This window comes from Enterococcus sp. 22-H-5-01, assembly GCF_050310005.1.
GTDB classification, from domain to species: domain Bacteria; phylum Bacillota; class Bacilli; order Lactobacillales; family Enterococcaceae; genus Enterococcus_A; species Enterococcus_A hailinensis.
The window spans coordinates 2,063,014-2,120,202 of sequence record NZ_CP189993.1 but is presented as its reverse complement, the minus strand read 5'-3'; the positions used below and the strand labels follow the sequence as shown (position 1 = coordinate 2,120,202).

The following is a 57,189-nucleotide window of genomic DNA, read 5'->3' as shown; positions in this document are numbered from 1 at the left end:
CGACTTTATCTTTCTTCGTTGGAAAACGAATCCTCCAACCGATCGGAAACCTGCGGCAAGCGATGAGTAAAGTCGCACAAGGCGATTTCACGATCCAGCTACAAGAAAACCAGTCACTAGAAGACGTTGACGAATTGTATCATGCCTTTAATGTGATGGTGACAGAATTAAATAGTATCGAAACGTTACGCAATGATTTCGTCTCTACGATTTCTCATGAATTCAAAACTCCAATAGCAACGATCAAAGGCTACGTTCAGTTACTACAAAATGAACAGTTATCACCTGAGGAACGACAAGTTTATTTAGAACGAATGTTAGATGGAACCCATCAGCTGACTTATCTGACAGATAATGTTTTAAAATTAAGCAAACTGGAAAATCAAGGAGTAGGATTAGATTTCCAAACATTTCGTTTAGATGAGCAAATCCGTGAAGTGATCCTTTTTTTGCAACCTAAATGGGAACAATTGAATCTAACCTTAGATTTAGATTTGCCGAGAACCATTTATAATGGCAATGAAGAATTTCTTTATCAAGTCTGGTTGAATCTAATGGACAATGCGATCAAATACAGCTATAAAAATGGAAACATCCATGTTCATCTCACGCAAAATGACCAAGGTGTCATCTTAGCGATCAGTGATGAAGGCATCGGGATGACGGATGAAGTCGCCAATCGTGTGTTTGATAAGTTTTATCAGAGTGATACGAGCCGTAAACGAAAAGGCAATGGCCTAGGTTTAGCCTTAGCAAAACAAATCGTAGAGCTACACCAAGGGACGATTGAAGTCAAGAGTTCTCCCGATCAAGGCAGTCAATTTAAATTGTTTTTACCAAACATCGCAAAAAATTCATAATTTTCTTGTCATTTTGGCCGATTAATTCATGATTAGTTAATATTTATACTGTAAGCTATGGGTAACTTAAAGAAAGGGTGACTCATATGATGGAGAAACAAAAAGTAACGAAGTCTGTATATTTTGTAGAAGAAACTCAGAATATCGAAGGCGCGTACGTTGAAGTAAATACACTTTTTGTTGCAGACAATCAAGAGCAAGCGACCGAAGTCTATGAAAAGCTCGTGAAGGAGGAAAGTAAAAAATCCTTTGGGCTTTTATTGAATGAATATACAATTAACGCGGAGGGCGGTTTTTTCCGTAACCTACTTGAATCATGGAAACACCTGCCCGCTGAATTTTATCGAAAAATGCAAGTATTGACTTATCGTCCAATTGCGGAGTATCAAAATTAACTTAGGACGAAGTTTTTTCGTCAAAAAAAGCGAGGCACTCAGCTAGAGTACTTCGCTTTTTTAAATCATCGATAATAAAAAGACAGCTGCTAAACCTGTAATGACAGAAATTGCCATTGAACGAGTTTTGTACGCCACTCCTGCGACTAAAAACATCGCAATGATCCGGACGTTATCAACGATATCTAATTGATTGTTGCTGATAAAGACATCTTTGAAAACCAATGCCGCAAACAATGAGATCGGTACGTATTTCATCCAATCACTGAACCATTGCGGAACTTGGCGTTGTGAGAAATACAATATCGGAAACAAACGTGGCAGATAAGATGCTCCGAATAAACATAGGATCAATAATAGTAATGAAGAATCACTCATGATGAACCTCCCCGCCAGTCAGATCATAATGATCTGGGCCATCATTATCAGTATCGACAGTTTTTCTGCTGCGTTCAACGAGATAACCAGCAGAAGAAGCTAGTAATGTCGCTAAAATCAAACCAAAAGTATTTTTAAATAGCAACATAAAGATAATCGCCAAGCCACCAGAGAATAAGCCTGTTACTAACAACAAACCATTATTCAATTGCATCATGAACATAAAAATAAACATTGCCGTCAACGCAAAATGAACCAATTCAGTATCCACATGGATGACTGAACCAAATAAAGTTCCGACAATCGTACTTCCCGTCCAAGAAAGCATCGAAAACCAATTGACGTATAATGCCTTTTTACGATTCCACTCAGGATCAGTAGAGTATTTCAAATAATTTACTGCATAATTTTCATCATTCATCGACTGCGAAAACAGTGCAATAAATGAACGTTTTTCATTTTTGAAAAATTGTGACAAACTAGAGCCTAACAATGCATAGCGCAGCTCCAAGAAAAAAACCATTAAGATTGTGGACACAAATGATGCATGAACACTTATCATCGAGACTACTAAAAATTGGGCGCCTCCAGAGAAAACAAGCATCGACAGTAAAGCCGTTAATAAAATGTTAAATCCCGCTTTTTGCAGCAGCATGCCACAAGCCAAGCCGACCGGAATATAACTTAAACACAGCGGCATGGCCGCATATAACGCCTCTAACCATGGTGTCCTTTTTTTTACAGGCATGGTATGTTCTCAATTCCCTTCACGTTCACAGGATAAAAAGCATTTTCATTCTAACACATTCTGGACAAAAAGATACAACTCCTCAAATAACTTTTTTTTAGCCAAAAAAATCCTTTATTATTCGTAAATAAAATCAATAAACCGTTAAAAAATAAATAAAAAAGCTTATAAAGAATTTATTACGAATTATTTTTTTAGATAAACTAAAATCATTTGCTTTTGCTTTTTTAAAAAAGGAAAGTCTTAAAGTTTTCTTATGAAACCCTCATCTATCATATCAAGTCGTTCTTTTTGCCAATGCTTGACGGATCAAGCGAATATCCCGTGTATTGATCGTCGAACGAACTTGTAAAGCCTTCGCATGGTGTGTTGGCATATTAGATAAAACCAAATCTGCTGCTGCTTCATCCTCCACAAATTCCAATTGATAATGATTGCTCAGCGCAGCGATCAATAGGTCTTTTTGCAATTGTTCAAAGACCGGACCCAAATCCGAAAGTACATACAAACGAGCTTTTGGCCGATACGTCAAATAAGGGATCAGTAGATTCGCCAGCAACAATGAAAAAAGTTCTGTCATTTTAGGATTAGTACTAGTTATCTTAGTTAAAAATTCTGACATGAAATCAGCGAAGGTTTCCATGTAACGAGGAACGATTTTTTTTAATCGTTGGTCATCTACAATTGGAAATAAACTCGTCAAAGTATGAACCTCCTTCAAGTAGCGATTAAATAAAAACAAGCGCCTCAATTGGCCTCTGACGGCTGTTTGATCATCAATAGTTACGGAAAAATGTTTTTCAAATACATCAAACCAGCTATCGCTTTGACTGCTGACCCAGGTTTCTGTTTGAGCAGAAATCTCCATAAAATCGATTTTTTCACTCAAATCAAAAAATAATGGGAAAATACTTAAAAAGAACAGCAATGTTCCCCATTCATTTCGATTCCAATGATCGAATAGCGAAGGTGCTTCAAAATTCAGCGGTACAGCAATCGTCTCTGTTGCTTGGACTGCATTGCGCTTTTCAAAAATAAATAATAATACGCCTAACTGACTGCGTTGGGTTTGAGAAAATTCGTAAGAGAATAAATCTGCTAACTGTTCGATGGGGTAACTTATCTGTTCATCGATTTCCCACGGTAATTCTTTGACCCCACGATAGATCGACCACAAATATTGAAAGAACAAGTAGCGGATTTGGTGCTCAGGGTCTTTTAAATGGATGATCGTGCCTTTTGATAAAGATAAGCGTAAAGGCTCAAGTTCTTTCGTTAATTTTGCAATCGTTCGTCGTAAAGTTGATGGACTGATAAATTGCTGCTCACAGAATTCTTGGGTATCTACTTTTCCAGACACCAACAACTCCTCCAACAAATGCACCAAAGTACTTTGACGAACAATGTCTCGCAACAGACGATGCAATGGAAAGTCCGGTTCACGAACGAGACGAACACCGTAGTTTCGGTGCTTCTCTAAACTAACCGCTGAAAAGTCTTGCATTAAGGCTTGTAATTGATCCAAGTATTTTTGAATCGTGTTGACATTCAATCCTGTGATATGTGACAAATCGGACCGGCTGTACCATTGATCTTGTTGATCCAGTATTTGTAAAAGCTCTAACTGCCAATATACCTCTTTGGTTAACATCCAATTTCCTCCCTTTTCAATTATTAGTTTATCCAGACTGAAAAATTGAAATCCCTCTTAGTTATAACAAGTTATAATACTCTTCAGCAACTTTTAGGAGGAGAAAAATGAGAAAATTTATCTATTGTTTGTTGATCGCTTTACTATTTTTTCCAATATCTGTGATTGCGGCTACAACAAATGCTAAAAAGAGTTCAATTGAAATCAGCTACATCAATGTCACTTTAAACGGTGCAAATATTAATTCCGGTGTCGTATCAGTGGAACCGGGGCAGCAATTACAATTACGGGTTCTATTCAATTATTATGGCGGTCAAATTACTGATTACAATGCCACTCGTCTACGGTTAGATGATGGACAAGCAAATGGAAAAATCCAAGCATTAGCCAATCATTTTGAAAAAATCACCGATAATCAAGCCGGAGAAGATGTGACGATCACGATCGCACCAACCGTCAAGAGCGGTGCTACTATCCCGGTCAAATTTATTATTGATGGGCCTGATGTCAGTAGTGAAGAAGACGAAACTATCACGTTTGTTATAAAAAATGCAACTAGTGGTACGACCGATTCTAGCTCGTCTAACGAATCTTCATCTAGCGAAAGCTCAAATGATTCTAGTTCATCTAGTGAAAGTTCAACCGATTCTAGCTCATCTAGTGAATCTTCATCTAGCGAAAGTTCAAATGATTCTAGTTCATCTAGTGAATCTTCGTCTACTGAGAGTTCAAATGATTCTAGTTCATCTAGTGAATCTTCGTCTACTGAGAGTTCAAATGATTCTAGTTCATCTAGTGAATCTTCGTCTACTGAGAGTTCAAATGATTCTAGTTCATCTAGTGAATCTTCGTCTACTGAGAGTTCAAATGATTCTAGTTCATCTAGTGAATCTTCGTCTACTGAGAGTTCAAATGATTCTAGTTCAATAGAAGCTTCTGATTCCATGGATTCAAATCAGAAGGATCACTCGAAGACTGATCACTCAGCCAGTAATAATGATTTAAACGAAAAAAAGCAGTTGTATGCTAAAAATAAATTGGTACCCAAAAACAAAAACAACAGTACCTCAGGCGTTCAAAAAAAAGCAACATTGAAATTTTTACCTAAAACGGGTATGAAAACTTCAGGTTATGCGTGGGTTGGTCTTGGTTTGACTAATTTGGTTGTAGCACTTTATTTATTCCGTAAAAAATAGACATGCAAGTTGTCTAGCCATTTTCTGAAAAAATATGTTACTATATTCAACGAAAAGAGTTGAATGATAGATGAACAATAGTTTTCACGAGAATCGTTCAGTAGGTCTGCTACTGACTTTTATTGGGGGAATGATGGACAGTTATACTTATATCCGATACGAAGCTTTTGCTTCTGCGCAGACAGGGAATTTGATTTTGGCCATCATCCAAGCATATGAAAGACAATGGAATATGGTCGGAAAAAAATTGCTTTCCACCCTCTTTTTCTTTGTCGGTATTCTTTTAGCCAAGTTTATGATCGATTATTTTAGAAAAAAGGAACTTCATTTCTGGCGCTTATTTTTACTTTATTTTGAAGCAGTAGTCTTTTTCGTAATCAGTTTGCGCTTCTTAGATCCCTATCCAGCAATTGTTACGATCATGATTGCTTTTACTGCCTCGATCCAATGGGTATCCTTCGATAAAATCAATGGCTTGGCCTACACGAATTTATTTACTACTGGAAATTTGAAAGGTGTCGCAACGAATCTTTATGATTATTTAAGCACGAAAGATCAAGCGGCAAAAACACGGTTTGTCCACTTTTTACTAGTGGTACTAGCTTTTATTGCCGGTGCGATTGTTTCAGTCTTTTTCTATCGTTTAATCGGGACGAAAGCTTTGTGGATCATCTCAGGATTATTCTTATTGATGGCTTTATCTGAAACTTTCTTAGTGTGGCAATTTCAACGAAACGTTTTTCGACTTGAAAAAAAATGACTCTTCAGCGACTTGCGCTGAAGAGTTATTTTATGGCTGAATAGCAACATCGATGGCGCCGTTACTCGTCCGAATCGTTAATTCTTTCGAGCCTGCTGCCTTTTTCACTAGGTTATTTTTAGCATTGCTTGTTTTAGCATCGATCGAGAAATCATTTTGATTTCCGATCACGGTTCCAGTGACTTTTGCATTACTCGTTTCAAGTTCTAATGATTCCTTCGGCTGAAGGCGATCTAAATAAATGGCGCCGTTGGTCGTCTCGAATTCTCCGGTTTTAAAGTTCAGGTTTTTTAAAATAATTTTACTGTTACTCGTTTCAAATGACCCTTCATTAAAAGTCAGATCAGTTAATTCTAAGTGACCATTGCTTGTTTGCGCTTCGATTTCATCAGCCTTCGTATCTGCTACAGCCACTTTACTATTGCTTGTTTCTATTTCTAATGTAGCTAATGCTATTTTTTCCACTGAGACTTGGGCATTGGATGTCTCGACCTGCAGATCTTTCAATTGTTCTTGCGGCACTTCGATCGTTACTTGCGCTTGATCCTTGCCAAAGCTGAAGAAACTTGGACTCCACCAATTGCTGCGGTTACGTACAAATTTTAATTCCTGACCTTTTTGCTGGATCTTATATTTTGTATTACGTGTTTTCGCATACTGGATTCGAGTCTGTTTCTCAGCAGTTCCGACCACTTTAATCGGGGTATTCCGATCATCGACAATCAATGTATCGATTTTATTTTTAGTCGTATATTCTTTTTGCATGACTTGATTATGAAAAAATAGACTGCTGATACTGACTAAAGCAGCTCCAACCAAAATAACCCCTACGATGATTTTTTTCATTTTTTGCTCCTTCTTTGATGCATTTTCTCTATCATAAAAGATTACACAAACGTTTTCATAGGGCTTGCGCCTGATTCTGCTTATTTATCTCGATAGAATCCTGCTTTTATCTCAATAAATTCTTGAAATAACTGAAATACTTGAAACAGCATCGCTCGATTCTCAAACGCTTGTCGATTTTCTGGTAGCTCTTTTTCCTGATAGCGCTGATCCAACTCAGTGATTTTACCCAAAATTTCTGAGCCATCATTCTCCTCCGCTAACGTTTCGGCTGTAAATTCTAAAAGTTCTTGCAATTCTATGACATCTTCTGGCTCGGCTGTTAGACGATTCAAAATCTGCAGCATCGCTGTTAAAATTTTTAGCTGTAAACGTCGCATCGCAAAATATTCAAAATAATACCCGTTACTGGAGAAGAAATGATTCTCTTCAAATTCTTGCGCTCGTTTTTGTGTTTCTTTAACAAAAGTCAAAAGTGCCAAACATTCTTGACGTAAATCTTCTTCTTTTTTCGCCTGATTCAAATGCAGCGCCATATCCTGCAATATTTTTTTCATCGACACTTCGACGATCATTTGGTCAGCTTGTAATTTTTTCTCGGTATTCGGCATATAAAGATTGGCTAATAAGGCACAACCGACTCCGATCGACATCAAGAGATACTCATTGATGATCAAGTGAACTGATATTTCTTGAGCCACCAAATAATGAGTGATCAACACGGAACTAACGGCTATTCCTTCATCTAGTTTTAGCGCTAGTGAGGCCGGGATAAATAAAAATAAGTACAAACCAAAGACCAACGGATGGTAACCGAAGAGTAAAAAACAACTACCTGCAATAACTGTTGCCAGCGTCAATGAAAAAAAACGATTGATCGCCGTTTTAACTGTTGAACGTTTCGTATTAGTCACTGTTAGGATCGTAATGATCGCCGCGGAAGCTGCTGATTCTAACCCCAAGCCATTTGCCAAAAGTAAAGCGATCGGTGCAGCAATCGCTGTTTTGAATGTTCGTAACCCAAATTTCATGTGATCCCTCCTTCACTAAAAGCTTACACTACTTGCTGAAAAAAGTCGCAACTTACTATAATATCTTGTATAGTAAATAAGTTGAAAAAAACCGTATGTACTAAGCTAACAAGAACTCATTTTATAACCTGTAGGGAGTGGATATAGTGGAAAGCTGGATTTTTTTAGGTGTGATTCTTTTGATTGCCTTTATTGCAAAGAACCAAAGCTTATTGATTGCAACGATCGCCGTATTATTATTGAAATTACTGCCCCATTCAGATAAGATTTTGACTACCTTAAATCAACGTGGAATCAATTGGGGTGTGACCTTGATTTCGGCAACGATCTTAGTGCCGATCGCGACGGGTGATATCGTCTTGAAAGATTTATTAGACACTTTGAAATCACCGCTTGGCTGGGTCGCAACCATCTGTGGTGTCTTAGTCGCTGTTTTATCTTCTAAAGGGGTCGGTTTAATCAATCAATCGCCAGAAGTCACGGTCGCTTTGGTTTTTGGAACGATCATGGGTGTTGTCTTTTTAAAAGGAATCGCTGCCGGACCAGTGATTGCTGCCGGGATGACATACTGCATCATGCAAGTCATCCAAACTGTAATGAACCGTTAATTTTAAACACACAACTCTTTATTTTCCGCAAGAGTTGTGTGTTTATTTGTTTCTCATAAAATTCTCTTGTAAGATAGAAAGAAACGACCGATTCAACAAATATAAAAATCCCTTTACAAAATATTGAAAAATGGCACAAGATCTTATTTTTATAAGAACTAGGAGGTGCAATGATGACTGAACAAACCAAGACCGCTCGTTTACGGCAAATCGTCAAAATTCTAAATCACTACAGTGTCGTCAAAAATATTACTCAACAAAAAAATCCCGCTGAGGTTCGTCAAGCTTTTGAAGAACTTGGCCCTACTTTTATCAAAGTCGGACAGATGATGTCTGTTCGGACTGACATCTTTACAGTGGATTTCACCCGCGAGTTACGTAAGTTACAGGATCAAGTTAAGACAGATGATTTTACTACAGTCAAAAAAGCGGTCGAGCAAGAACTGGATCACTCATTGACTGAGCTTTTTTCCCAATTTGATGAACAGCCATTTGCTTCGGCTTCGATCGCTCAAGTTCATCATGCCAAATTAAAGAGTGGTGAAGAAGTGGTCGTCAAAGTCCAACATCCAGGAATTGATACCGAGATCGAATTAGATCTGGCGTTGTTTGAAAAAGCTCTTCCTCTCGTCAACTGGGTGCCACAAAGCAATGTGATCAATTTAAAAAGTTTAGTTAGAGAAATTCGTAATTCCTTACAAAATGAATTGGACTTTCGTAAAGAGCTCGCTTTTGCTGAAGAGTTCTATCGCCTAAATAATGAATGGAAAGAAATTCGTGTTCCTAAAATGGAACCAGCTTATTCCACCAAAAAAATTATCGTGATGGAATTGATGGCTGGTAAAAGTCTAGAAACATTGATTCAAGCCAAAACAGAACCGATTTTACAACCTGGAATGTCTAATAATGAATTAAAGAAAATGATCAGCGGCTTATTAGTAGAGCATTTTATGAAGGAAGTCTTCGATGATGGCTTCTTCCATGCCGATCCGCATCCTGGCAATATCTTACTTCAACTATTGGACGAGGCTGAAAACCATGCTGATCAACCGCTTAAATCAAAAAAATTGGAACGAAAACTGGGCAAACAGACGTATCACTTTTCGTATGCTTACCATCAAAAACTTCGGCCTTTCCGTTTGAATTTCATTGATTTCGGAATGATGGGAACGATCCGGCCTGAGATGCAGACGAAGATGGGCAACACGATCATCGCTCTTTACAGTAAAGACAATCAACGGATCACCAATGCTGTCCGCTCGATTTGTAAACCTACCGGAAGCTTCGACGAAGAAAAATTCAATAATGAGCTGGATGACTTTTTAAACCGCTATTTGAATCTACCGATCAAAGAAATCGATTTACAAAAATTATTCTCACAAGTCGTAATGATTTGCCATGATAATAACCTGCAAATCGATGATTCTGTAACGATGCTGATCAAAGCTTTCGGTACATTAGAAGGTGTGATCGAGGATTTGAATCCTGATCTTTCATTGTTTGAAGTCGTCGCACCTTTTGCCCAAAAATTTTTTATCAAACAATTGCACCTGAAAGATGAATTACAAGAAACAGGGTTAGATTATTTATCCAGCTTAAAAGCGTTGCCTAAAATTCCTAGTCGTACACTGACTGTTTTAGATACTTTTGCCAAAGGTAAAGGTAAATTAAATCTTGAATTCAAGAATCAAAAAGCCCTTTTAGAACGCGTGGAGGCAATGGTCAACCGATTAGTAATCGGCCTGATTTTATCTGCTTTAGTGATTGGCTCTTCTCTATTGGTTCAGACTTCCCCTAACGGTCATACATTCATTTCTAATCTTGGCATCTTTGGTTATTCGATCGCTGCACTCTCGATCCTTTTCTTGATCTCAGAAAGTTTTTACCGCCGTTATCGAAAATGGAAAGACCGTTAAAACGAAACATTCCTAGCTGCGCCCAAAGTAAATCATCCTTTGGGCGCAGCTTTTTTATAGCCTAATTAAAATGTGATTCTTTTATTTTTCAACCAAATAAAAAGAAAACGGTTTTCTTTAATCGGTTTTTTTGAATGATATTTATTTTTTTGAAGATAATAGAGCATTTTTTTTTACAAAAACGATTGAAAATTATACTATTTTAATATAGACAAAGAAAAAAATATTTATGTGAGGAGGTACTTTATGAATAAGGCGATTAAAACCATCCTGATTATCTGTTCGTTGGTTTTACTTTCCATTTTTCTATCGGTGGCAGCAATCTATTACTTTATTGTTCCTAATAATCCATTAGATCTCAGCTCGCTTCAGCGTTTTGTTTTGACCAATGATTACGCACAGAACTATTTATTCTGGGTTGGCGCTGTACTAGCTATTTTGACGGTGATTGTGATTTTAGTCATTATTTTTTATCCGAAGAGAGTAACAACATTTACGCTTAATGAAAATCGTGGAAAACTGACTTTGGATAAACGTGCGATCGAAGGCTATGTCCGTTCAAGCATCAAAGAAGAAAATTTTATGGATAACCCGAAAGTGAAAGTAACTGCCACAAAAAATAAAATCGATGTCGATGTCCGCGGACGTTTGAAAAAGACTTCTGATTTAGTCGGTCGAACAGATCGATGGGCAAAAAATGTCGAATCTGATCTACGTAATTTGATCGGAACAAGTGAAAAAATCTCGATCAAAGTTAAATTCAAAGATCTTGAACCAAAACCAACCACAAATACACGCACGCCGGCTGAGCCGCGAGTAGAATAGGAGGAACAGTGATGCAAGACTTCTTTACACGAGAAAAGCTCCCTGTGATCTTCGGTATTCTCGGTTTTATCTTAGCTGTGCTATTCTTTACGATCGGCTTCTTTAAAACGATTTTACTGATTGTGATCACGGCCATTGGGATAGGTGTTGGCATCTACCTAAAAAACAATCATATTTTAGATGACTATTTGAAAAAATAGTCACCACTTACATTCGGAAAACTTTTTTCTTAAAGGAAAAGTTAAAGCTTTATAAAGTCTAGGAGGAAGAAATTATGGATAATACAACAATCAAATCAACAGAAAACACAGATGTAAAAGATGTTAAGGGCGAATTGACTTACGAAGACAAAGTTATTCAAAAAATTATCGGAATTGCATTAGAAAATGTTCACGGTTTATTGACTGTCGATGGTGGTTTCTTCTCTAATGTAAAAGACAAATTAGTAAACAGTGATGACGTTACTTCTGGTATCAATACTGAAGTCGGCAAAAAACAAGTAGCTGTTGACATGGACGTTGTTGTCGAATACGGCAGAGATATCCAAGACATCTATAACCAAATGAAAAAATTGATCGCTGAACAAGTCAACAAAATGACACACTTAGACGTGATTGAAGTCAATGTGAACGTATCAGATATCAAAACGCGCGAAGAATATGAAGCTGACAGCGAAACTGTTCAAGATAAAGTAACAAGCGCTGCACAAACAACTGGACAATTTGCTTCAAAACAAACAAATCGTGCTAAAAATGCGATCAGCAATCAATCAGACAAAATCAGCGACAACTTAGAATCAGAACCACGTGTTGAATAAAAAATTTTAGGCTACCTGCTTTTGTAGGTAGTCTTTTTCTAACAAAAAAACCTCTCACGTATCCCTACGCGAGAGGTTTTTTCAGCTTGATTTCTAAAGGCGATTGATTACTTCGTCAACATTTTTGATGGTTACAGAGATTGTTCCATCAGGATTATTAACGAACTCGATCAGTTCGGGATTGCGATAAACTTCTAATGGAACGATCAACTCGATGCCATTCGATAATTTCAATTTCTGTTTGCCGTATTTCTTTTCTGTTACTTCACGGACTTCTCTCAGTAAAGGTGCTTGATCGACATAGCCTTTCTCGATCACTTCTTCTTGAAAAGCCATTTGGGCCGAAATATTATCTTTAAAGACTTTTTGTGCCACGACTTTGGCATCGATCTGGCCACTTTCTTCGACGACATCATAGACGGCTTCCTTCACATCAGCGATCACATCATGTTTTTGATTCTCAAATTTAGCACCGATTTTTTCGGCGACCTTTTTGATCACCCGAACATTTTCTTCTAATGAAGGTGCCGGTTGACTTTCAATCACTTGCGTTGAAAAATACAATCGTTTGTCGCCCGAGAACGGGTACTTCTTCTCGATCAATTCATAACGTAAATTCCCCAAGTTGACCACGATTCCTTCATCGGCTTTTTGTGATTTGTTTGATAACAATGCCCGATGGATGATCAGCTCATTTTTTAAGCCACTTTCATCGGAATCGACGATATGTGTATACCCCTCATGATAATTGACTTTCAAAAAGGCTAAATACAGTTGAGTATCTTCTTCATACAATGCAACGAATGCATCCGCACTAGGTGCCTCTTCACTTTCTTTATAAGCTTGATACCAGCGATCAACGATTTTTTCACTCGCAGCTAAAAAATCATGCTCTGCTTGTTGACTCAAAAAGGCAAACGTAGAATCTTCAGTCAACGTCCCCGTCTTTGTTTGAGCAGAAGACAATTTTTGGATTTTCTTCGTCAAGTATTCTCGAATATATTCTTTAGTTAAATCTAATTCACTTTGACTGTAGATGGGATCACCTGATTCACGATCTACGATATGCAGTGCTGCTTTTGTTAAATAAATATCCATGTGTTCCCTGCTTTCTAAAAAATTCGATCTTGTTTATCATACACAGGAAACACCAGGTTTAGCAACTATTCTTTCATTATCAATTTTCCATCATTCATTTGATAGATTTTATCGCTCCATTGAGTCATTCGTTCATCGTGAGTCACCATGACGATCGCCTTGTTGCGTTCATGGGCTTCTTTAGCTAATAATTTTACTACGTCATAAGCATGATCTGAATCAAGACTGGCTGTCGGTTCATCGGCTAAAATCAATTTAGGATCATTGAACAAAGAACGTGCGATCGCTACACGCTGACGCTCCCCTCCTGATAATGCTTTAGGATATTGTTCTCTTAGTTCCCAAATGTCCAATGATTTTAATAGCTCTTCGATTTTTTCAGGATTTTTTTGCTTCTTGATTTTTTCTACAAATTGGAATTGTTCTTGTACTTTCAAGAAGGGAATCAAATTAGAGGCTTGAAGGATAAAGCCGATTTCTTTAAAACGGGCTTTGGAACGTTCTTTTTCATTCATTTGACCAAAGTCAGAACCATTGATCGTGATGTTTCCTTCGGTTGGTGTCTGCAACCCACCAGCGATCGTCAAGAAAGTACTTTTTCCAGAACCCGAAGGACCGATCACACTGACAAATTCACCTTCAGCAACTTTAAAATCAACATCTTTCAAGGCCGTAACTTCTGTATGACCTTGACCAAATTTTTTGATTATTTTTTCCATTTTTAATACATCATTTGTCATATTATTCCCCTCCGATCGCAGTGACAGGGTCGACTTTTGTGACTGTGCGCATAGAGAACAATCCACCGACCATCGCGACAAGAACTAAAATCACTGCATATAATGCCCATTCAGCCCAGTGAACTGCAAAAGGCATAGCACTCGGCAATACCAAACTAGTCACTACGCTTAAGCCAATCGCTACAGCAACACCGATAATCCCTACTAAAAAGGCTTGTGCTAAAATCGAGCGAACTAAATAGCTAGTAGCAACACCTTGTGCTTTCATCACTCCAAAAATTGCTGTCTTTTGAAGTGTGATTACATACATAAAGATTCCGATGATTGCTGCAACAACTACGAATAAGAAATAAATCATTGTGTTCAGCGTTAATTTTTCTGGTTTATAGCCAGGAATATTTTCAATAAAAGTATTAGGTGTCATTTTTTCTAATTTTGTTTGACCCGTTTTATTTGTGATACTGGTTTTGCCTATTGTTGCAATCACATTGATAGGATCACTTTCAGTAGGTTGTGCTCCATATTTCAATGTTTTGAAAGCTGGAGAACTAAGATAGACGACTGGTGCAATCGAATAAGTAGTCGCTTTTGTGATACCTACGATTTTAAAAGATTGATCGTTGACTTTGAAGGTTTGATTCAATTTATACCCTTCTGCTAATAAGTTCTCCGAAACGATTGCTTCATGATCATTTTTGTATAATTTTCCTTTAATGACTTTTGGTACAACAAAGGCTTGATTGTCCGTTCCAAAAATTGAAACATTAGTTTTTTCACTTCCGCCTTTTTCCTCGATCGCTGTTGAATAAATTCCTATACCTGCTTTTTCTTTTGCTGATACTTGTTCTAAGTCATCAAGATGCAGCTGTGAAGCATTAGCAATTTTATTACTGTCTTCCGATAAAATAATATTGGTTGCTTGCCAATCATCGACTGCTTGTCGATTTCCGTCCGCCAATCCATTGGCTAAACCAGAAAGCATAAATACAACATAAGCTACTAAGAGCATAATTCCAGCAATCAACCCATATCTTAATTTCGCATAACGAATTTCTTTCCATGCTAAAAACATTTAAATCACCCTTTCTGGAATCATCATACATCAACGGTGACACTTTGTCACCGTTTTTGTTTTTATGTTATACTGAAAATATGAAAAATACGAGGTGAGCTCATGCCAAAGAAAACTTTTTTAAATTTACCTGCCTCCCGCCAAGCTGAAATTCGTGACCTTTTATTAACTATTTTTTTTGAAAAACCTGTTAGCCAAGTGAAAGTCAGTGAAATTGTTGAAGCGCTGCAAATGTCTCGTGGAATCTTTTATAAATATTTCGAAGATTTGAACGATGCATATGATTATTTAATTCATTACTATGCTGGACAGATCCATGGTGAAATTATTCAGCACATGTTGGAAAAAGAAAATGATTTTTTCCAAGGAATCGAAAATTTTTTAGTTCTTTACGTTGACCTTGATCATGCTTCTGCGCGTTACCGTCAGTTAGCCTTATTGACTCAAAATACTTATTTATTTTCTTACCGCCCCGAGACCACTCGCGGATTGGATACTTGGCACGATATGTTGGAGAAAAATCAGTTTAATATTGCTACACGTGAAGAACAAATCAGTTTTTTATATTTTTCTATGAAGCTCGTGATCGATTCTTTGACTGATATGATCGCCAATCAATGGGATAAAGAAACTTTACTTCAAGATTTTCGGTTCAAAAAGCGCTGGTTGATCACCGGCATCAAAAAAAGCTGAAGCATGAGCTTCAGCTTTTTTGTTTATTCCATTCAAACTTAGTAGTGTGCACTTTTTTCTTGGGCCTGTTGATTGACCAGTTGGATAAAGGCTGCTTTATCCATTTCGATCACGGCATCACTGCCATGTTTGCGGACTGCAAATTTACCTTCTGCTAATTCTTTGTCCCCAATCACTAATATATAAGGAACTTTTTTCAATTCTGCATCGCGAATCTTTTTCCCTAATTTTTCATTTCTTGTATCTTTATCTGTCCGAATCCCCGCTTCGTTGAATTCACGGAATAATTTTTCAACGCCTGCTTCATGTGCTTGGGCAACATTGATCAACGATACTTGTTTTGGTGCTAACCAAACTGGAAAAGCACCTGCATAATGTTCGATCAAAATTCCTAAGAAACGATCCAATGAACCAAAAACTGCTCGATGAATCATTACCGGACGAGCTGGTTGATTGTTTTCGTCAATATAACTCAAATCGAATTTACCCGGCATTTGGAAATCCAGTTGAACAGTTGCACATTGGTGGCTCCGATTCAAGGCATCTTTGATATGGATATCGATCTTAGGTCCATAGAATGCTCCATCACCTTCGTTGATATTGTATTTATAGCCTAAATCTGTCAATACCTTACCTAAAGAAGCTTCCGCTTCATCCCACAATTCAATTTCTCCCATAAAATCATCGGGACGTGTCGATAATTCCACCGAGTATTCAAAACCAAAAATCTTATAGACTTCATCAATGATTTTTAAGGCTAAAGCAATTTCTTGTTCGATTTGATCGCGGCGAACAAAGATATGGGCATCATCTTGACAGAATGTCCGAACCCGTAGCAGACCGTTTAGTGCTCCGCTGAATTCATGCCGATGAACTTGACCAAATTCAGCCATTCGGATCGGCAAGTCGCGGTATGAACGTTTGCGATCTTTAAAAATCAGACAATGTCCCGGACAGTTCATTGGTTTCAATGCGTAGTCTTCATCGCCGACTTTCGTGAAATACATATTGTCTTTATAGTGATCCCAGTGACCCGATTGTTCCCATAATCGTTGATTCATGATTAAAGGTGTTTGAACTTCTTTGTATTCATATTTCGCTTGTAGTTCACGTAAGAATTTTTGGAGTTCATTGCGAATGATCAACCCATTTTCTAAATAGAACGGCATTCCTGGTGCTTCTTCAGAGAACATGAATAAATCGAGTTCTTTACCTAATTTTTGATGGCTGCGTTTTTCAGATTCTGCTAAAAATTCTAAGTAAGCATCTAACTCTGGTTTTTCAGCGAACACGGCACCGTTGATCCGTTGCAGCATTTCATTCTTAGCATCCCCTTGCCAATAAGCACCCGATACTTTAGATAAAGCAAAGTAGCTGGCTTTTGATAATTCTAAAGCCGCTGGTTCTAAAAAGAACTCACTGACCTCTCCTAATGAATAAACAAAAACTAGTTGCTGTGGATCCAATTGTGATAAGGCCGCTAATTTTAACTCGTTATCTTTAAAGATTTCTTTTGCTTCAGCAACTGAAATGTGTAAACTTTCGATATGAATCCCTTTTTTGATTCGTTTACGCATATGGTGTTCCAAATCCTTCAATACTAACGCACTCAGCGGTTGGTCTATCCGCATATCTAACCAGATTTTTTTATCTTCTCGTTGTGGATGTGCAAACAATACTTCAGGATATAATTCTTTGACTGCTTCTTCTAATAGCAAACTGACTAATTGATTGATCGCTGTTTGGCCTTCTTTTGAGGCTTGATCATAAAAAACGATTTCAACATTGTGGTCGATCGGAGTTGCTAAGTCAACAAGTTCGCCATCGATACTACCAACGATTGATTGTTTCATAAATTGTTTTTTTATTTCAAACAAGGTAGTGTCCTTAACCACCTCTTGTTTACTTCCATCTGGTAAAACGATTTCGATTTCTTTTGACATACAACTCAACTCCATCCTGTATTTTCTCTTATTCTCGTCCTTGAAAGTATCTGCTTATTCAGTGTAACAAATACTAAAAAGGCATTTCAACTGACAGCCTATCCGGCAACCAGTAAAAATAAAAAAACATCCCTATTAAAAAAATAGGGACGTGAATAAACGTGTTACCACCCAAGTTCCCAAAAAGTTTGCACCTTTTGGCTCTCGTGATACATAACGTGCATCAAACGGACTGGCTTTTTCAGTCGCTCAAAGGGAGTAATTTTATTTTGCTCAACCAGAAGCTTTCAGCCGATGACTTCTTTCTCTTGCGGCGAGGTCCAAATAAAATCTTGTCCTTCTCGTAGTTTTTTCTATGTGACTAAAGCATAGACCTCGAATTTTTCTTTGTCAATCACTTTCTTCAAAATTACTCATTTGATTTCAGTGTATCGATTAGACTGAGGGGCTTTAATCGGAAATAAATACTCTACACCACGCTCAACCTTGAATGAAGAATTGCACGAAAAAGTTATGGTTAATTTTTAAATGAATGGATGGGTGCAGGTATACGTCCACCACGGGCAATAAAATCAGCCGACCCCGCCGCGTTGACCTTCATCACAGGTGCTCTTCCTAACAATCCGCCGAATTCAACCATTTCCCCGACTTTACGATCTTTAGCCGGAATGATCCGAACTGCCGTTGTTTTATGATTGATCACTCCGATAGCCGCTTCATCAGCGATCATTGCTGCGATACTACTCGCTGGCGTGGCTCCTGGAATAGCGATCATATCTAAACCGACGGAACAGATTGCCGTCATCGCTTCTAATTTTTCTAATGTTAAATGTCCGTTATTAACCGCATCGATCATTCCCGCATCTTCAGAGACTGGAATAAAAGCTCCTGATAATCCGCCGACATGGTTGCACGCCATCACGCCACCTTTTTTGACGGCATCATTCAATAGAGCTAACGCCGCAGTCGTCCCATGTGTTCCCACACTTTCCAGGCCCATTTCTTCTAATACATGGGCCACCGAATCACCGACTGCCGGTGTTGGTGCTAGTGACAGATCTACGATTCCAAATGGAACACCCAATCTTTCAGAAGCAATCCGGCCAACCAGCTGTCCCATTCGAGTAATTTTGAAAGCTGTTTGTTTTACAACTTCTGAGACCACATCGAAAGATTCTCCTTTTACTTTTTCCAAAGCTCGTTTGACCACACCCGGACCGCTGACACCGACATTGATCACACAATCTGCTTCGCCGACGCCATGGAACGCTCCAGCCATAAATGGATTGTCTTCGACCGCATTTGCAAAGACAACTAGCTTCGCACAACCTAAATCAGACGCTTCGGCTGTCGCTTTGACAATTTCCCCCATATGACCGACAGCATCCATATTGATTCCGGCACGGGTCGAACCGATGTTGACCGAGGCACAGACAAAATCCGTTTGTGCTAATGCTTGAGGAATCGAATCAATCAAAATTTTATCCCCATGTTGATACCCTTTCTCTACTAAAGCTGAAAAACCACCTAAAAAATTGACACCGACAGCTTTAGCAGCACGATCAAGTGTTTTCGCAAATTTTACATAATCTGTATCTGGCGTAGCAGCTGCGATAATTCCGATAGGTGTTACAGAGATACGCTTGTTAATGATCGGAATCCCGTACTCTGCTTCGATCGCCTCACCCACTGCCACTAAGTCTTTTGCTTTCGTAGTGATTTTTTGATAGATCTTTTCACAGGCACTATCACTATTGCTGTCGATACAATCGAGTAATGAGATACCCATCGTGATCGTCCGAATATCAAGATTCTCTTCTTCGATCATTCGGATCGTTTCTAATATTTGATTGGTTTCCACAAGAACCCTCCTTATAATTTATGCATCGTATCAAAAATTTCTTGATTCTGAATCGTGATCGTTACTTCTAACTGTTCGCCTAAGGTCGACAATTGTTGGCGAGCCGCTTCAAAATCCTTCGTGGAATTTGTTAAATCAACTAACATCATCATTGTAAAATAGTCATCCATGATCGTTTGTGAGACATCTAAGATATTGATCGCTTGTTCAGCTAATTTTTGACTGACCCCAGCAATGATCCCTACTTTATCTTTTCCTACCACTGTTACTATGCCGCGCATCTGCAAAACTCCTTTCGGATAATTGATCCAAATTATAACATAGCGATTATAAAATAATTAGTTTAAAATGAATTTATTCTGTGCTTTTTATTTTATTGTTCGGGTTTCGTTTCTCTGTACAAGTTACTTTACTTATCGATCTGAATTACCTATCATAATCAAGATGATATTTTCAAATCAATTTCTGAAAAATGAGATTTATTCTATGGAGGCTTTTTAAATGGAACTTTTTGACACAATGATTCACCACTCATCCGTCCGTGAGTTTACAGATCAAGCAATTACACCGACGGTAGAAGAACAATTGCTTTTAGCCGCTCAAAGCGCCAGCAGCTCTAATTTCTTACAAGCTTTTTCTTTAGTTAAGATCGTTGATCCAGAAAAAAGAAAAAAAATCGAAACGATTGCTCGTTTCCCAATCGATAACGGCACAAATGGAAATCTGTATCTTTTTGTTGCAGATCTAAATAAACATGCGCAAGTCTTGGCACAAGACCAACAATCAGATCAACATCTACGTTCAATGGAATCATTGGTCGTTTCGATCGTAGACACAGCGATCGCCGCTCAATCGATGGCTGTCTATGCGGAATCGATTGATTTAGTGATTTGTTATGTTGGTGGAATTCGCAATGATTTATTTGCCGTCAAGGAATTACTTGATTTACCTGAATTGACTTATCCGCTTTTTGGCCTGTTTGTCGGCTATCCAGCTAAAAAGAATGAAGTCAAACCACGTTTGCCGCTAGATTCTATTTTAAAAACCGATACCTATCATAGCTTGACTCCTGAAATGATCAGCCGCTACGATCAACAAACCGCGGACTATTACCAAAGTCGAAATAGTAATACACAAAAAGCAACCTGGTCACAAAAAGTTCAACAACATTTTGCTGAACCACGCCGACAAAATACAGCGGATTTCTTGAAAAAACAAGGTTTTTTGATTTAACGCAAAAAAGAAGCCGCGCTAAAAGTAGTGTCTACTTTTAGCGCGGCTTCTTTTACTTTATTCATTTACTAAAACAATTTTTCCTTTAGCATGGTGTGTCGCACTTAATTCATGGGCTTCTTTTACACCCTCAGCCGTCAATGGATAAGTATGTCCGACCACACTTTTCACTTTTCCGGCTTCCATCAAGTCAGCGATTTCCTGCAATTGTTTGCCATCCGGTTGTAACCAAATACTTTTGGCGACAGCTACCTTTTTGGCTAGCGCTTCGTCTGGGTCTCCAACGATTGAAATCAAGCGCCCATCCGATTTCAAGACTTTGAAACTATCGGCTTGGGTATCGCCGCCCATTGTATCAAAGACAAGATCGATATCAGTCAATACTTCTGAAAAATCAGTCGTATGATAATCGATCACTTGATCTGCGCCTAATTCTTTCAATAAAGCATGATTTTTTTCACTAGCAGTCGTAATGACTGTTGCGCCTGCATTTTTAGCTAATTGGATCGCATAGATACCGACACCGCCAGCACCGGCATGGATCAATACTTTTTCACCGGCTTTCAATTGGCCGTGAGTGAATAGTGCTTGGTAAGCAGTCAATCCAGCTAATGGTACAGCTGCAGCGTCTTCAAATGAAACATTTTCAGGTTTTACTGCTAACAAGTGATCATCAACGATCGTATAATCTGCGTACGTTCCAAAACGAGTTGTTTCAGGACGAGCAAAAACTTTTTGTCCAACTTTCCAGTCAGTGACCGCTGAACCGATCTCAACGATTTCACCGGCAACATCCCATCCTAAAATAATCGGAAAATCCCAAGGCATCATTTGTGCTAAGTATCCTTCACGTAACTTCCAATCAATTGGATTGACTGAAGTTGCTGCCACTTTGACGACGACTTGATGTTCACCTAACTGTGGTAAAGTAACGGTACTTTCTTTTAATTGGTCTGCATGACCATATTCTTCAATAATAACTGCACGTGTTTCCATTCGTACATCCCTCCATACTCTTCTATTATAGAATTACTTACAAAAAATCAGAAGAAATATGCTTAGTCAAAAAAATGGGAGTCTAACAAATAAGTGATTTGATACTTTTTCGCTAATTGTTTTAAATAAGGCAGTGCCTCATCTTGCGTAGCGGTCATTGCTTGAGACAAACGAAAAAAGGTAGCCCGCTCTTGAGCCGTCGCTATTTTTTTGAAATAGCCCCATACGTGTTCATAGGCATTTCTTCGCGCCTTTAGATTAAATGATAATTTTTTGACGTTTGAAATTTGTTGCTTGAATTGAACTTCTTTTTCTTGTGACCATTGATTTCCAGAAAAAAGCTGACGTAACTCCAAGTAAGCGGACTGAGAGCGAGCCATCACATAATACTTCCACTTGGCCCATTCTTTTTGCGCTGTTTTTAGTTCACACATTGCGATCACCTCAAAAAAAGCATAGCATGTTTTTAACGTTCCTGATATTGATGCGCTTCGCAAAGCAAAAAACAGGCAGTCTATGACTCCCTGCTTTTCTTGCATTATAAATCACTGATCGTGATACCCGATCCAAAAATACCTTCCCAATCATTGGTAAAATCAGTGACTGCCTGACCGATCGATGGCATCAGCAAGGCTTGTTGAATAATATCGACGCCCATCGTTGCAGCCTGACTGCCGTTTTCTAAAGCAGAGTTGACTTGACCAGCATTTTTAAAACTAGCAGCTAAGATTTTCGTTGAACTTTGTGTCCGTTCAATTTCTTGAGCCATTTCAAAAATCGCTTCTCGCGGATCGATATTTAGATTTTCCATCCGATTAAAATATGGAGCAATATAATCAGCACCAGCAGCAATCGCTAAGTAGGCTTGAAATTTTGTATAGATCGCCGTGGCTGTAATATTTACTCCGCGACTTTTTAATTCTTTGATGGCTTTTAAGCCAGGTTCATTGACGGGGATTTTGATAAAGACCTTTTTATCGATCTTCGCTAAAATCGTTTCTGCATCCTGGATAATCCCTTCATAATCCGTCGCTACTACTTGGACATGTAACGAACGATCTTCCCCAATAATTTGGCGAATTTTTTTCATATGGTCAAAAAATTCGATTTTGCCTTCTTTTTTAACGATCGAAGGGTTCGAAGTTACTCCGGCAATCGGTAATAAATCAACATATTTTTTTATCTCAGCCAAATTTGCTGTATCTAACATGAATTCCATTTGAAAAACTCCCTTGTGTTTTATTTGATTTAAGCATAGCATCTGGTGAAAGATTTTTGTTTTATTGATCGAATAAAAAAACGAAAAGCTTGATACCAAGCCTTTCGTCAATTTATCCTATTAAAATTCGCACAAATGTGCATTTAATAATAAAGAGCTACTTTCGTTTCATTAAACGGAGAATTTCTTCGGCCGTTTCTTGATCGGTGATCAAGGTTTTTAAATACCCTTTTTCAAGTAGCGGAGCGATTGATTTCGCTTTTGTGATCCCTCTTGCTACACCGATTGTTTGTGGGACTTTGACTAATTGATCCAATGAAAGTCCAATCGTTCGCTGATTCAGCGACCCATTCAAACGTTTGCCGTAACGATCGTAAAAACGGCAGCAACAGTCTCCGACGGCTTCTCTCAATTTAAGTTCTTCATAATCTATCGGAGACAATAAATCCCGCCACTGACTTTTTTGATAGCTCAGTGGTCCACCTACACCGACGACGACTAAATCAAGTCGATCCCAATAATTTCTCAACTCTTGAAAATATTTGGAATTGAAGATTCCTTCGGCCAACGCTTTATTTTCCTGAATGACCGTCGCATTGACAAAGAGACTTTGACCATTTAATTTTCTTGCCAATTCATAGACCAATGTGTTGACATGGTACTGTGAATTGATATGGCTTGGCCCGCCGACGACCGGAACAACGGTGATATCTGAAACTTGTTTGGCCTCGATTTGATTGATCGCATTACCGACACTTGCTCCCCATGATAATCCGACCACCATCTCATCCGTTAATTGGCGCCGAATATAAGTACCAGCTGCTTGAGCGAGCTGATATTCTTTTTGCTCTTCGGTCATAGCTTTATCCGTTGCTACTAATTCGACTGCTTGAAGACCAAAAATTTCTTTTAATTGCTCTTCCAGTTCAAATAAATGGGCATCAAAAAAATTGATTTTTACTTCAACGATTCCTTCTGCTTTGGCTTGGCTCAGCATTCGACTAACGGTCGTTCGATAAATCGAGAGTTCCTTTGCAATTTGAGCTTGCGTCAGTTCTTGTTCATAGTACATATAGGCAACTTTTGCCAATAATTTTCTTTTATCTGCTTTCATGTCTTCGACCTCCTAAGAGCGCTTCACTTTATTCTATCAAATTTTATTTACTTCATTTGTTAAAACGTGTATTCTTTTAATTATTAAAATAAAATTAGAAAAAATACAAACGGAGGCCTTTTATGTCTGTTGAAACGGTTAAAGCTTATTTTTCTCAATACGGAATCGCTGATAAGATTCAAGAATTTCCTGTTTCTAGTGCCACGGTGGCGCTAGCTGCTCAAGCTTTGGGCTGTGCACCTGAACACATCGCTAAAACACTCTCTTTCAAACAAAAAAAAGCCGAACGGGTGATTTTGATCGTCACTGCCGGAGATGCTAAGATTGATAATGCTAAATACAAAGTACGTTTCAACGAACGAGCACTGATGTTAAAATCCGATGAAGTGGAAGCAACAGTCGGTCATCCTGTAGGTGGCGTTTGTCCTTTTGCTATCCCTTCAACGATAGCCATTTATCTAGATGAATCGTTGAAACGTTTTGAGACGGTCTTTCCTGCTTGTGGCAGTTCCAACAGTGCGATCGAGTTATCGATTGCTGACTTAGAACGTTATACCAATTTTGATACTTGGGTCGATGTTTGCAAAGATTGGTGATAAAAAAGAGGTTCTGTATAAATTAGAACCAGTCGCTATCTACTTTCGATTTACTTCCTTCTCTTGACGTTTGATAATTTAGTCAAAAATCAAAAGATACGTGTATTTATTGGTTCTTCGTTATAATAGAAGGAAGCAATTACTTTAAGGAGGAAGTTTTATGAAAATCACGTATCATGGACATGCTGTTCTTTCGATCGTTACTCAAGAAGGCCAAACATTATTGTTCGACCCCTTTATAACCGGAAATGATTTAACTGATTTAAAAGCAGAGGACGTCAAAGCGGACTGGCTCTTGATTTCTCACGGTCATAGTGATCATATCGGCGACATGCTTCCTATTGCAAAACGAAATGGAGCAACAATCATCAGTATCGTCGAGATTTGTAATTTTGCTGCAAAAAATGGTATAGAAAAAACACACGGTATGAATATGGGCGGTGCATTTGATTTTCCATTCGGTCGTGTCAAAATGGTCCCTGCACTCCACAGTTCTGGGTATGAAGTCGATGGAGAAACGATTTATATGGGTGAACCAGCTGGATTTATCTTACAGATTGAAGGAAAGACGCTTTACTTTGCGGGTGATACTGCGATCTATGGCGACATGGCCTTACTAGGTAAAACCTTCGATATCGATTTGGCCTTTTTACCGATCGGTGATAATTTTACGATGGGGCCTGAAGAAGCTGCTCAAGCAGCTGAATTATTAAACGCCAAACAAGTCGTGCCGATCCATTTCAATACCTTCCCGTTGATCAAACAAGATCCCGAAGCCTTTATCAAATTATTGCCAGAAAAAGTTGGAAAAGTGATGGCTGTCGGCGAAACATTAGAACTATAAAATAAAAAACTTGCGTGTCTGAGGATACGTAAGTTTTTTTTAGTTTATCTTAACTACTAACTATCTGCTACAATAATAGAAAGAGGTTATTTGGAAAGGAGTTTGTATGTTAAATTTTGAAAGCGATTATTTAGAAGGTGCCCACGAAAAGATTTTACAACGGATGCTCGAAACAAATGAAGAAAAACTAACGGGCTATGGCCATGATAAATATTCTGCCTCGGCAGTCGATAAGATTCGCCAAGCGTGCCTTTGTCCAGAAGCGGAGATCTACTTTATCTCTGGCGGAACATTGACAAATGCTTTAGTGATCGCCTCGATGCTAAAAAAATACGAAGGTGTTCTTGCAGCAGAAACAGCTCATATTGCAACTCATGAAACAGGTGCGATCGAATATTCTGGTCACAAAGTATTGACCTTACCGCAAAAACAAGGAAAGATCACCGCTGATCAGATCCGTGATTATTTAACCACTTTTTGGGCCGATGCCAATCACGAATTTATGGTTTTCCCTGGGATGGTCTATTTATCTCACCCCACCGAATACGGAACATTGTATACGAAAGATGAATTAAAAAATATTTCAGAAGTTTGTCGACAGTATCAGATCCCCTTATTTTTAGATGGGGCTCGCTTAGGTTATGGATTAGCCAGTCCTGAAATAGATGTGACGTTGCCAATGATCGCAGAGTATTGTGATGTTTTTTATATTGGTGGAACCAAAGTCGGCGCTTTTTTAGGTGAAGCCATCGTCTTCACTAAAAATAATCGTCCAGAATATTTCTTAGCCCATATGAAACAACAAGGTGCGCTATTAGCGAAAGGCCGATTATTGGGTCTACAATTTGATACCTTGTTTACAGATCAACTGTATTTTGAGATCAGCCAACATGCGATCGCTATGGCTATGCGTTTAAAAAAAGGACTGCAAGAAAAACACTATCGTTTCTATCTTGATTCTCCAACAAATCAACAATTTATCGTGGTTCAAAATGAGCAATTAGAAATATTGAAAAAATCAGTCGCCTTTGGATTTTGGGAACAATTCGATGAGTCGCATTCCGTGATCCGCTTCGCCACTAGTTGGGCAACTAAAGAATCTGAAATCGATGAATTATTAGCATTGCTTTAATCAAAAATCATATACTCACAAAAAAGCAGCCAGAACAAAAGTAGCGAATACTTTCGTTCTGGCTGCTGTACTATTTGATTATTCGTTCGTTGATTTACGTGATTTACGAACAAAGCTGATGCCAAAAGTTAGTCCTAAAATAACTAAGCCCATCAATTGATCGATGAATCCTGTTTTTTCATTTGTTTGTGGTAAAACACTCGCTTCTTTGACAGTTGCGTTTTGAACGTCTGAAGTTGAATCCGTTGCTTCTACGCTTGACGCTTCTTCTTTAGTCTCAATTGCGGGTGATACTTGAGTTTCACTTATAGCTTGAGTGCTGACCGGTGTCGCCACTTGCAAATCTGTCGCTTTAACTGAAGCAGCTGGAGTATTCACAAATTTCACTGCTGTAGTAGAAGCAGCTGTCGTAACTGTTGAATCCGTAACAGCTGAAGCAGAATCTTCGTTAGCTTGAGTAGTCACTGACTCAGTTGAATCGGCTGCCTTAGTATCAGAAGAATCAGTTGGTTTTGCTGCGGTGCTGTCATCTGTACTTTCAGCTGGTTTTGTTGTAGTAGTTGCATCGGTTGTGTCTGTTGGTTCTGTTGTTGTTTCAACACTTGTATCCGTTCCAGTAGAATCAACTGTTTCATCTGTTGCTTCTGTCGAATCATCTGATTTTGTATCTGTTGTTTCATCAATTGTTGTTGTTGGATATTCAGTCGTTGCATTTGAAGCTTCTTCTACCGCTTTTGTTGCAGCTCTCATTGCTGCTTTAGATTCAGCTGCTTGTTGTTTTGCTTGTTCATCTGAGGCATCTGGCACGATATCTGATGCAGGTTCTCCAGAAACTATTTTATTATTTATATTAATTGTTTTTTGCTTTTCTTGCGCTGTATTTGTTGATGTATCAATAGTGACAGCTTCCCCTTCTTCTGGAGAGATTTGGGCTGCTACTGTAAACTCCACAACATCTGAAGCATATAGTTTCCCTGGATCATTATTAAGTTGTACATCACTTAAATAATATATAGAAAATTCATCTTTTAGAACTTTACTCATTGTAATTTTAGCTTTTTGAACAAGTTCATCATTAAGTACTAAATCATCAACATTCGTATTTTCTTTTACAGAAACTATAGCATCAACGCTGTAAATATCAGTATCATCATCATTCTTACCATTGATAATATTACTTAGTGTTGCTGTAAAAGATATAGCTGAGCTATCGCCATTGTTCAATGGCTGACCATTCGCTTCACTTTGTCTATACGCCTCTTCCAAAATTTTTGATACAGCAGCTTTAGCCTCATCAACTAACTCTGCATTTAATTCTGGACGATCAGCAATCACATAATCTACAGCATTACCAACTGAAGCTTTATCCACAGCATCTGCTGTTGCAGCAGTTGAAAGATCTTGATATGACATTGGGGCTGTTTGCGTATTGGCTTCTGAAGTTTCAGTCGATGCATCATCAGATTCATCAGTTATTTGTGTTGAAGCATTTGATGGTGTTGCCATCGTAGAGTCAACAGCTGTTTCTTCAGTTGTAACAGCTTGAGTTGTTGGAGCAACTACAGAAGACGTTTCTGCAATAGCAGAATCTGTAACATTTTCTGTATTATTATCCGTTATATTTTCAGCATTATTATTGTCTGAAGTGACAGCTGTTTGAGTAGTTGTTTCCTCTGCAGCTGGTTGCACATCTTCAGTTGATGAATTTGATGTTGCTGAATTTGTTTCTTCTGTCATTACATCAGTTGCTTGTGTTTCTGGTGTTGTTTGATCAACTGTTGATTCACTGTTTTGTGCATCAGCACTAGTAGTTGAATCTTCCTCAGTTGTATTATTTGTTGCAGCAGTTACTGCTGTCATTGTATTCGTATCGATCGAAGCTGCATGTGTCGTTGTTTCATTTGATAGAAAAACCCCCGTACTAATCGCAGTTAATACGACCGTTGAAAGCATTAAGTGCTTTACATCAAACGGTTTAAGCCCTTTTTCGTTCACGTAAATTCTTCCTCTCCCATAACTTACATTTGTCAGATCGTAATTATTACTATTTGACAAAGAATGTTCTTATCTTAGCTCAACACTTTTATGCTGTCAATATCTTTTGTTATTAAACTTATTTTTTCGAATGAATATCGGATTTTTATTCGTTGATCAAAAAAAACAAAGCGACTCATTTTATAGTCGCTTTGTTTTATAAACTAATCAATCGGTAAATCATGCAGGCTACGTAGCATTCATAGCTTTCCGAGAAACGCGTAACATTGTATCCTAAGGTCTCGCTGATTTTTTTTATTCGGTATTTCACCGTGTTTTTATGGATTTGTAATTGATCACCGCAAGTTTGGAAGTCCGCTCCGGCATCCAATAAAAAACTACATAACGTTGTCACTTGTTCTTTGCTGCTCATGATCGGTGCTAAAATGCGCATCGTTTCCTCAACTTCTGATTGTCCCGTTTGAATCAACTGGCTCGCATGTGTCACTTGACGGATCTCACTGATCGAAAAAGTCCGCTTGCCTCGAAAAACTTTTGGCAATCTCATGGTAGCTTCACTCACTAAGTGATAGGATTTTCTGACATCATTTGTATTTCGCATTTGGGGACAAAAGACGATGCTTTCGATAGCAGCTTCAAAAGGTGTATTTCGCAAATATTTTCTGCCCAGTTCAAGTTCTGAGCCACTATGGACATAGTTGCCTAACAAGACAACCAATTGATCATCCACCATTTGAACGACTACTGTTTTATAAAATTTCGCAACGTAAGACAACAAATCTTCCCGTAGTTCGTTGACCTCGCGAATGTCATTTAATTGTAGCAACCACATCAAACCAATACCTTTGACATCGATTTCTAAATGATTTGCTAAGCGATACATTTTTTCACTTTCATCATTTAAAATCGCTTGTACTAAAGCATATTCACTGACTTCTCCATGTTTTTTACCCCAGAGATTCGTCGCTACTTGCAAGAGTTCGATCGATTGCTCCCATTCGTGTTGACTTAAAAAATCATGTTCTTTAATCAAATAAAAATGCAGAACACCATTGCCTTTATGATAGAGTTCCTTGTAGTAGACCGAATAGTCATTTTTTTGGACTTGCTCGCCTTCTTCAATCACTACTCGCCGCAACAAACGCTCTAAATCTAATGATGAATTGCGCGGCCATTTGATTTCGTTGATCACTTCATTATCCGGATTCGTCAAAACGATATTGACCCGTAACATATCTGACAATAGTTTTAATGTCACTTCAACGGTCCGTAAGTGCTCCGGTAATAAAGAAGCTTTTTCCAATACTTCATTGACGATATTTTCAGTTGAGCGTTCTTTCAAAATTTCAGCCATTACATCGGCGATGACTTCACTATATCGAATCCGACTTTGATCTTTTGGCATTTGGATAATCACAAAGTCTAAGTCTTCCGCTGTTTTTAAAACCTCTGGCGCTAATTTTGGCATGACGATCCCAACATAATATAAAATAATTCCTAGTTCGCCCATTTTATGTAATTGACTGATCGTTTCACACTGTTTTGCGCTATCATCTTTGATGTTGAAAAAAGAGGTCAGTGCCAATTCTCCAGAATGATATTCACTTGTTTCTGTGAACGCCCCCCAATCATCTAAATCAGAGATCTCTAAAAAAGATAAAGCGGTAACGGTCTGATTTAGGCTATTTTTCCCAGTCAATAGCTGTGCTTCGCGTAAAGAAGGTAACTCCAACAATTCTTTTAATTTAGCCCCCAACACATTCCCTCCTTCATTTTTTTCACATCAAATTTTACGCTTTTTCTAACATTATCAGATTCGGATTTGCTTGTCTATTGAGACTTCTCAGAAAAATCAGATTATTTTGACTAAATAAAAAAGAGACTAGCTGTTGCTAGCCTCTTTTAAACTTTTTATTTGTTTATCGCATCGTCTGATTCTACGATTTGACCAACGATTCCATAATCTTTAGCTTCTTCTGCTGATAGCCAGAAATTACGATCAGTATCTTTTTCGATTTGCTCTAATGTTTGGCCTGTCGCATTAGCAATCAATTGATTGACCCGTTTACGCATGCGTAAGATTTCTTTGGCTTCGATTTGGATTTCAGTTGATTGGCCTTGAATCCCACCAGCCGGTTGATGGATCATGTAGCGCGTATTCGGTAAGCTATAACGATCTTCTTTTTCAGCAGCTAAATAAATCGTGATCCCCGCACTGGCTACCCAACCTGTTCCGATCATTTTTACTTTTGGTTTGATAAAACGGATCACGTCATGGATCGTATCGCCAGATTCCACATGACCGCCTTGGCTATTGATAAACATCGTGATTGGCTCATCGCTGATCGCTGACAAGTACAATAATTGTTCCGTTACTGTCTTCGCTAAATCTTGATTAATCTCTCCATAAATCAAAATCGTCCGTTGTTTCAATAATTTCAACAACATTGGATTTTTCTCTTCCATTTTTTCTGTTTCTTCTTCATTAAAAAATTTACTCATATTCCGGTTCCTCCTCTTTCTTCTATCCATATTAAGTATAGCCAAAAAATTTTAGAATGAACAGAAAGAGCTTTCAGAACTAATTTATTCTTATCCAGATGAGAAAATATGCTAAACTAACCGTGAAAAGACAGATTTTAGTGGCATATTCTAATTTTTTGTGGGAAGATAGATCGTATTTTGTGTATAGAAGGGGGATCTTCGTGGCCTATCGAAATAAGCCTCCATCATTTGCTCTATTTTATTAAACTTTTACATTTATTTTTTATGTATAATTTTTGCGTACAAAAATAAATACTTTATTATATTACGAAATAGGAGCTTGCTAAATGATCGAGGAAAAGAAAAGTTTTATCTCATGGCCTGTGCTTGCCATGATGTCGTTTGTTACTGTTATCGGTTTTGATGATATTATTTATAATTTTGCCAACCAAGGTTTAGGTGTTATCACTTCTTGGATTATTCTATTGCTATTATATGTGATTCCTTATTCATTGATGGTTGGTCAATTAGGTTCCGTCTTCAATCATGAAGGTGGCGGGTTGACTTCCTGGGTACGAGGAACTAGCGGCGATCGTTTAGGTTACTTTACTGCTTGGACGTATTGGGCAGCATCGATTCCTTATGTTGTTGACACAGCCAATGCGGTAGTTGTCGGTTTTGGCTGGTTATTCAATGGCAATGATTCGATGGAAGATACGATGTCGAATTCGATGTTTGCCTTATTGACGTTCTGTGTCTTTTTAGCGTTTATTTTCTTACAACGCCGATTCAAAAAATCGTTAGAAGTCTTGAGTACGATCGGCGGCGGTGCGATGTTTGTCATGGCCTTATTATTTGTCTTTATGACCTTCGCTTCATTATTTATGCCCAACGGTCATATTGAAACACAGCCAATGAACCTCGGAGCAATCATTCCTAAGTTCAATCTGCATTATCTAACGACGATCGGCTTACTGATCTATGCTATCAACGGTGCTGAGCTAGTGGCTCCTTTTGTCACACGGATGCGCAAACCGCAACGAGAATTTCCTAAAGCAATGATCATGTTGACGGTTATGACGATCTTTTTGACCGTCTTTGGTTCATTCTCACTCGGCGTCTTCTTCAATGCACATCATTTACCAAATAATTTAAAAATGAACGGCTCTTACTATGCTTTCCAACGCTTGGGTGAATTTTTCCATCTTGGAAATTCATTGATGTATATTTTTGCGGTCACACAAATTATCTATATGTGTGCTCTTTTGGCTGTTTTATTGGATGCTATGACTCGGATGTTGATCTCTGATACAGGCAAACAGTTTATGCCGAAAAAATTAACCAAATTGAATGCCGATGGTCTACCGATCAACGGGTATATCTTAACCACCGCTTTGAGTGCTTTTATTTTATTGTTAGGTGTTTTCTTACCGGAAATGAATGATATTTTTAACTGGTTATTGAATCTAAATGGGATTATTTCTCCAGGTGTGACTTGCTGGATATTCTATGCCTTTATCAAAATTCGTTTAGATAGCCGCAAATTTCAATCAGATTATGTCTTTATCAAAAATGATCGGATGGCTGTGTTTGTGGGCGGTTGGTGCTTGGTCGTTACGATCATCGCGACACTATTTGGTGTCTTGCCCCAAGATGCTCCCTACGGCTCTAGTCTGTTCTGGCATGAGCTGATCATCAATATCGTGGGCATCGTTGTTTTGATCGGTTTAGGTTTCATCATGCCGATGTTAGCTAAACGTGAACGCGAAAAAATTGCTGAATAATTAAAGGTTGAGACAAAAATATTTTGTCTCAGCTTTTTTATTTTCTTTGTTTTATGACAAGTTAGATGCTTTTACCTTAATTCCCCTTTTGACTATTCAAAAAGTGACTTCAGCATGTTAAGATGAGTTCTAAACATTATTTCATTTAATTTTAATCAAACTAATAGAAACGGGTGTGGGACTATGTTGTTAGGGTCGGTGGTGAATTGTCTTGCCATTATTGCAGGAAGTTTTGCGGGAGTTATATTAAGAAATATCACCGAACAAACCAAAGATACTGTAACCAAAGGAATCGCATTAGGCGTAATCGCGCTTGCGATCCAAATGTCGCTGCAAGCAAGTTCGTTTATTATCATTATCATCAGTATTTGTATCGGCGGGATGATCGGAGAATTTTTGAAAATCGAGGATTCGATGACACGGCTAGGATTATTTTTAGAAAACCGCTTTGCACGAGGCAATAGTAATTTTGCTGAAGGTTTTGTGACAGCAACACTGATCTATTTGATTGGTTCCATGGGAATCATTGGTGCGATCCAAAGTGGTGTGACAGGTAGTCACCAAACACTGTTCACGAAATCAGTCATGGATGGCTTCATGTCGATCATGCTGACTGCATCTCTTGGCATCGGCGTCTTGTTCTCAGCCTTTCCAGTACTGATCTATCAAGGTGCGATCACGATTTTTGCGAGTATCATCGTACGTTATCTGCCAAAAGAATTATTGGATATGTTGATGAATGAAATCAGTGCAATCGGCGGGTTGATGATTTTAGCGATCGGCCTAAATGTCATGAAATTGACCAAGATCCGTGTCTCGAATTATTTACCCGGTATTGTTGTGCTGATCGTTATCATGGTCGTGCAATATTATTATTTTTAAAAGTGGAAATACACCTTATTTGCAAGGTGTCATGTTAAAAAAACTAGTAAAAATTTCGACTGCTAGTCATCATTTTTTATTTAAGAAAGCTAAATCAAAAGTATTTTCTACTTTTGATTTAGCTTCTTATTTTTTTAGCTAGATAGTATTTAGTTGTTCCTACCATCGGAACATCCGCGATTTCACCAAAAACATGATAGCCTTGTTTTAAATAGAATCCTAACGCTTGGTAAGCTTTCGTCGTCAACGTGATGGTGTGGATCTTTTCTTGGACTGCTTGTACCTCCATCGCCTGTATCAAGGCAGAACCGATACCACTAACTTGTTTATCCAAGTCTACTCCTAGCAATGAAATATGCAAAGTGTCGTATTGGCGTTTGCCAATGACCGCGCCAATTAGCTTTCCTTGATCCCAAGCGCCCAAAGCAATCGTTTTTTCATTTGCTTGCGGCACTTCATTTGCAAAGTGCAGATTATCTTGTTGCTGAAAGACAGCTTCTAAAAATGGCATAAGTTCTGCTGCTTGGTTTTGTCTGATATCCATAGCTGAGCTCCTATCTGTTTTTCTTTTAGTTTACCATCTTTGGACGTCACTCAACAAATCGATCATTTGATGCCCTTTCCCTGTTTTTCCATTGTATACTAAACAAATACTACTAATAGAAAGAGGCATTCTATGACAAACGAGCTAAATGAATGGCAGGCTTTTTGGGATGAGTTTGCTGAAGAATACGAAGAGATCCAACAAGAATCCAGCTTCCCGATTGCTGACGATCTGGCTGAATTCTTGATTCAACAAAACATACTGCCTTGCGCGACATTTTTAGATTTAGCTGGTGGAACAGGACGATATTTAGAGGCATTCCAATCACTTACTGCAAAATATACTTTGGTCGATATTTCAGCGGAGATGCTAAAAATCGCCGCTGCTAAAGCAGCTAAAAATGTAACCATGGTCCAACAAGAACAAACTATTTTTCTAACTAACAATAATCAGCCCTACGATCTTGTTTTTTCAGCAATGAATCCGGTGTTGCAGACAAAAGACGACCTGCTAGCCTGTTGTCGGGCTAGCCGCAAATGGATATTGCTCCTGCGCGTCATCAAAGATGAAGACCAGCTTTTCTCGCCTTTTGAAGAAAAGAATCCGGATCTCTTTTTGAATCAACGCTATAAACACTATTTAGAAGAAGAACAGATTGTTTTTCAAACGAAGTGCTTTGAATATACAAAAACGGAACGGGTCACAAAAAGCTTTTTCCATGATTATTTTGCTTTAGACTTTCCTGCGGAGCAAGTAGATGCGATCACCGAAAAAACGTTTGGTTCAGCCCATGAAAAAGACAATCAGCAATCGCTAGTTTTCGAATTGATTTATTTTCAAGTACCAAACGTTTATAATGGAAACGGTATTCAGTAGAAATTAGGAGATGACCTAGATGGAAGAAAAAACATTTCAACGGATCAAAGAATTGACCGAATTACAAGGCACAAGTGGCTTTGAAGAAGATATTCGCAGCTATATGCGCACAGCGATCACCCCTTTAGTCGATGATGTCCAACAAGATGGATTGGGTGGAATCTTTGGTTTGCGACATGCGGCAGCTGACAAACCACGTGTCATGGTGGCAGCTCATATGGACGAAGTTGGTTTTATGCTGACTGAGATCACTCCGCGCGGCCTATTCAAAGTTGTTCCTTTAGGCGGCTGGAACCCATACGTCGTTTCGGCTCAACGCTTTACATTAAAAACAGCCAACGGAAATTACCCTTGTATCTCCTCTTCTGTCCCACCGCATTTATTGCGCGGTACAAGCGGGCAAGTGAAAGTAGAAGACATTTTATTTGATGCCGGTTTTGAATCAAAAGAAGAAGCATTGGCTTTTGGTGTCCTCCCCGGTGATACGATCGTCCCACAAACCGAAACCGTTAAAACAGCAAATGGGAAAAATATCATCAGTAAAGCTTGGGATAACCGTTATGGTTGTACAGTCGTTTTAGAAGCTTTGGAAGCTTTGCAAAAAGAAACCCTTGATTACACTTTGATTGCTGGTGCGAATGTGCAAGAAGAAGTTGGGCTGCGCGGAGCAAAACCAGCCGTTACTAAATTTGATCCCGATTTATTTTTCGCAGTCGACTGTTCAGCAGCAGATGACCTAACCACGACCAATGGGACCTTTGGCCATCTAGGTGAAGGAACATTATTGCGGATCCAAGACCCTGGTATGATCTTACTGCCTCGTTTGCGGGAATATTTATTAGACACAGCTGCGACGCATCATATTCCTTATCAATACTTTGTTTCTAAAGGCGGTACTGATGCTGGTGCAGCACACACCGCAAATCAAGGAATTCCAAGTACCGTTATCGGTGTTTGCGGACGCTATATCCATACGCACCAAACTATGTTCAGCATTGCTGATTTTGATGCGGCTAGAGAAATGGTGATCCAAGTCTTAAAAGGTTTGGATGCAAGTACCATCAAAACGATCGTCGCTGGAAAATAACAACTTAATAAAAAATAAAAGGATTAAACCGGTTTGATTTGACGCTATTTTAGCTACATTTAACTATTTTATTGAAATATTTTGCGTTTTTATCTTGCATTTTTTATTTAATTTCGTTATTCTTTAAGTATATTAATAACACCTTAGGGGAGTAATCGGCAACATTGTTGTTGCGATGTCAACAGTAAGTCAACCAGTGATGGTTTTCTGGTATCGTATGAAATGGTGAGACCTAAGACAAGTGTGAACACTTGCCTTAGGTCTTTTTTTGTCGAAAAATGACCAGCTCAAGTGAATAAAAAAATTGGAGGATCCAAATTGACAAAAACAACTTATCAAAAAGAAACACCTGAATTGATGAAAGAACTACACACCGCGCCAGAAGGCTTGAACCAGACGGAAGCGCAGCAACGGCTGCAGGAAAATGGTCCCAACCAATTAAAAGAAGCAAAGAAAAAATCGACTCTTGCGCTCTTCTTAGACACATTTAAAGATGCGATGGTTGTCGTTTTACTGATTGTAGCGATCGTCCAAATGGTAATGGGTGCTCATGTAGAATCATTAGTAATTTTTGCGGTCTTATTATTAAACTCTGTTGTCAGTGTCATTCAAACAAAAAAAGCAGAAGGCTCATTGGATGCGTTGAAAAAACTATCCGCACCTGATGCCAGCGTTTTACGCGGCGGCCAAGAGCAAAGTATTCCAGCAAAAGATATTGTCGTAGGTGATATCGTGATTTTAGAAGCAGGCGATTACGTCCCTGCGGATGGTCGTTTACTAGAAGCGGGTTCATTGAAAATCGATGAAGGTATGCTGACCGGAGAATCAACGCCGGCAGAAAAAGAATTAACAACTTTAACCAATGAAGCTCCTGTAGGCGATCGGATCAACATGGTCTTCAGCGGTACGATCGTCACTTATGGTCGTGGAAAATTCTTAGTCACTGCCACTGGAAATGAAACAGAAATCGGTCAAGTCGCTGGCTTATTAGAATCAACGACTGAACAAAAAACACCATTACAACGTGGCTTAGATAGCTTTAGTAAAAAATTGAGTATTGCGATCTTGATCTTGTCACTGATTATCTTAGGTGTTCAATTACTAAGAATCTTCTTAGATGGTTCTACGGATATGACTCAAGATATCGTCAATGCCTTTATGTTCGCGGTAGCGGTGGCAGTAGCTGCAATCCCGGAAGCATTACAATCGATCGTGACGATCGTTTTATCATTAGGAACAAAGAAAATGGCTAAACAGCATGCGATCATCCGGAAATTACCAGCAGTTGAAACGCTTGGTTCCACTAGCGTGATCTGTACCGACAAAACTGGAACGCTTACTCAAAACAAAATGACGATCGTTGATCATTATTTAGCGAGTGGTCAAGTTGGTAAGTTTCCAAATGACCCAACGGATTGGGACAAAGACGAACAGCGTTTAGTTGAAATCAGTGTTTTAGCTAACGATGCTTCGATCAGTGAAGATGGCACAAAGCTAGGTGATCCAACGGAGATCGCATTGATCGATTTTAGTGAAAAACAAAACCAATCGTATCGTGAATTGCGTAAGAAATATCCTCGTGAAAATGAATTACCGTTTGATTCTGATCGTAAATTGATGTCGACCTTACACACGATCGATCAGAAAAAAATGATGCTGACAAAAGGTGGACCCGATGTTGTCTTTGAACGCAGTACTAAAGTCCTATTGAATGACCAGATCGTTCCTCTGACACCAGAAATCAAAGCGCAATTTCAAAAGCAAAATGAAGCTTTCTCAGAGCGCGCGTTGCGTGTCTTAGCCTTTGCTTATAAAATAGTTTCAACTACAGAGATCACTTTAGCAGATGAAGAAGAATTGGTCCTTGTTGGTTTGATGGCAATGATCGATCCGCCGCGAGAAGAAGTTTTCCAAGCTGTTGCTGATGCGAATTCAGCGGGTATCCAAACAATCATGATCACCGGTGACCACAAAACGACTGCGGTCGCGATCGCCAAAGAAATCGGGATTTTCCAACCCGGGGATCAAGCGTTGACTGGGGCTGAATTGGATCGTTTAACAGAAACCGAATTAACGGAACAATTAGAAGACACGACAGTCTATGCTCGTGTCTCACCTGAAAACAAAATCAGAATCGTTCGCGCATGGCAAGATAAAGGCCGAATCTCAGCGATGACTGGTGATGGAGTCAATGATGCGCCAGCCTTAAAACAAGCGGATATCGGGATCGCCATGGGAACTGGAACAGACGTAGCTAAAGATGCTGCTTCGATGGTCTTGACGGACGACAACTTCGCTTCGATCATCAAAGCCGTCGAAGTCGGACGAAATGTCTTTGATAATATCAAAAAAGCGGTCGCTTACCTCTTCGCTGGCAACTTAGGTGCGATCATCTCGATCATCTTTGCCTTAGTAGTTGGTTGGGCGAATCCATTTACAGCGTTGCAATTGTTGTTCATCAACTTAGTCAATGACTCGTTGCCAGCGATCGCTTTAGGAATGGAAAAGGCCGAGCCAACGATCATGCAACGCCAGCCTCGTGACCCGAACAGCGGGATCTTTACTGGTAAGACATTGACCTCTGTGACCTATCGCGGAATCTTGATTGCAGCTGCCGTGATCACAGCTCAATGGATCGGTAACCAACAATCAGCTGAGATCGGTGTAGCAATGGCCTTTTCAACCTTGATTTTAAGCCGGACGTTACAGACCTTTGCGGCGCGTTCAAATACTCAAACGTCGTTCCAAGCTGGTTTCTTCAGTAATAAAATGGTCACGTTAGCAGTAGTGGTGTGTGCTGGATTATTCAGCTTGACACTATTACCTGGATTAAGAGAAGTCTTTGCTGTCCCCACAACATTTACTATTAACGATATCAGCATGGCGCTTGGCTTAGCAGTAATAGCTGTTGTATTGATGGAAATCACAAAATTGATTATCGTCAAAATCCAACAACCTAAAGGAACGATTGAAACAAATAAAAACTAAATCAACAAAAAAAGGATGTACGACAAAATTGTCGCACATCCTTTTTCTTATAATAATTGTTGCAAGTAGCGTTTGATACGTGGATTCTCACTCGTAAAGAATGATTGGGTATCGCCATCAAAGGTGATCTCGCCATCTTCTAAAAAGACGATTCGATCAGCAACTTTTCGTGCAAACTCAACATGGTGAGTCACGACGATTTGGCCATTTCCTGTTTCGGCCAATTTTTTGATGACTAATAACACTTCTTGTGCCAACTCAGGATCTAATGCACTCGTAGGTTCATCGTAGAGCATAAATTCTGGTTCCATCGCTAGTGCTCGTGCAATCGCAACCCGTTGCATCTGTCCACCAGATAATTGGCTTGGACGTTCTTTCGCTTTATCGGATAAACCAACTTGTTTCAACAAACTTTCTGCTTGAGTCCGAGCTTGTTCTTTTGAAACTTTTTTGACTTGAGTCGGTCCTTCCATCACATTTTGAATGACCGTAAAATGTGGGAAAAGATTATACGCTTGGAACACGATACTAAAATGTCCGCGGTATTTTTTTAATTGCGAAAAGGCGATTTTTTGCGGAAACGTCAATTTATCGTCACCGATCGTGATTGTTCCGCTATCGGGTGTTTCTAATAGATCGATCGAACGCAATAAGGTGCTTTTTCCAGATCCAGATGGTCCTAAGATCACAGTTGTTTCACCTGGTTGGAAGGTTAAGTTGATGTCTTTCAATACATGATTACCATCAAATGTTTTATTTAAATTTTCAATTGTTAACATTGTCTGTTCCTCCTCCTAATAAACCATCCGTTTTTCAAGTACAGATTGTAGATAATTTAAAAGAGTACAGAAAATCAAGTAATACACAGCGACCATACAATAAAGCAGCAACGGTTCGTATGTACGAGCGGCGATTCTTTGAGCCGTCATAAAAATTTCTACGATCGTGATGCTGGCAGCTAATGAGGTATCTTTTACTAAGCTGACAAAGTTATTTGACAATGGTGGCAAGGCAATTTTAAAGGCTTGCGGTGCAATGATGCGGTATAAAATCTGCCAGCGACTCATGCCAAGTGACGCAGCGGATTCATATTGTCCTTGAGGAATCGCTAATAATGCTGAGCGGATGTTTTCCGAAGCATACGCACCTGTGTTCAATGAAAAAGTCAAGATTGCTGCTGTCCAAGCATCCATTTGGATCCCGACAGATGGCAATCCGAAGAAGACAATAAATAGTTGGACAAGTAACGGTGTCCCGCGGAAAATCCAAACGTAAATAAAAAAGATCCCGTTGATCAAGCGATTTTTAGAGATTCGAGCCAAAGCCGTGACCAATGCTAAAATCATCCCTAGTGCAAAAGAGATCAAGGTCAATGGGATCGTCATTTTGATCAGCGCCCAAAATAATGGCAATGCTGAGCTTTGAATAATATCAAGTGTTCGTTCCATGTTGTTTACCCCTCGTTCATAATAGGCTGTCGATTATCTTTATCAACAACAATTCCAGACTATACCTTTTTACCTCCTGCCGCATAGCGACAAGAGGTAAAGGAGATATGCCTATTTAGTGATATCTTTATCGAAATATTTCTCAGATAATTTCGTCAATGTACCATCTTCTTTTAATTCTTTGATTGCTTTGTCGACTTTATCTGCCAAGTCTTTATCATCTTTATGGAACATCGCAGCCACTTCTGTTGATTCATCTGATGTTTTTACGATTTTGATTGGTGCATTTGGTTTTTGTTTCAAGTAATCATAGTAAGTAACATCATCATTCAAGGTTGCAGCAGCACGATTGTCTCCGACTAATTCAACGGCTTTACTGAAACCATCGACACTAGAAATATCTGCGCCTAAGTCCTCTGCCATTTGAGCATAGTTACTTGTCAATGATTGAGCTGCAGTTTTACCTTTCAAATCAGAGAAATCTTTGATGTCGTCATTATCTTTGTTGACGATCAATGCTGGATGAGAGACAGAGTAAGGTGTACTGAACAAATATTTTTCTTTACGTTCGTCAGTGATCGATACTTGGTTGAACACGACATCTGTTTTCTTTGCATCAAAAGCAGCTAACATTGAATCCCATGGTGCTTCTACAAATTTAACTTCATAGTCCATTTTTTTTGCGACAGCTTTGGCTACATCTACGTCAAAACCAGTTAATTTATCGTTGTCATCACGATAAGAAAATGGTGAATACGTACCTTCTGTCCCGACTCTTAAAACTTTTTTCGAGCTTGAAACGCTGCTGTCATCTGATTTTGATTGGCAGCCTGCTAAAAACAAGACTCCTACTACTAAAATACTAGCAACGGCAATAAGTGATTTTTTCATTTTTCTACTTTCCCTCCAACGCTTGTTGCAAATCATTTTTTAAATCTTCAATATCTTCTATTCCTACTGATAATCGTATCAAACCATCTTTGATTCCGGAAATTTCCCGCTTGTCTTTTGGAATCGATGCATGTGTCATCACTGCTGGTACTTCGATCAAACTCTCAACACCACCCAAACTTTCGGCTAACGTAATGACTTCCAATGATTCAACGAATGAAGCGACGGTACTTTCATCCGCTAATTCAAAGGCCACCATACCGCCAAAACCACGCATTTGTTTTGCGGCGATTCCATGTCCGGGATGATCACTCAAACCTGGATAGTATACCTTTGCTACCAAGGGATTGTCGACTAAAAAGCTCGCGATTTCAGCGGCATTTTTTTGATGAGCTTCCATTCGGACGCCTAGTGTTTTGATCCCGCGGTGTAACAACCAACTATCTTGTGGGCCTAATACCCCACCGATCGAATTTTGGAAGAATCCGATCTGTTCAGCCAATTCCTCATTGTTCGTCGTGGCAACTCCCGCTACCAAATCACTGTGACCACCTAGATATTTGGTGCCGCTGTGAACAACGATGTCTGCACCAAGTGCCAACGGTTGTTGTAGATACGGGGTCGCAAACGTATTATCGACGATCGTCAACAAGTCATGTTCTTTAGCCCAAGCGGCACTTTTTTCGATATCGATGATTTTCAATAACGGGTTGCTTGGTGTTTCCAAAAGTAAAGCTTTCGTCTGGTCCGTTACGACACTCTCAAGAGCAGAGATATCTCGACTATCCACCATTGTATAACTTAATCCCAAAGGTTTAAAGACTTTATCCATCAAACGGAAAGTTCCGCCGTAAACATCGTCTCCCAGAATCAAATGATCACCTGGTTTAAAAATCGATAAGGTCGCATGAATCGCAGCAAGACCTGAGGCAAAAGCAAAACCTTTCACACCGCCTTCGAGTTCAGCAATCAATTCTTCTAATGCTAGACGCGTCGGATTGCCAGAACGAGAATATTCAAAATCACCTGGTTGCCCAAGTTTCTTTTGACGATAGGTTGATGTTTGATAGATTGGAACATTGACTGCACCTGTCAATGGGTCTTCGCTGATACCACCGTGGATCAATTTTGTTGATAAATTCATAGTTGTTTCCTCCTATTTTTTAGGTTTATCCAAAAATTTTTCATCGATCAGTTCGATTTTAAAGTCTTTCAAGAGCGCTGCGACAACACATGGCGACTCCTCCTTCTTCATTAGGACAGATTTAAATACAAAAAAGAGGTACAAGCTATTAAAGCTGTACCTCTTGCAATCGTTAAAAATAAAGTTCATTTAAACGAGTCCAGAACAGTTAATAGGCATGACAAATCGGTATGATGTTTTTTTGCATCATACAACAACACGCTGATTTAACTGTTTGATTGTTCATCACTGTCATGTTGTTTGTCATGGTTCTGACCTCCTTAATTGATTGGCTTAAATTTAGCACTTTAAAAATGAGAAGTCAATAAATTAATTTCAGCTACTTTTTAAAATAACCTTAATTTAAAAAAGCTTTTTCTCATTCGTTTTTGCTTAATCGATCTATCTAAAAAGAAAATGGACATAAAAAAACTAAATACGTCGATCAATCAGGTGAGATTTTCTAAAGAAACATTTGAAGAAATGACCATAGATAGCGCAGTAAACGGAATAAAATAAATAAAAGAAACAGATTGCCGAAAATAAAACTGACAGCATTGCCAGCACTGGCTTTTAAATTTCCCCAAGTAAAACGACGTAAAAAACGCGGCATTGAACTATAGCCGTTGCGTTTCAAGCGAAACTTCTCTTCATAAGTCAATTCTAATATATCGTAATAAACGATCTGTAAAGGATCGTTCGCAAAGAAAGCTTTTGAGAAACCGACCATCATCGTATAGCGTTTATTGTTTGACGGCAGATTGCGGACATTTTTCTTGCTGATAGCTACCTTGTCATGATCCATTACTTGATAACTATACTCTGTTTCTTCGATCTGAACAATCTCTGCTTCCGGTTGATTCTTAGCTAGAAATGCTTGATAGATCTCAGGAAATTTACGTTGTTGGATGATCAAGTAGATCAATCCTCCGGCTAAAATAGCGATCATTAAAACATTCAATAAAAAATGATCTTCGAAAAAAAAGCTGTAAGCAGCAATAATCAATAATGCTGCAGCACATAAGCTGATTCGTTTCCAATAATATTTTTGGTACATGTTGTGGATCGTTCTTTGATAATAATCAAAATCGGCGGTCGCAAAATCCATGCGTCCCACTCCTTTCATTTGTCAGCTGTATTTACAGTATAACGGACGTGTAGACAAAAGTCAGGCACTTTTTCCAACTAAAAATAAATGTTTGCTCGCTTTGGACGATTTTAAATGCTTTTTGTGAAAAAAAACACTTTTTCATTAAAACGCTTTTTTCTTATTGAGGTTAGGGTATAATAACAGTATAAAAACGATTACTTTTAATCAAGCGAAGGGGTACACTTATGAAAACAGCGATGGTTCTTGCTACTAGTTTGATTGCTTTAGTCAATCTTTATCTTTTCTATGTTTATTTTAAAGAGAAAAAAATCAAAGATGGTATGGAGAAATTAGCCGTGATGTTTGGGGTAAACATGAGTGTACTATTCATCGACAGCTTGATTTTATTTTTTGGCGCACTAGCTGAAGAAGGTTTCGCGCTCATGACGGTTTTACTTGAATTATAAAAAATACCTAGCAGAGATTCTGCTAGGTATTTTTATTCGACAAATCCATGTTCAATGATCATTAATTTACGTTTCAAGCGGCCCAGTACTGGAGTAAGCTCCTCAACTGTCTGCCACTCCGGATGTAATGCTAACTCTTGTTGAATCTTGATCGTTTCAGCATTCAATACCGCATAAATGACTTCTAATACCTCCGCTTTTTCTATCCCTTTACGCAAAGGTAATTTGTCTACAACCTCTTCAGTCAAGGTAATGTTCTTACTAAAATCACGTTGAATCTTTTGATTCATCTTTTCTCGTAAAGGTTCTGGCAAGCTTGGGATTTCAGCATATGCTTTCATCAAGAAATTAAATGCCGCAGGATGCTTCAATTGTAATGTAATCTTATATTTAGTTGCTGCAACGACCATCTCGATCAGATCATTGGCTCCGGTCCAAACAGAATAATCGATTTTTTGATAAAAAAAGTCAGCCGCAAATTCATAGGTGCTTTCATATAATCCATTCTTATTTTTAAAATAGTGGAAGACCAATCCCTTTGACACACCTGCTTGTACAGCAATCGCATCGGTTTTTGTTTCACGGTAACCCGAAGCACCAAATAATTCAGCACTGGCTAATAGGATTTTTTTTTCCTTCTCAGGATCTTTTACTATTTCTTTCATTCCATCACTCCATGTCTCGCTTATTGTATCCCACAAGTCCTAAAATCGTCAAAATAATAAAAGCAATCCACAAGAGCAGTGTTACTTGTTGATTGATCGGTTCACTAGGGATTTTTCCCACCCAGCCAAATGGTGAAATAGCTGCGTATTTTTTCGGCAAATTCATCAGCGGACCAAACATTTTAAACACTATGCCTGCTGCTAAATAGAACCACAGGAGCTTATTGGCTTTTGGTATAAATCCAACGAGAGCATTTGCACAGCCAATATAAAACAGTATTGTGGGTAAAAAACCAAAAAATGTTTGCCAGAAGTAATTTGATGACAAGGGCTCATTCAACGTACTGTTCCCTATCAAAAATGTACTGACTAAGGCTGAAGTAAATACAAACAAACTAAGACACAAAGCTACTAAAAAATAGCTTGCTGCTAGATTAGTCTTAGAAATTTTTTTGGCATGAACCATTTCTAAATAGCCTTTATTCTCATCTGAGCTCAAGCGAAAAACAACTAGAATACCGCTAGTAACTGCTAGAGCGACAAAAAACAATCCTAACATATTTAGATAGTTCAACAATAGTTCACGATTCGCAGTATGAATTTGCGAAATCCCCAATAATTTTTTGTATGTTGGGTTGGTTCCGATGATATCTCCGATTGTTTGAAAAATCGATCCATACGCCGTTCCTAAAATGATACTGCCAAAAAGCCAACCAAAAATACTATTTCGTTCAAGTTTAAAAACTAACCCAATTGGAGATGAAAGCAAATGACCTGCTTTTGCTTTCCCTTCTTTGGTAGAAAGAATACCGCTCCCGATATCTCTTGCACTAGCAATAGTGATTGCTATAAATAAACAAATCATCCCTAAGCCAAGTATCAAAACAAGAGGAAGCCAATAATTTTGTGAGTAAATAGCAGTTTTTTCAACCCAGCCGACCGGCGAAACCCATGTCCATTTTGGATTACTGACATCTGTCAGCATTCGACATATATACAAAACTGCATAAAGACCATAACTAGTAAAATAAGCACTGCGTGAATCGTTCATTACTTGCCCCATCAATAAACTGATAAAACCAAATAGCATGCCAATACTAGCAATACTGAAGCCCATCAAAAAATTTCAATCGCTGTCGCATAAATTGGTGCTAATCTACCAATCGAACGAGAACGAATCATTTCTAATAATCCTGTCTCTTCTTCTGTTCTAGTATTACTAATCGCCAATGAAATATTCATAAAAACCATGAACATTCCCATAAAAATCAACATTTCAGAAGCAAAAACATTAGCAGTAGTATACGGTTTTTCTACTGTAAATTCACCAAAAAGCGAAATCATCGCAGGCAGTTTCAGTGTTTGAATAATGGTATTGATATCAGAGTTTGTTCCGAATAAGACATTGAATTTTAGCGCTGCTGAAGCAAATAAACCAACTAAAACAATGATCCAAATTAAATGTTTGACTCGATTTTGTTTAAGGTTCGCTTGAAGGAGATAGCTCGTCTTTGCCCCGCTAAACATGAGAATCAGCTCCTTGTTTTTCATAATAATGCAAAAACAAATCTTCTAAGGTTGGTGGCGTGGAGGTCAAATCAACGAGTTTTCTTTCAGCTAAAAAAAGCATCAATGTGTCCATTTGTTCACGGTCAACGGATAGTTCTGCTCGTTGCTGTTGTGAATCGGTGAATTTCAGATTATAAATTCCGGGCAATTTTTCTATTCCTGCTAAAGAATCCTTGGTCACAACTGTCATTTTTATACGCGTCAAATGCCGTAGAGAGAGTAAATCCCCAGTCTCAATGATTTCTCCATCTCGAATGATTACAACACGGTCACACATTTTTTCTACTTCAGATAAAATGTGACTAGATAGCAGAATACTTTTACCTGCTGCTTTAAGTTTTATTACTTCTTGCTGAAACGTTATTTCGTTTAAAGGATCTAATCCAGAAGTCGGTTCATCAAAAATATATAAATCGGCTTCTTGTGATAAAGCAGCGATCAATGCAACTTTCTGGCGATTCCCTTTAGAATACGTTCTAGCTTTTTTCTTAGGGTCTAACTGAAACTTTTGGATCAACTCTTCCGTTTTCTTCGTTCGTTGTTGGTCATTTAAGCGTAATAATAAATCAATAATTTCTCCCCCAGTTAAGTTAGGCCATAAATAAACATCTCCTGGCACATAAGAAAGTCGTTGGTGGATCTTAGTATCTTCTTGCCAAACATCTTGTCCAAAAATCTGTGCTTCTCCACTTGTTTTCTTTAGCATTCCAAGTAAAATTCGAATCGTTGTCGATTTCCCAGCTCCACTCGGACCAATAAAACCTAATACTTCCCCCTGATTGACCGAGAAGGTGATATCTTTCAAGGCCTCAAACCGTCCAAATTTTTTTGTGACTTGCTGTAATGAAACAATCGGTTGATCCATCGTACTCACTCCTTAGCATCTTCTTTCTTCGAAGATACGCTCTTTTGACTCATTAGTCAATGACCTGCTAGTCAATATTTTTTTCATTTATCACGATCTGATGACTGGCATTCTACAGTTCCGAATATCCGCGTATTTCTCGCAGTTTTCTTAAATCTGACGTATGATAAAAGAAACAATTGAAGGAGGTTTTTATGACGATCATTAAAAAAATTCCGCCGCTGCTTTTACTTCTAGCAGTTATTGGCGATTTTTCTCTTCCCTATTTTCTAGGTCCAGATTATCCTGGTTTTGATCAAATGACGATGTTAATCAGTCAACTAGGTGAAGCAAGCAGTCCTGTTCAATCAACTTTCAATCACGGTTCAGTTCTTACTGGGTCCTTATTTATTTTAGGAAGTCTCGGTGTTTATTCTTTTTTTGCGGCTGAATCAAAGCGGATGGCTCAAATCTTGACTGGCGCGATTGCACTTTATGGTTTTGGAGACTGTATTTTGACTGGCATTGTTCATATCAGCGAATCAGCGAATTTTTTCAGCCCTGCCTATTTTTTACATGCTGCTTTTTCAGGGATCGCCATGGTCGCAATGATGTTCGTTCCGTTATTATTGGCCTATGAATCCTCACTAAAAGGAAAGAAAGGTCTGGCCGGATTTTATCTTATTTGTTTAGGGATTGCGGTTATTACTTTGATTTTATTTGCGGCGTATTATTTACCAGTGATCGGTGATCTACTAACGACCACCCGTGGTTTTTGGCAACGTGCCTCGCTTTTATTTCTTTATTTGCCGGCAGCTACGCTAGCCATTAGACAATTAAGACATTCTTCAAGTACGACAGAGTGACTTATCTTTATCAAATCGACAAAAAAGTCCTAGATCAGTTGATCCAGGACTTTTTTCATTTCTATTTATTTTAATAATTCTTTTAGTGCTTCTACATGGCTGGTTAAAGGTCGACCTAAAGCTTTTTCAAAATCAGCTGATGAAACATCTAAATAACCCGCTTTGATATCTTGTTGGAAAGTCAAAAACATTTCAGCCACGGGTTGCGGCAACCCAGCAGCGGCCAAACTATCCACGAATATTTGATCAGAAGAAGCTGCGATTTCGATATCTTTACCAGTCGCTTCCTTTAAAGCTTCACCTAGTGCAGCATACGTGATCGGTTCACCGGATAATTCTAAAATCTCAGGATACTCAGTTCCTGCCACGGCTTTGGCGGCTACTTCAGCATATTCTCTTCTTAATGCCCAACCTGTCTTACCTTCTTCAGCAGCGTAAATAAATTTTCCGCTAGCCAAAGCGCCACCAATGATCGGCAGTTCATTTTCCAGATACCAGTTATTTCGCAAAAACGTATGTGCGATTCCTGATTCTGCGATAACTTTTTCAGTAAAAATATGATCGGGGGCTAAAGAACTTTTTGAGTCTTTCGCATTTGCGATACTTGTATAAGCGATATAAGAAACTCCAGCTTCTTTCGCTGCGCTCACAACGTTTTCATGCTCTGCTTGACGATTACCCGGTGCGCCTGAAACAAATAATAGCCGATCAATTCCGCTCAACGCTTCTTTCATGGATGTGCGATCTGCATAATCGCCGATTTTCACATTAAAACCAGCTTTTTTCAAAGCGGCCCCTTTTTCTTCACTGCGCACTAATGCATAAATTTCATCTTGCGGAACGAATTCTTTTAAGAAATCTAATGCAAGTCCACCAAAACTACCATTTGCTCCTGTTACTAAATAGGTCATCTTATAACCACTCCTCTATTTTAATGATTGAACTTCTTGCTGTACATTTATAAATTACACCTTTATAATAAACAGTATGTTAGTATTAGTCAAGAAAAAAAACTGAAAGGCGCTGTTCCGATGAAATATTCTATTCAATTCAGTGATGCGATCCATATTCTTGCTTACATAGAAATATTTAAAGACACCACTTACTTATCCAGTGAAATGATCGCCAGCAGTGTTGAGACCAACGCTGCCAATGTCCGGAAAATCATGAGTCATTTAAAAAAAGCCAATTTGATTGTTACCCAAACGGGAAAAGCAAAACCGTCACTTGCGAAAACGCCTGCTGAAATTACCCTATTTGATATTTATCAAAGTATCGAAGGCAATACTAATCTGATCCAAGTCGATTCCAAGACCAATCTCGATTGTGTCGTAGGGGCGAATATTCAAGCTGTTTTAACTTCGACTTATACTCGCTTGCAAGCATCAGTCGAAGCTGAGATGACCCAAATCACCTTGCAGCAAATCATTGAACAAATTGCCATCGCTGAAACAAGACCGGAAAATGATGTCTTTGTGAGACCTTATCTTCCCTAACATCGCTTTAATTTTACTCACGTGAAAAGACCGTCCTAAAATATAGGACGGTCTTTTTTGCTAAAATTTTTTGATTCCGATCTGAGCAGCACCGATAGCTCCAGCAAACTGGGACAGCTCATCTGTTTGGACAGGGGCTAAAACATAGTGCGCCAGTACTTCAGAAAAAGCTGCACTTTTTGATAAACCGCCCGTGAATAAAATTGTTTCTCCGCGTTTTGGTCGTAATTTTGAATATTGACTACTGATTCGTTGGGCAATCGAATGTAGGACACCTAGTGCGATATCTGCTCGTTCTTCCCCTTTTGAAATCAAACTGATAACTTCTGATTCCGCGAAAACAGTGCACATGCTATTGATCGTGATCGGTGTTGCTGCTTGGACAAAGGTATCTAAATCCGCGATCTCTTCCTCTAGTGTTCGCATCATCACTTCTACAAAACGCCCTGTTCCAGCTGCACAACGATCATTCATACTGAATTCAGTCACACTCCCTTTGCCGTTCAGTTGGATCGTCTTACAATCTTGCCCGCCGATATCGATGACTTGAGTCACTCCAGGAAAAAGGTATTCCGCCCATTTGCCATGACAAGTGATCTCAGTGACGACTAGATCAGCTGGGATCAATTTTCGACCATAGCCAGTAGTCACTAATTTCACTTGAGATAATCCATGCCGGTCTTTAAAATAGTCCACGACTTCAGTCATCGCCCCCCTAGGATTGCCGGCGGTAGGGATCAAATAGCGATCAACAAGCTGATCCACTGAAAAAAGCACTCCTTTGGTCGTAGTCGATCCTGAATCTAAGCCTATCGTGTACATAAAAGCTCTTCTTCCAACATTTCAATAAAAGCGGTTACTCGTGTATTGATCTGCTCGATATCAGCCGTCGAATAATCTGTTTCTAAATACAGATAGGGGATATTTTTTTCTTCATTCAAGAAGCGTTTGATTTTTAACGATTCGACCGAAAAAGGAATGCAGTTTTGTAAAACCATATCGATCACGCCATCGACTTGATAGTCATCGATCATTTGGCCTAATAAATCTTTTCGCGGTTGATTGTTTGCCATACAGGCACAGCCGATATTGATATATTTATCCGTCAATGCTTGATACACATCAGCTTCTTCTTCATCCACCAAGCGCTCAACCGCTTTTGCCACTGTACAGTTCTCATAGGCTACGACGATGCCGCCATTTTCTTCGATCGCACGGATCACTTTTTCAGTCACGCCTCCCATCGGAGAGCCCGTCACTAAGATTCTTGGTTTGGTATCCAGGCGTTTACCTGCCGCATAGTCTTCTTTGACTCTAGCAGTTGTTTCTTCCAACATCTGGATGACTTCTTCCTTATCAAATTTATACTGTGAACCATACATCACTTTGAAAATTTCTTGCCCGCTGATCGCTGGCGGATTCAATTGACCCAGACGATAAAAATTCTGCTTTGCTTGACGCTCACGATTTTTCAGTTTGATTGCCGCTCGAATTTTCTCATCCGTGATCTCGACATGTAAAAAGTCTTCCAATTTTTCTTTAAAACGGACCATCTCGCTGTACCATAATTGCTTACTGGCTTCACTCGTACGCGTATGAGGCAGATGCATCAAATAGGTCTCTTTGAATTCTTCCATGTATTCATACATTTTCTTTTTGCCATCGCAAGTCGTCTCGCCAACCACTAAATCAGAAAAATAAAAATACGGACATTTATCGGTTTTGCCAAAGCCATAACTAGATTTGATCAGCGGACAAAGATTGCGAGGCAGGTCTTCCTCAGCATCAGGAATCGTCTCATCGGAAGTCGAACACAAACTGATTTGGATCGCCTCACCTGCTAGTACCAACTCTTCCGGCATAAAAGTACAATACACACCTACGACTGGTACGCCTTTTTCTTTGATCTCTTTGACTGCTAAAAATCCTTGTCTGCGTGCCTCGCCAAAATCATCAAAAATCTCCGGTAAACTTGTCTTTACATCCATGTATTCCAATCCTTTCTTTTTCGCTTAATTCTTCTAAAAAGAAATTCATCCATTCACATCTGTTGAAGTATCTTTCCAGAAGGGAAAACAGTCCTTAGAACCTCTAAGTGGACAGATCGTCATTGTCATATTCGAACCATTTTTCCACCTCCAGATTTCCAAAAGAATGTAACCCTTTTCATCATTAGTTTTAGTATAACGAAAGCTTTTTTTACTCACAATACTTCTAAAAGAGAATCGTTCTCACAATGTAGATTAATTCACAATGTTGTTTGTTTTATTGATTGATCAAGTTACTATTGTGGATTCAAACTTTTCCAAATAAAAAAACTGCCGCAATCCTGCGACAGTTTTTTCAAGTTTTAATTATGATTCTTTACGATTAAATAAAAAGTAAATCGCTGCTAGCAATACACATGAAGCGATCGATACGATGTGTCCGCTGCTGAGACTGTGTAATATATGATGGATAAACTCATCTTCAACAAACATCGAACCGGCTGTGTAAGCAATCAATAATGCCCCGATCCAAATCAAGAATGGGAAGCGATCCATCAATTTCAAGATCATTTGACTACCAAAGACTACGATCGGAATACTAATGACTAAACCAAAAACAGCTAGCAAGAAATGTCCGTCAGCGACTCCTGCAATCGCTAAGACATTATCCAAACTCATGACTAGATCGGCGATAATGATCGTGCGCACCGCTGAAAAGAAGGTCGTTTCACTTTTGACATTGGCTTCCTCACCATTTGAACGTAATAGATCATAGGCGATATAAAACAATAAGACGCTACCAACGATTTTGACATAAGGAATCGTCAATAATTCTACGGCGATCAACATTAGGATTATCCGCAACACCACTGCTCCAGCAGTCCCAATAATGATTGCTTTATTTCGTGATACATCGGGTAATTTCCGGGTGGCTAATGCGATAACGACGGCATTATCCCCACTTAAAACTAAATTCAACACAATAATCGAAAGAATTTTCGATACCATTGCAATACTCATATTCCCACTCCTACTAAACTAATCTGGTCTACCCTAACACTTTTTACTGAAAAAATCATGAAAAGGCGCTTATGATTCACTATGACCTGTTCTATTGTAGGACATTCATTCCAAAAAGTATAATAGAAATTAGTTATTTTTTTAGGCTAAAATTTTATTTTTAATTATTTATTACAATTCACTAGTTCAAGCCCTTAATAAACCGCTCCGTGATTTCTTTTGGTCTAGTGATCGCACCACCGACTACGATACCGCTAACACCAAGTTTTTGTGCTTGTTTGGCTTGTTCTGGTGTTTGGATCTGACCTTCGGCAATCACAGGAATATCGAGTGCGACTAATTTCTTCATCAGCTCAAAATTGGGACCTTTTGTAGTCCGATCGGCACTTTCAGGTGTATAACCGCTCAAAGTCGTCCCAACAAAATCCACACCAGCTTCATAAGCATTTTTGCCTTCTTCTAGGGTAGCGATGTCTGCCATCAATAATTGATTGGGGTAGTTATTTTTGATTTGTTTGATAAATTGGCTGATCGTTTGGCCGTCATGGCGTTTTCGCAATGTACAATCAAGGGCGATCACTTCGACCTCACAAGCGACTAGTTCGTCGATTTCTTGCATCGTTGCCGTAATAAAGGGTGCTTCTGGTGGGTATTGTTTTTTGATCAATCCAATTATTGGCAGATCTACCAGTGCTTTGATCTCTTTGATATCCCGAACGGAATTCGCTCGGATTGCTTTAGCACCGCCTTCTTTAGCGGCCAAAGCTAGCAGTGGCATGATCCCGCCTTTTTCTGTATATAAAGGTTCGCCTGGCAAAGCCTGACAAGAAACGATCAGACCATCCTTGATTTGATCCAAAAAAGTTGCTTTTTCCATTGGGTTACAACACTCCATTTCATTTAATTATTCTATGAAAAGGGTATCATTGAAAACGGTCTCTGACTAGCAAAAAATCCTACCACTAAATAGTGATAGGATTTTTTTATTTAAGAGTTGCAGCTGATAACGCAACATCTCCGATAGCCGAACGAATCGCTTCCGTATTGGTAAAATTTTGAGTCAAGACCACGAGTGCGAATGGGTTGTCTTTGGTGAGAACTAAGCCGATATCATTCTCAGCATTGTCCAACTCGCCTGTTTTATTCGCTACAACGATATCCGTTGAGAGTTTGCTAGGGATTTTGGTACGAAGCGTTTGCCCTTCCATGATCTCTAGCATCGTAGCGTAGGGCTCTGTTGCTCGTTGTTGATAAAGGCGTTTCAAAAAACTCATACAATCATTCAGCGAAGTATAATTTTCTTTGCCTTGTGCTCGAGCATCGTTATCCAACATCAAGCGTTCTAAACGAGTGTCCTGATATCCTTGAGTTTGGAAAAATTGATTCAACGTTTCAATGCCAAAATGACTGATCAGTGTATTGGCCGCGGCGTTATCACTTTGCTGAATCATCGGCAGCAGCCAATCATTCACTGACTTGCCATCCACTATTTCGTTGGGATCAGCTTGGGTCAAAGCATATTCCATCACGAACACTTTAATGACACTTGCTGAAACCGTGGGAGCAGAGTTGTTGCTGGATAGCTCTTTTCCACTATTAAAATAATAAACACCGTAGTAAACATGACTTGCATTGGCTTCTAAATTACTTACAGCTAATTCTTCACGCGGTTCGCTCGCTGAGCTCGTTGTCGTTGTCGTTGTCGCTTGGATACTACTTGATGTTGTCCTCGTTGCTTTCGTTGTCGACGACTGACTTGATCTTGCAATAGCATCAGACGATTTAGTTGGCTGATTTAATAAAGTGCGGCCGACACTATAAGATGCGGCAGCGATCACTAAAAAACAAGCGCCAATGCCAAAAAATTTGGATCGTTTGTTTTTTTTAGAGCGGATATGTCTTCCCAAACGAATTCAGCTTCTTTCTATTTATAAGATCAGAAATTATGATATCCAGACTTCATTGACGCCAGCATTTTTAGTGACGCCATCCGTCAAGGCTAGACGAGAAGAATAAGATACATAGCCATAATACGTTTGTGTGCTGCCAGCATCCCAAGTTACTGTGATACGGACATTGGGATTGATCATTTTTGTATCCGGCATATCCATTGGGTATTGATCATTGGTTTCATAACTCAAAACATCGCCGTTAGCACTAGTAATCGTTGCTTGTCCAAAATACTGCGTACCATTGACATTTTTTTGCGTTACACTGCCATTAGCTCCGATCGTTAGTGAACCTTGTTTTTGGCTTGATTGCGAATAATAGAAATAGTAGGTATTTGCCCACTTAGCATAATCGCCGCTAAAGGCACTACCGGAAGAAGACTTGGCTGAGTCACTCGCCTTTTGACTGGAATCAGTCGTTTGATCCGTTTGTTTCATGCCATCATCATTTTTTGCTTGCAGTTCATCAACTTCATCGGCAATCGAAGCAAATTCACTTCGGCCTAGATCACTCGCTGAAATCTGACTTAATTTCAAATTAGATTTTTTGTACTCGCCATTGATCGTCAATTCCTTCGCTTCCGCGATCAACTTGTCATATTTGCTCGTATCGATTTTGTTGGAAGCTGAGGTGCTGTTCAATGTAACGCCAGTAGATGAAGGTGTCGTCGCTTCATCATTAGAACCTCCAGCCAATGCTAGTCCCACACCAACGACGACTGCTACTACCGCTACCCCAGCTAATACCATCAGCCACTTCGGAAATCCCCCTTTTGGATTAGGCGTTTGATTGAACGGTTCTGAATTATTTTTCAAATTCGCGCCCTGATTTCTTTTCGGGCTATTTTCAACAGACTCGAATGCATGCCCGCATTCTTCACAAAAACGTGATTGATCTTTGTTTTCCGCCCCGCACTTTGGACAATATTTCATTTTTATCTACTCCTTGGATTTTGCTTCGATCTTTTTTACGACCGTTTTCTTTACCACGATTTTACCATACCACACACATAAGCGTTACAGAATATTGATAAGGACAAAAAAACTTACCCACAGAAGATGTGGATAAGTTTTCTATTTCAACATACTTGCGGCTAAACTAAATTCGGCGATTGCTGTCCGGGTACTTACAATGTCTGACACATCACTAGCCAAGACGGCGATTGCAAAGGGCTGGTCTTTATCAAATACGATCCCGATATCATTTTCAACCGTTTGCTGCGCACCGGAAAGATTTGCGATCGTCATATTTTTTGGAATCTTAGCGGGAATTTTACTGCGGATCTGCTGCCCTTCCATCAATTGGAGCATCTCTTTTTGCGGTGCCTTTTTACGTTTGCTATAAAGTTTTTTCAACAGCGCCAGACAATCATTGACCGACGTATAATTTTCTTTATCGGTGCTGAGAACATTGATATCCAGCATCCGCCGCTCGATCCGCGTATCCTGATACCCTTGGTCTTGGAAGTAGGTATTCATCGCATCCATGCCATAATGATCGATCAAAACATTCGTTGCCGCGATATCATTTTGTTGGATCATCGGAGCTAGCCAATCACTCAATTTTTTATGCTCGATCACTTGCTCGCTGCCGCCAGGTTGGTTCAGGGCATAATCCATGATAAATGCATTGATGACCTCAGCAGCCACCATCGTTTGGGGATTCTCGCTGTTAAACGTCGCTTTATCTTTAAAATAATAGACACCATAAGATACCGTTCCAGCACTATTCATCAACGCTGTCGCATCTAACTTAGCCGTTTGTTTTTCTGTACTAGCTGATTTACTCGTGCTAGCTTTGGTTTCTTTTGCTTTTGTTGTCGAGCTGCTCTTTTTAGTTGTCTTTTCAGCCGCTTTTTTGACGGAACTTTCTGTTGTGGTACTCACTTGTGTCGAAGAACTCTTTTCAGTCGATGACTGCGTTGCTTCGGTGGCAACTGTTGGTGCTTCTTCTGAACTATTAAAAAGCTTAGCCGCACCAAAAATCATTACACCTGCAATCGTCGCAGTCACTACGCCGACTGTGATATATTTTTTTAACTTGCTCTCACTTGGCTCGCTATGTCTGCCCAATTCCTTCACCTTCTCCCGTCGGTCACAGACCCACTATTAGTCAGGATAAGTTTATCATAAACCAAGAATAAACTTCCTTTATTTGACATCAAATGAAACAAAAAAATATTAATGAGTATTGATTTTAAAGATAAACAAAGAGCCCTTAGTTCACTAAGGGCTCTTTGGCGATAACTTATTAAATTTTCTTTGCTTGCTAGTCTAGTTTTCTCTTACGATAAAAATAGATCGCTACCGATAGACATACTAGGAACAAGCCGATATAGATGATTCGATCTAAACTTTCTGATCCAGTAGATGGCAACGTGCCTCCAGAACTACTTCCGCCAGTGCTGCTTCCTGTACTAGATCCACTACCGGTACCAGTACTCGTTCGACTGCTGCGACTGCTTCCATTAGAGGTGTCATCTGCACCACTACCTTGGGTA

At 39.0% G+C, this 57,189-nt stretch carries 59 protein-coding genes (2 of these 59 cut by a window edge); 22 read left to right on the top strand and 37 right to left on the bottom strand.

The genetic code is table 11. The features are described from left to right. Together ACQKTA_RS10720 and ACQKTA_RS10715 are read left to right on the top strand one after the other, a co-directional pair. Nucleotides 1–860 carry the 3' portion of a sensor histidine kinase gene (locus ACQKTA_RS10720; protein WP_427813727.1) on the top strand. 190 nt of this gene lie to the left of the window's left edge, so 860 of the gene's 1,050 nt are visible here — the last part of the coding sequence; its start codon lies beyond the left edge, outside the window; its stop codon occupies nt 858–860. A gap of 86 nt (nt 861–946) precedes the next feature. After that, nucleotides 947–1,255, top strand: coding sequence for a hypothetical protein (locus tag ACQKTA_RS10715; RefSeq protein ID WP_332579987.1), 309 nt, complete (start codon nt 947–949; stop codon nt 1,253–1,255). A 60-nt stretch (nt 1,256–1,315) separates the two neighbouring features. On the opposite strand, the gene ACQKTA_RS10710 is transcribed toward ACQKTA_RS10715, so the two are convergent. From ACQKTA_RS10710 to ACQKTA_RS10700, 3 genes are all read right to left on the bottom strand, one after another. Then, nucleotides 1,316–1,633: an AzlD domain-containing protein gene (locus tag ACQKTA_RS10710; protein ID WP_427813726.1), complete on the bottom strand. Its 318-nt coding sequence runs from the start codon at nt 1,631–1,633 to the stop codon at nt 1,316–1,318. Next, entirely contained in the window at nt 1,626–2,381 is a 756-nt protein-coding gene (locus ACQKTA_RS10705; RefSeq protein WP_427813725.1) for an AzlC family ABC transporter permease, read from the bottom strand. The genes ACQKTA_RS10710 and ACQKTA_RS10705 overlap by 8 nt, the downstream gene beginning before the upstream one ends. A gap of 277 nt (nt 2,382–2,658) precedes the next feature. Continuing rightward, nucleotides 2,659–4,032, bottom strand: coding sequence for a helix-turn-helix domain-containing protein (locus tag ACQKTA_RS10700; RefSeq protein WP_427813724.1), 1,374 nt, complete (start codon nt 4,030–4,032; stop codon nt 2,659–2,661). Nucleotides 4,033–4,139: 107 nt separating this feature from the next. Here ACQKTA_RS10700 and ACQKTA_RS10695 point away from each other — a divergent pair, with 107 nt between their 5' ends. Continuing rightward, nucleotides 4,140–5,228, top strand: coding sequence for an LPXTG cell wall anchor domain-containing protein (locus ACQKTA_RS10695; protein ID WP_427813723.1), 1,089 nt, complete (start codon nt 4,140–4,142; stop codon nt 5,226–5,228). A gap of 70 nt (nt 5,229–5,298) precedes the next feature. Next, nucleotides 5,299–5,988 carry a YoaK family protein gene (locus tag ACQKTA_RS10690; RefSeq protein ID WP_427813722.1) on the top strand — a complete coding sequence of 230 codons (690 nt, stop codon included), beginning with the start codon at nt 5,299–5,301 and terminating at the stop codon, nt 5,986–5,988. 30 nt (nt 5,989–6,018) lie between these two features. Here the strand turns inward: ACQKTA_RS10690 and ACQKTA_RS10685 are convergent, their stop codons facing one another. After that, complete coding sequence (locus ACQKTA_RS10685) at nt 6,019–6,834, bottom strand: DUF4097 family beta strand repeat-containing protein (protein WP_427813721.1); 816 nt, start codon at nt 6,832–6,834, stop codon at nt 6,019–6,021. 80 nt (nt 6,835–6,914) lie between these two features. After that, nucleotides 6,915–7,865, bottom strand: coding sequence for an aromatic acid exporter family protein (locus tag ACQKTA_RS10680; RefSeq protein WP_427813720.1), 951 nt, complete (start codon nt 7,863–7,865; stop codon nt 6,915–6,917). A gap of 146 nt (nt 7,866–8,011) precedes the next feature. On the opposite strand from ACQKTA_RS10680, the gene ACQKTA_RS10675 reads away from it, so the two are divergent. From ACQKTA_RS10675 to ACQKTA_RS10655, 5 genes are all read left to right on the top strand, one after another. Continuing rightward, entirely contained in the window at nt 8,012–8,473 is a 462-nt protein-coding gene (locus tag ACQKTA_RS10675; protein WP_427813719.1) for a DUF441 domain-containing protein, read from the top strand. A gap of 173 nt (nt 8,474–8,646) precedes the next feature. Then, complete coding sequence (locus ACQKTA_RS10670) at nt 8,647–10,389, top strand: ABC1 kinase family protein (protein ID WP_427813718.1); 1,743 nt, start codon at nt 8,647–8,649, stop codon at nt 10,387–10,389. Nucleotides 10,390–10,635: 246 nt separating this feature from the next. Further along, entirely contained in the window at nt 10,636–11,214 is a 579-nt protein-coding gene (gene amaP / locus ACQKTA_RS10665) for an alkaline shock response membrane anchor protein AmaP (protein WP_427813717.1), read from the top strand. A gap of 11 nt (nt 11,215–11,225) precedes the next feature. Continuing rightward, nucleotides 11,226–11,414: a DUF2273 domain-containing protein gene (locus tag ACQKTA_RS10660; RefSeq protein ID WP_071856667.1), complete on the top strand. Its 189-nt coding sequence runs from the start codon at nt 11,226–11,228 to the stop codon at nt 11,412–11,414. 74 nt (nt 11,415–11,488) lie between these two features. After that, the gene (locus tag ACQKTA_RS10655; RefSeq protein ID WP_332579975.1) at nt 11,489–12,031 is read left to right on the top strand and encodes an Asp23/Gls24 family envelope stress response protein; all 543 of its coding nucleotides are present in this window, start codon (nt 11,489–11,491) and stop codon (nt 12,029–12,031) included. 93 nt (nt 12,032–12,124) lie between these two features. On the opposite strand, the gene ACQKTA_RS10650 is transcribed toward ACQKTA_RS10655, so the two are convergent. The 3 genes from ACQKTA_RS10650 to ACQKTA_RS10640 all read right to left on the bottom strand — a co-directional run bounded on the left by ACQKTA_RS10650 (nt 12,125) and on the right by ACQKTA_RS10640 (nt 14,941). Next, complete coding sequence (locus tag ACQKTA_RS10650) at nt 12,125–13,129, bottom strand: nucleoid-associated protein (RefSeq protein WP_427813716.1); 1,005 nt, start codon at nt 13,127–13,129, stop codon at nt 12,125–12,127. Between the two features lie 65 nt (nt 13,130–13,194). Beyond that, entirely contained in the window at nt 13,195–13,869 is a 675-nt protein-coding gene (locus tag ACQKTA_RS10645) for an ABC transporter ATP-binding protein (protein WP_427813715.1), read from the bottom strand. 1 nt (nt 13,870) lies between these two features. Continuing rightward, a complete protein-coding gene (locus tag ACQKTA_RS10640) occupies nt 13,871–14,941 on the bottom strand; it encodes an ABC transporter permease (protein ID WP_427813714.1) in 1,071 nt (356 codons plus the stop codon). A 102-nt stretch (nt 14,942–15,043) separates the two neighbouring features. Between ACQKTA_RS10640 and ACQKTA_RS10635 the strand changes: the two genes are divergently transcribed. Next, nucleotides 15,044–15,634 (top strand): TetR/AcrR family transcriptional regulator, encoded by a 591-nt coding sequence (locus tag ACQKTA_RS10635; RefSeq protein WP_427813713.1) that lies wholly within the window; start codon nt 15,044–15,046, stop codon nt 15,632–15,634. A 38-nt stretch (nt 15,635–15,672) separates the two neighbouring features. On the opposite strand, the gene thrS is transcribed toward ACQKTA_RS10635, so the two are convergent. From thrS to ACQKTA_RS10620, 3 genes are all read right to left on the bottom strand, one after another. Beyond that, a complete protein-coding gene (thrS, locus tag ACQKTA_RS10630; RefSeq protein ID WP_427813712.1) occupies nt 15,673–17,577 on the bottom strand; it encodes a threonine--tRNA ligase in 1,905 nt (634 codons plus the stop codon). Between the two features lie 517 nt (nt 17,578–18,094). Next, on the bottom strand, nt 18,095–19,438 hold the full coding sequence (locus tag ACQKTA_RS10625; RefSeq protein WP_427813711.1) for a PFL family protein: 1,344 nt from the start codon (nt 19,436–19,438) through the stop codon (nt 18,095–18,097). Nucleotides 19,439–19,449: 11 nt separating this feature from the next. Then, nucleotides 19,450–19,719: an ACT domain-containing protein gene (locus tag ACQKTA_RS10620; protein ID WP_427813710.1), complete on the bottom strand. Its 270-nt coding sequence runs from the start codon at nt 19,717–19,719 to the stop codon at nt 19,450–19,452. Between the two features lie 220 nt (nt 19,720–19,939). Between ACQKTA_RS10620 and ACQKTA_RS10615 the strand changes: the two genes are divergently transcribed. Continuing rightward, entirely contained in the window at nt 19,940–20,671 is a 732-nt protein-coding gene (locus ACQKTA_RS10615; protein ID WP_427813709.1) for an NADPH-dependent oxidoreductase, read from the top strand. Between the two features lie 57 nt (nt 20,672–20,728). On the opposite strand, the gene ACQKTA_RS10610 is transcribed toward ACQKTA_RS10615, so the two are convergent. The 4 genes from ACQKTA_RS10610 to ACQKTA_RS10595 all read right to left on the bottom strand — a co-directional run bounded on the left by ACQKTA_RS10610 (nt 20,729) and on the right by ACQKTA_RS10595 (nt 24,000). Then, nucleotides 20,729–21,667, bottom strand: coding sequence for an NADP-dependent oxidoreductase (locus ACQKTA_RS10610; RefSeq protein ID WP_407856538.1), 939 nt, complete (start codon nt 21,665–21,667; stop codon nt 20,729–20,731). Nucleotides 21,668–21,729: 62 nt separating this feature from the next. Further along, nucleotides 21,730–22,101: a DUF1722 domain-containing protein gene (locus tag ACQKTA_RS10605; protein WP_427813708.1), complete on the bottom strand. Its 372-nt coding sequence runs from the start codon at nt 22,099–22,101 to the stop codon at nt 21,730–21,732. A 104-nt stretch (nt 22,102–22,205) separates the two neighbouring features. Continuing rightward, the gene (locus ACQKTA_RS10600) at nt 22,206–22,886 is read right to left on the bottom strand and encodes a fructose-6-phosphate aldolase (protein ID WP_407854932.1); all 681 of its coding nucleotides are present in this window, start codon (nt 22,884–22,886) and stop codon (nt 22,206–22,208) included. A 157-nt stretch (nt 22,887–23,043) separates the two neighbouring features. Beyond that, nucleotides 23,044–24,000, bottom strand: a complete 957-nt coding sequence (locus ACQKTA_RS10595; RefSeq protein ID WP_427813707.1) for a sugar-binding transcriptional regulator — start codon at nt 23,998–24,000, stop codon at nt 23,044–23,046. A 122-nt stretch (nt 24,001–24,122) separates the two neighbouring features. On the opposite strand from ACQKTA_RS10595, the gene ACQKTA_RS10590 reads away from it, so the two are divergent. The 3 genes from ACQKTA_RS10590 (at nt 24,123) to ACQKTA_RS10580 (ending at nt 26,572) form a co-directional block, all read left to right on the top strand. Continuing rightward, on the top strand, nt 24,123–24,596 hold the full coding sequence (locus ACQKTA_RS10590; protein ID WP_427813706.1) for a YbaK/EbsC family protein: 474 nt from the start codon (nt 24,123–24,125) through the stop codon (nt 24,594–24,596). Nucleotides 24,597–24,756: 160 nt separating this feature from the next. After that, nucleotides 24,757–25,440 carry a metal-dependent hydrolase gene (locus ACQKTA_RS10585; protein ID WP_427813705.1) on the top strand — a complete coding sequence of 228 codons (684 nt, stop codon included), beginning with the start codon at nt 24,757–24,759 and terminating at the stop codon, nt 25,438–25,440. 106 nt (nt 25,441–25,546) lie between these two features. Beyond that, a complete protein-coding gene (locus ACQKTA_RS10580) occupies nt 25,547–26,572 on the top strand; it encodes a threonine aldolase family protein (protein WP_427813704.1) in 1,026 nt (341 codons plus the stop codon). 78 nt (nt 26,573–26,650) lie between these two features. On the opposite strand, the gene ACQKTA_RS10575 is transcribed toward ACQKTA_RS10580, so the two are convergent. The 3 genes from ACQKTA_RS10575 to ACQKTA_RS10565 form a co-directional block, all read right to left on the bottom strand. Further along, nucleotides 26,651–28,567 carry an LPXTG cell wall anchor domain-containing protein gene (locus ACQKTA_RS10575; RefSeq protein ID WP_427813703.1) on the bottom strand — a complete coding sequence of 639 codons (1,917 nt, stop codon included), beginning with the start codon at nt 28,565–28,567 and terminating at the stop codon, nt 26,651–26,653. Nucleotides 28,568–28,763: 196 nt separating this feature from the next. Continuing rightward, complete coding sequence (locus ACQKTA_RS10570; RefSeq protein WP_427813702.1) at nt 28,764–30,323, bottom strand: PucR family transcriptional regulator; 1,560 nt, start codon at nt 30,321–30,323, stop codon at nt 28,764–28,766. A 155-nt stretch (nt 30,324–30,478) separates the two neighbouring features. Further along, nucleotides 30,479–31,069 (bottom strand): ATP-dependent Clp protease proteolytic subunit, encoded by a 591-nt coding sequence (locus ACQKTA_RS10565; protein ID WP_427813701.1) that lies wholly within the window; start codon nt 31,067–31,069, stop codon nt 30,479–30,481. A 329-nt stretch (nt 31,070–31,398) separates the two neighbouring features. On the opposite strand from ACQKTA_RS10565, the gene ACQKTA_RS10560 reads away from it, so the two are divergent. Both ACQKTA_RS10560 and ACQKTA_RS10555 read left to right on the top strand, forming a co-directional pair. After that, a complete protein-coding gene (locus ACQKTA_RS10560; RefSeq protein ID WP_407854939.1) occupies nt 31,399–32,835 on the top strand; it encodes an amino acid permease in 1,437 nt (478 codons plus the stop codon). A 183-nt stretch (nt 32,836–33,018) separates the two neighbouring features. After that, nucleotides 33,019–33,717: a DUF554 domain-containing protein gene (locus ACQKTA_RS10555; protein ID WP_427813700.1), complete on the top strand. Its 699-nt coding sequence runs from the start codon at nt 33,019–33,021 to the stop codon at nt 33,715–33,717. Nucleotides 33,718–33,835: 118 nt separating this feature from the next. On the opposite strand, the gene ACQKTA_RS10550 is transcribed toward ACQKTA_RS10555, so the two are convergent. Next, on the bottom strand, nt 33,836–34,261 hold the full coding sequence (locus ACQKTA_RS10550) for a GNAT family N-acetyltransferase (protein ID WP_427813699.1): 426 nt from the start codon (nt 34,259–34,261) through the stop codon (nt 33,836–33,838). A 132-nt stretch (nt 34,262–34,393) separates the two neighbouring features. On the opposite strand from ACQKTA_RS10550, the gene ACQKTA_RS10545 reads away from it, so the two are divergent. The 3 genes from ACQKTA_RS10545 (at nt 34,394) to ACQKTA_RS10535 (ending at nt 39,212) form a co-directional block, all read left to right on the top strand. Continuing rightward, nucleotides 34,394–35,137 carry a methyltransferase domain-containing protein gene (locus ACQKTA_RS10545; RefSeq protein ID WP_427813698.1) on the top strand — a complete coding sequence of 248 codons (744 nt, stop codon included), beginning with the start codon at nt 34,394–34,396 and terminating at the stop codon, nt 35,135–35,137. Nucleotides 35,138–35,156: 19 nt separating this feature from the next. Then, entirely contained in the window at nt 35,157–36,224 is a 1,068-nt protein-coding gene (gene pepA / locus ACQKTA_RS10540) for a glutamyl aminopeptidase (RefSeq protein WP_427813697.1), read from the top strand. A 318-nt stretch (nt 36,225–36,542) separates the two neighbouring features. Then, nucleotides 36,543–39,212 carry a cation-translocating P-type ATPase gene (locus tag ACQKTA_RS10535; RefSeq protein ID WP_427813696.1) on the top strand — a complete coding sequence of 890 codons (2,670 nt, stop codon included), beginning with the start codon at nt 36,543–36,545 and terminating at the stop codon, nt 39,210–39,212. Between the two features lie 47 nt (nt 39,213–39,259). Here the strand turns inward: ACQKTA_RS10535 and ACQKTA_RS10530 are convergent, their stop codons facing one another. From ACQKTA_RS10530 to ACQKTA_RS10510, 5 genes are all read right to left on the bottom strand, one after another. Beyond that, the gene (locus ACQKTA_RS10530) at nt 39,260–39,991 is read right to left on the bottom strand and encodes an amino acid ABC transporter ATP-binding protein (protein ID WP_427813695.1); all 732 of its coding nucleotides are present in this window, start codon (nt 39,989–39,991) and stop codon (nt 39,260–39,262) included. Between the two features lie 15 nt (nt 39,992–40,006). Then, the gene (locus tag ACQKTA_RS10525) at nt 40,007–40,660 is read right to left on the bottom strand and encodes an amino acid ABC transporter permease (protein ID WP_071856694.1); all 654 of its coding nucleotides are present in this window, start codon (nt 40,658–40,660) and stop codon (nt 40,007–40,009) included. 111 nt (nt 40,661–40,771) lie between these two features. Beyond that, on the bottom strand, nt 40,772–41,551 hold the full coding sequence (locus ACQKTA_RS10520) for an amino acid ABC transporter substrate-binding protein (protein WP_427813694.1): 780 nt from the start codon (nt 41,549–41,551) through the stop codon (nt 40,772–40,774). A gap of 4 nt (nt 41,552–41,555) precedes the next feature. Then, nucleotides 41,556–42,695, bottom strand: a complete 1,140-nt coding sequence (locus tag ACQKTA_RS10515) for a cystathionine gamma-synthase (protein WP_427813693.1) — start codon at nt 42,693–42,695, stop codon at nt 41,556–41,558. A 502-nt stretch (nt 42,696–43,197) separates the two neighbouring features. Beyond that, entirely contained in the window at nt 43,198–43,842 is a 645-nt protein-coding gene (locus tag ACQKTA_RS10510) for a hypothetical protein (protein WP_427813692.1), read from the bottom strand. A gap of 227 nt (nt 43,843–44,069) precedes the next feature. On the opposite strand from ACQKTA_RS10510, the gene ACQKTA_RS10505 reads away from it, so the two are divergent. Further along, on the top strand, nt 44,070–44,291 hold the full coding sequence (locus tag ACQKTA_RS10505; protein ID WP_427813691.1) for a hypothetical protein: 222 nt from the start codon (nt 44,070–44,072) through the stop codon (nt 44,289–44,291). A gap of 32 nt (nt 44,292–44,323) precedes the next feature. Here ACQKTA_RS10505 and ACQKTA_RS10500 read toward each other — a convergent pair whose 3' ends face one another. Genes ACQKTA_RS10500 through ACQKTA_RS10485 form a run of 4 tightly spaced genes read right to left on the bottom strand, consistent with a single transcriptional unit; the run spans nt 44,324 to nt 47,390 of the window. After that, nucleotides 44,324–44,956 (bottom strand): TetR/AcrR family transcriptional regulator, encoded by a 633-nt coding sequence (locus ACQKTA_RS10500; protein ID WP_427813690.1) that lies wholly within the window; start codon nt 44,954–44,956, stop codon nt 44,324–44,326. A gap of 4 nt (nt 44,957–44,960) precedes the next feature. Further along, a complete protein-coding gene (locus tag ACQKTA_RS10495; RefSeq protein WP_427813689.1) occupies nt 44,961–46,073 on the bottom strand; it encodes an ABC transporter permease in 1,113 nt (370 codons plus the stop codon). Further along, nucleotides 46,073–46,483: a hypothetical protein gene (locus ACQKTA_RS10490; protein WP_427813688.1), complete on the bottom strand. Its 411-nt coding sequence runs from the start codon at nt 46,481–46,483 to the stop codon at nt 46,073–46,075. Before ACQKTA_RS10490 ends, ACQKTA_RS10495 begins: the two co-directional genes overlap by 1 nt. Then, on the bottom strand, nt 46,476–47,390 hold the full coding sequence (locus tag ACQKTA_RS10485) for an ABC transporter ATP-binding protein (protein ID WP_427813687.1): 915 nt from the start codon (nt 47,388–47,390) through the stop codon (nt 46,476–46,478). Before ACQKTA_RS10485 ends, ACQKTA_RS10490 begins: the two co-directional genes overlap by 8 nt. A 194-nt stretch (nt 47,391–47,584) precedes the next feature. Here ACQKTA_RS10485 and ACQKTA_RS10480 point away from each other — a divergent pair, with 194 nt between their 5' ends. After that, nucleotides 47,585–48,235: a DUF998 domain-containing protein gene (locus tag ACQKTA_RS10480; protein ID WP_407854950.1), complete on the top strand. Its 651-nt coding sequence runs from the start codon at nt 47,585–47,587 to the stop codon at nt 48,233–48,235. 65 nt (nt 48,236–48,300) lie between these two features. Here the strand turns inward: ACQKTA_RS10480 and ACQKTA_RS10475 are convergent, their stop codons facing one another. Continuing rightward, nucleotides 48,301–49,146 carry an SDR family oxidoreductase gene (locus ACQKTA_RS10475; protein ID WP_427813686.1) on the bottom strand — a complete coding sequence of 282 codons (846 nt, stop codon included), beginning with the start codon at nt 49,144–49,146 and terminating at the stop codon, nt 48,301–48,303. 120 nt (nt 49,147–49,266) lie between these two features. Between ACQKTA_RS10475 and ACQKTA_RS10470 the strand changes: the two genes are divergently transcribed. Then, nucleotides 49,267–49,731 carry an Rrf2 family transcriptional regulator gene (locus ACQKTA_RS10470; protein WP_427813685.1) on the top strand — a complete coding sequence of 155 codons (465 nt, stop codon included), beginning with the start codon at nt 49,267–49,269 and terminating at the stop codon, nt 49,729–49,731. A gap of 60 nt (nt 49,732–49,791) precedes the next feature. On the opposite strand, the gene ACQKTA_RS10465 is transcribed toward ACQKTA_RS10470, so the two are convergent. The 8 genes from ACQKTA_RS10465 to ACQKTA_RS10430 all read right to left on the bottom strand — a co-directional run. After that, nucleotides 49,792–50,553 carry an acyl-CoA dehydratase activase gene (locus tag ACQKTA_RS10465; protein ID WP_427813684.1) on the bottom strand — a complete coding sequence of 254 codons (762 nt, stop codon included), beginning with the start codon at nt 50,551–50,553 and terminating at the stop codon, nt 49,792–49,794. After that, on the bottom strand, nt 50,541–51,719 hold the full coding sequence (locus ACQKTA_RS10460) for a double-cubane-cluster-containing anaerobic reductase (protein WP_427813683.1): 1,179 nt from the start codon (nt 51,717–51,719) through the stop codon (nt 50,541–50,543). The genes ACQKTA_RS10465 and ACQKTA_RS10460 overlap by 13 nt, the downstream gene beginning before the upstream one ends. A gap of 366 nt (nt 51,720–52,085) precedes the next feature. Beyond that, complete coding sequence (locus tag ACQKTA_RS10455; RefSeq protein ID WP_407854955.1) at nt 52,086–52,739, bottom strand: TerC family protein; 654 nt, start codon at nt 52,737–52,739, stop codon at nt 52,086–52,088. A 181-nt stretch (nt 52,740–52,920) separates the two neighbouring features. Beyond that, the gene (locus tag ACQKTA_RS10450) at nt 52,921–53,616 is read right to left on the bottom strand and encodes an N-acetylmannosamine-6-phosphate 2-epimerase (RefSeq protein WP_427813682.1); all 696 of its coding nucleotides are present in this window, start codon (nt 53,614–53,616) and stop codon (nt 52,921–52,923) included. 106 nt (nt 53,617–53,722) lie between these two features. Next, entirely contained in the window at nt 53,723–54,646 is a 924-nt protein-coding gene (locus ACQKTA_RS10445; protein WP_427813681.1) for a serine hydrolase, read from the bottom strand. 36 nt (nt 54,647–54,682) lie between these two features. Continuing rightward, a complete protein-coding gene (locus tag ACQKTA_RS10440) occupies nt 54,683–55,621 on the bottom strand; it encodes a zinc-ribbon domain-containing protein (RefSeq protein ID WP_427813680.1) in 939 nt (312 codons plus the stop codon). Between the two features lie 141 nt (nt 55,622–55,762). Further along, nucleotides 55,763–56,770 carry a serine hydrolase gene (locus ACQKTA_RS10435; RefSeq protein WP_427813679.1) on the bottom strand — a complete coding sequence of 336 codons (1,008 nt, stop codon included), beginning with the start codon at nt 56,768–56,770 and terminating at the stop codon, nt 55,763–55,765. Between the two features lie 187 nt (nt 56,771–56,957). Then, nucleotides 56,958–57,189: the final stretch of a Cna B-type domain-containing protein gene (locus tag ACQKTA_RS10430; RefSeq protein WP_427813678.1), read on the bottom strand. The gene runs 8,465 nt beyond the window's last position; only the last 232 of its 8,697 coding nucleotides appear in the window; the start codon falls outside the window, past its right edge; its stop codon occupies nt 56,958–56,960.

Bases quoted from the DNA above. Each gene is read 5' to 3' on its own strand.
- thrS (WP_427813712.1), bottom strand. From the start codon at position 17,577: ATGTCAAAAGAAATCGAAATCGTTTTACCAGATGGAAGTAAACAAGAG.
- ACQKTA_RS10645 (WP_427813715.1), bottom strand. From the start codon at position 13,869: ATGACAAATGATGTATTAAAAATGGAAAAAATAATCAAAAAATTTGGT.
- ACQKTA_RS10550 (WP_427813699.1), bottom strand. From the start codon at position 34,261: ATGGATATCAGACAAAACCAAGCAGCAGAACTTATGCCATTTTTAGAA.
- ACQKTA_RS10650 (WP_427813716.1), bottom strand. From the start codon at position 13,129: ATGGATATTTATTTAACAAAAGCAGCACTGCATATCGTAGATCGTGAA.
- ACQKTA_RS10700 (WP_427813724.1), bottom strand. From the start codon at position 4,032: ATGTTAACCAAAGAGGTATATTGGCAGTTAGAGCTTTTACAAATACTG.
- ACQKTA_RS10495 (WP_427813689.1), bottom strand. From the start codon at position 46,073: ATGGGCTTCAGTATTGCTAGTATTGGCATGCTATTTGGTTTTATCAGT.
- ACQKTA_RS10590 (WP_427813706.1), top strand. From the start codon at position 24,123: ATGTCTGTTGAAACGGTTAAAGCTTATTTTTCTCAATACGGAATCGCT.
- ACQKTA_RS10695 (WP_427813723.1), top strand. From the start codon at position 4,140: ATGAGAAAATTTATCTATTGTTTGTTGATCGCTTTACTATTTTTTCCA.
- ACQKTA_RS10580 (WP_427813704.1), top strand. From the start codon at position 25,547: ATGTTAAATTTTGAAAGCGATTATTTAGAAGGTGCCCACGAAAAGATT.
- ACQKTA_RS10560 (WP_407854939.1), top strand. From the start codon at position 31,399: ATGATCGAGGAAAAGAAAAGTTTTATCTCATGGCCTGTGCTTGCCATG.
- ACQKTA_RS10585 (WP_427813705.1), top strand. From the start codon at position 24,757: ATGAAAATCACGTATCATGGACATGCTGTTCTTTCGATCGTTACTCAA.
- ACQKTA_RS10670 (WP_427813718.1), top strand. From the start codon at position 8,647: ATGACTGAACAAACCAAGACCGCTCGTTTACGGCAAATCGTCAAAATT.
- ACQKTA_RS10555 (WP_427813700.1), top strand. From the start codon at position 33,019: ATGTTGTTAGGGTCGGTGGTGAATTGTCTTGCCATTATTGCAGGAAGT.
- ACQKTA_RS10600 (WP_407854932.1), bottom strand. From the start codon at position 22,886: ATGGAATTCATGTTAGATACAGCAAATTTGGCTGAGATAAAAAAATAT.
- ACQKTA_RS10680 (WP_427813720.1), bottom strand. From the start codon at position 7,865: ATGAAATTTGGGTTACGAACATTCAAAACAGCGATTGCTGCACCGATC.
- ACQKTA_RS10710 (WP_427813726.1), bottom strand. From the start codon at position 1,633: ATGAGTGATTCTTCATTACTATTATTGATCCTATGTTTATTCGGAGCA.
- ACQKTA_RS10515 (WP_427813693.1), bottom strand. From the start codon at position 42,695: ATGAATTTATCAACAAAATTGATCCACGGTGGTATCAGCGAAGACCCA.
- ACQKTA_RS10470 (WP_427813685.1), top strand. From the start codon at position 49,267: ATGAAATATTCTATTCAATTCAGTGATGCGATCCATATTCTTGCTTAC.
- ACQKTA_RS10685 (WP_427813721.1), bottom strand. From the start codon at position 6,834: ATGAAAAAAATCATCGTAGGGGTTATTTTGGTTGGAGCTGCTTTAGTC.
- ACQKTA_RS10520 (WP_427813694.1), bottom strand. From the start codon at position 41,551: ATGAAAAAATCACTTATTGCCGTTGCTAGTATTTTAGTAGTAGGAGTC.
- ACQKTA_RS10510 (WP_427813692.1), bottom strand. From the start codon at position 43,842: ATGGATTTTGCGACCGCCGATTTTGATTATTATCAAAGAACGATCCAC.
- ACQKTA_RS10475 (WP_427813686.1), bottom strand. From the start codon at position 49,146: ATGACCTATTTAGTAACAGGAGCAAATGGTAGTTTTGGTGGACTTGCA.
- pepA (WP_427813697.1), top strand. From the start codon at position 35,157: ATGGAAGAAAAAACATTTCAACGGATCAAAGAATTGACCGAATTACAA.
- ACQKTA_RS10440 (WP_427813680.1), bottom strand. From the start codon at position 55,621: ATGAAATATTGTCCAAAGTGCGGGGCGGAAAACAAAGATCAATCACGT.
- ACQKTA_RS10525 (WP_071856694.1), bottom strand. From the start codon at position 40,660: ATGGAACGAACACTTGATATTATTCAAAGCTCAGCATTGCCATTATTT.
- ACQKTA_RS10465 (WP_427813684.1), bottom strand. From the start codon at position 50,553: ATGTACACGATAGGCTTAGATTCAGGATCGACTACGACCAAAGGAGTG.
- ACQKTA_RS10545 (WP_427813698.1), top strand. From the start codon at position 34,394: ATGACAAACGAGCTAAATGAATGGCAGGCTTTTTGGGATGAGTTTGCT.
- ACQKTA_RS10620 (WP_427813710.1), bottom strand. From the start codon at position 19,719: ATGCGCGGCATAGTAACAGTGGTAGGAAAAGATAAAGTAGGGATCATT.
- ACQKTA_RS10705 (WP_427813725.1), bottom strand. From the start codon at position 2,381: ATGCCTGTAAAAAAAAGGACACCATGGTTAGAGGCGTTATATGCGGCC.
- ACQKTA_RS10455 (WP_407854955.1), bottom strand. From the start codon at position 52,739: ATGAGTATTGCAATGGTATCGAAAATTCTTTCGATTATTGTGTTGAAT.
- ACQKTA_RS10485 (WP_427813687.1), bottom strand. From the start codon at position 47,390: ATGGATCAACCGATTGTTTCATTACAGCAAGTCACAAAAAAATTTGGA.
- ACQKTA_RS10460 (WP_427813683.1), bottom strand. From the start codon at position 51,719: ATGGATGTAAAGACAAGTTTACCGGAGATTTTTGATGATTTTGGCGAG.
- ACQKTA_RS10610 (WP_407856538.1), bottom strand. From the start codon at position 21,667: ATGGAAACACGTGCAGTTATTATTGAAGAATATGGTCATGCAGACCAA.
- ACQKTA_RS10640 (WP_427813714.1), bottom strand. From the start codon at position 14,941: ATGTTTTTAGCATGGAAAGAAATTCGTTATGCGAAATTAAGATATGGG.
- ACQKTA_RS10480 (WP_407854950.1), top strand. From the start codon at position 47,585: ATGACGATCATTAAAAAAATTCCGCCGCTGCTTTTACTTCTAGCAGTT.
- ACQKTA_RS10615 (WP_427813709.1), top strand. From the start codon at position 19,940: ATGGAACTTTTTGACACAATGATTCACCACTCATCCGTCCGTGAGTTT.
- ACQKTA_RS10530 (WP_427813695.1), bottom strand. From the start codon at position 39,991: ATGTTAACAATTGAAAATTTAAATAAAACATTTGATGGTAATCATGTA.
- amaP (WP_427813717.1), top strand. From the start codon at position 10,636: ATGAATAAGGCGATTAAAACCATCCTGATTATCTGTTCGTTGGTTTTA.
- ACQKTA_RS10595 (WP_427813707.1), bottom strand. From the start codon at position 24,000: ATGAAAGCAGATAAAAGAAAATTATTGGCAAAAGTTGCCTATATGTAC.
- ACQKTA_RS10605 (WP_427813708.1), bottom strand. From the start codon at position 22,101: ATGTGTGAACTAAAAACAGCGCAAAAAGAATGGGCCAAGTGGAAGTAT.
- ACQKTA_RS10635 (WP_427813713.1), top strand. From the start codon at position 15,044: ATGCCAAAGAAAACTTTTTTAAATTTACCTGCCTCCCGCCAAGCTGAA.
- ACQKTA_RS10715 (WP_332579987.1), top strand. From the start codon at position 947: ATGATGGAGAAACAAAAAGTAACGAAGTCTGTATATTTTGTAGAAGAA.
- ACQKTA_RS10490 (WP_427813688.1), bottom strand. From the start codon at position 46,483: ATGTTTAGCGGGGCAAAGACGAGCTATCTCCTTCAAGCGAACCTTAAA.
- ACQKTA_RS10505 (WP_427813691.1), top strand. From the start codon at position 44,070: ATGAAAACAGCGATGGTTCTTGCTACTAGTTTGATTGCTTTAGTCAAT.
- ACQKTA_RS10660 (WP_071856667.1), top strand. From the start codon at position 11,226: ATGCAAGACTTCTTTACACGAGAAAAGCTCCCTGTGATCTTCGGTATT.
- ACQKTA_RS10450 (WP_427813682.1), bottom strand. From the start codon at position 53,616: ATGGAAAAAGCAACTTTTTTGGATCAAATCAAGGATGGTCTGATCGTT.
- ACQKTA_RS10500 (WP_427813690.1), bottom strand. From the start codon at position 44,956: ATGAAAGAAATAGTAAAAGATCCTGAGAAGGAAAAAAAAATCCTATTA.
- ACQKTA_RS10565 (WP_427813701.1), bottom strand. From the start codon at position 31,069: ATGAGTAAATTTTTTAATGAAGAAGAAACAGAAAAAATGGAAGAGAAA.
- ACQKTA_RS10690 (WP_427813722.1), top strand. From the start codon at position 5,299: ATGAACAATAGTTTTCACGAGAATCGTTCAGTAGGTCTGCTACTGACT.
- ACQKTA_RS10655 (WP_332579975.1), top strand. From the start codon at position 11,489: ATGGATAATACAACAATCAAATCAACAGAAAACACAGATGTAAAAGAT.